Consider the following 57,123-nt stretch of genomic DNA (forward strand, 5'->3'; position numbering starts at 1 on the left):
CGGGGCGGCGTTGCCGCGGTCGGTGTGGGCGGTCGGCGTTGCGGCGTTGCCGCGGTCGGTGTGGGCGGTCGGCGGGGCGGCGTTGCCGCGGTCGGTGTGAGCGGTCGGCGTTGCGGCGTTGCCGCGGTCGGTGTGAGCGGGCGGCGGTGCGGCGGTGTGGGTGGTGACGTGGGCCGTCGTCAGCGGGCTAGCGCTGATGGGGGCCGTAGCGGGCGGGACGACGGTGCTGCGGGCGGTGTGGCCGATGCTGTGGCGAGTCTGACATTGCGTGCCATCGTCGGGGCGGGCGAAGGCGCGGTGCCGGCATGACGGCCATGGAAAGCGTGTTGCTCACCGCGATTGTCCTGCTCGCGCTCCTGGTGACCGCGATGCTGCTGGTGGGCGTGCGCTTGTTGAAGCGGCTGAGCGGACCGACGGGTCCGTCCGGAGTCCCGCTCAGCGTGATCGTCGACGACCCCGAGGCGGCCGCCGAACGCGAACGTCAGCGCCAGACGCTCACCGAGCTGCAATCGTCCGTGTCACAGGCGCAGAGCGCGCTCGAACACGAGCGCCGCTCGGTGGCGACAGCCCAGGCCGAGGCGGTGGCAGCGCGGGCCGAGAGCGCGGCGGCGAAGGCGGAGGTCGCCACGGCGCGGGCGGAGGCGCAGCGCATCCTCGACAACGCCCATTCTGAGGCCGACTCGATTTTGCAGCGCGCTCACCGGCAGGCCGAAGAGGACGCCGAGCAGATGCGCGCCACCGCCAAGCGGACCGGTGAACGCGAGATCGCTCTGCTCACCGCGACCGCCAAGGAGCAGGCGGCCGAGGCCGAGCGCAGACTCCAGCGCCTGGACGAACGCGAGCGCATGCACGCCGACGAGGCCGAGCGTCTCGCCGAGCGGGAGCGCATGCACGCCGAGGAGGCCGAGCGCCTAGCCGAACGCGACCGCCGCATCGCCGCCGCCGAGTCCGAGCTTGCCAAGGTCGAGCTGGCCCTGCAGACCCGCAAGCTGGAGCTTGAGGAGCTCTACGAGGAGCATCGGCGCGAGCTGGAGCGCGTGGCCGGGCTGACCGCCGAGCAGGCCAAATTGGAGCTGGTGGAGACCATCGAGGCGCAGGCCAAGCGGGAGGCGGCGATCCTCGTGCGCGACATCGAGGCCGATGCCCGCGCCAACGGCGAGCAGCGGGCCCGCCACATCGTGGTCGACGCGATCCAGCGGGTGGCCAGCGAGCAGACCGCCGAGAGCGTGGTCAGCGTGCTGCACCTGCCCAGCGATGAGATGAAGGGACGTATCATCGGCCGGGAGGGCCGCAACATCCGGGCCTTCGAGACCGTGACTGGCGTCAATCTGATCATCGACGACACGCCGGAGGCGGTGCTGTTGTCGTGTTTTGATCCGGTGCGGCGCGAGATCGGCCGCCTGACGCTGGAGAAGCTTGTCCTGGATGGACGGATCCACCCGCACCGGATCGAAGAGGTGCATGACCTGGCCAAGCTTGAAGTGGAGCGGATGTGCCAGCGCGCGGCGGAGGACGCGCTGGTCGAGGTGGGCATCACCGACATTCACGATGAGCTGGTGATGCTGCTGGGGCGGCTGCGCTACCGCACCTCGTACGGCCAGAACGTGCTCAAGCATCTGGTCGAGACGGCCCACGTGGCGGGCATCATGGCCGCCGAGCTCAGGCTCGACCCGGCGCTGATCAAGCGTTCGGCGTTCCTGCACGACATCGGCAAAGCGCTCACGCACGAGGTCGAGGGCTCGCACGCGATTATCGGCGCCGACATCGCGCGCCGCTTCGGGGAGTCCGAAGAGGTGGTGCATGCCATCGAAGCGCACCACAACGAGGTACCCCCACAAACGATTGAAGCTGTTTTGACGCAAGCGTCAGACGCCTGCTCAGGAGGACGGCCCGGCGCCCGGCGCGAATCGCTGGAAGCGTATGTGAAGCGCCTGGAGCGGATCGAGGAGATCGCGGGCGCGAAGTCGGGCGTGGAGAAGGTGTTCGCCATGCAGGCCGGGCGCGAGGTGCGGGTGATGGTGCGGCCGGACGAGGTCGATGAGATCGGCGCGGCGGTGCTGGCCCGCGACGTGGCCAAGCAGATCGAAGAGGAGCTGACCTACCCGGGTCAGATCCGCATCACCGTGGTCAGGGAGTCCCGGACCACGGAGATCGCGCGGTAAGGCGAGCCGTGGTCACGGAGTCCCGGACGACCGAGATCGCGCGGTAAGGCGAGCCGTGGTCACGGAGTCCCGGACGACCGAGATCGCGCGCTGGCCGGCACGTCGGTGTCCACCTCGCCGTCGATCCGGACGGCGTAGGCTCCGCCGATGGCGTCGCCCGTGTCCAGCTGGGTCATGACGGTCGGCGGGGTGGGCAGGCCCGACCGGGACATGCGCCGCTCGGTGTAGACGGCCAGTTTGGACAGTGCGTAGCAGATCAGGATGTACATCACGCCGGTGATCGTGTACATCGGGATGGTCGGCGTGGGGATGCCCGACGAGCCGGCCGCCTCGATGATGTTGCGGCTGGTGCGCAGCGCCTCGTTGAACGACACGATCGTGCCCAGCGAGGTGTCCTTGAAGATGACCACGATCTGGCTGATCAGGGCCGGCAGCATGATGCGCAGCGCCTGTGGCAGCTGCACCATGCGGATGCTCTGGCCGACCGACAGACCAAGCGAGGAGGCGGCCTCACGCTGCCCGTGCGGCAGTCCGTCCATTCCGGACCGGAGGATCTCGCCGATCACCACGCTGTTGTAAAGCGTCAAACCGATGACGAGGTACCACATCTCGTCCTCGAAGAGCAGGCCGAAGTCGGCGAATACCTTGTACACCAGGAAGATGGTGACCACGACCGGCAGGCCACGGAAGAATTCGACCCAAACCCGGCTGATGCCCGTGCCGCCCCCGGTGGTCCAGCGCAGCAGGACCGACGGTCCGGCGGCCCGGTCGGTGAAGCGGCGGCCCTTCTGCCCGCGCAGTTGGGCACGCAGCAGAGCGATCCCGATGCCCGCCGCGATGGAGAGCACGATGGACAGCCCGGCTGCGGCGAACGTGTTGAGCCAGCCCTCAAGCAGCAGGCTCCAGACGCCGGAGAACTGCGGGTGGCTCGGGTCGATCAGCAGCCCCCAGCGCTCCATGGTCAGCTGGTCGTTGGCTTCGAGCGGCCGGTACACGAGGTAGTAGAGCCCGAGTCCAATCAGGACGACGGAGGCGATGCTGGCGATCACGCTGATGCGCCGGGCACGCGGCCCCGGGGCGTCATACAGAACGGAGTTCATCGTGCCATCGCCCGCTTCTTCTCCACCCGGTCAAGGAACAGTCCTAACGGGACGGTCATGATGAGGTATCCGATCGATACGCCGATGAATGCCTCCAGCGTCGTGGCCGCGCTTTCCACCGTGGAGCTGGAGATGAGGGTGTCGACCGTCCCGAACAGGTCGCCGCTCACGCCGCCGAGGGCTCCGGCGAGCGCGGAGTTTTTCAGCATCGCGATGATCACGCTGCCGAGCGGGACGATGGCGTACTTCCAAGCCTGCGGGAATACCACGAAGCGCAGGTTCTGGGTGAAGGTCAGGCCGAGCGAGCGGGCCGCCTCGGCCTGGCCGGGCGAGACCGCGTTGATGCCGGCGCGGAACGCCTCGCACACGAACGCGGCCGTGTAGGTCACGAGCGCGATGACGGCGAACCGGAAAAACGGCACATCCATCTTGAGCTGCGTGAGGATCTCGCTCAGCACCGGGATCTTCAGGAAGTCGGCGTGGGTCATGCCCAGCTCGGGCAGGCCGAACGCGGCGAAGAAGATGACCACGGTGAGCGGGATGTTGCGGAACACCGTGACGTAGGCAGTGCCGACCGCGCGCAGCGGCGCGATCGGCGAGACCCGCAGCGCCGCGATAAGCGCGCCCAAGACGAGCGCGCCTATCGCGGCCAGCACGCACAGCTGGAGGGTGACGAGGAACCCGTCAACGAATGGCTGGATCGGCACCTGACTTCACCCTCCTGCTTGCTCTATGCCTAGTACCGGTCGACCTTGAGCTCGGTCGGGATGGGGGCCATCTCGCCGATCGAGCCGTTGGCGTTCCACGCGGTCTTGTAGGAGCCGCTGGAGAAGAACGCCTCGATCTTGTCGTTGATCCAGTTGCGGAAGACCGTGTCGTCCTTCTTCACGCCGATGCCGTACGGCTCCTTGGTGAACGGCTTGGCCACGAGCTGGTAGTCGTTGGGCGACTGGGTCACGTAGCCCATGAGGATCACGTTGTCCGTGGTCACGGCGTCGACCTGCTTCTTCTTCAGCGCGTCGAGGCACTTGGTGTAGACGTCGAACAGCACGATCTGGGCCTTGTCCTTGACGTACTGCTCGATCGTCTTGGCAGGGGTGGAACCCGTCACGGAGCACACCTTCTTGGTGCCCTCCTTGAAGGAGTCCGGGCCGGTGATCGAGGTGTCGCCCTTGGCGACGAGGATGTCCTGGCCCGCGATGTAGTACGGCCCGGCGAAGGCGACCTTCTCCTTGCGCGCCGCGTTGATCGTGTATGTCGCGATGACCATGTCGACGCGGCCGTGGATGATGTGGTCCTCACGGGCCTTGGTCACTGACTCTTCCCACTTGATGGCCTTCTCGGGGTCGAGGCCGAGCTCCTTGGCGAGCAGCTTGCCGATCTCGACGTCGAAGCCGGTGAATTTGCCGTCAAGTCCCTTGAGGCCGAAACGGGGCTGGTCCCACTTGATACCAATCGTGATCTTGCCAGCCTGGGCGATCTTCCGCATGGTAGAGCCCTCGGGGAATTGGCTACCGGCGTTGTTGGAGCCACTGCCCTGCTGGCCGGCACAGGCTGAAACTCCAAACGCGACGACCGCGGCCGCGGCTATCGCGATGATGCGCTTGACACGCATTCTTCCTCCCTTATCCGTCTCCACCGTTTGGCGGCCGGGGTTATGTTGTGATCACGGCCAACTTGGCCGTGATCAAAGAGAAGTCAGTGCTGCAGCACCTTCGACAGGAAGTCGCGGGCTCGCTCACTGCGCGGGTTGCCGAAGAACTCGGCGGGCGACGCCTGCTCCACGAGCTCGCCGTCGGCCATGAAGACCACGCGCCGGGCGGCGTGCCGGGCAAATCCCATCTCGTGCGTCACGACGATCATCGTCATGCCGTCGGCGGCCAGGGACGTCATCACGTCGAGCACCTCGCCGACCATCTCAGGGTCCAGGGCACTGGTCGGCTCGTCGAACAGCATGGCCTTGGGCTGCATGGCCAGGGCGCGCGCGATCGCCGCGCGCTGCTGCTGGCCGCCGGACAGCTGGGCCGGGTGCTTGAGCGCCTGATTGCCGATGCCCACCCGGTCGAGCAGGGCCATCGCGCGCTCGCGGGCCGCCTGCTTGGACTCGCCGCGCACCTTGATCGGGCCCAGGGTCACGTTGTCCAGGATGGTCAGGTGTGCGAACAGGTTGAACGACTGGAAGACCATGCCGACCTCGCTGCGCAGCCGGGCCAGGGCGCGGCCCTCCTCGGGCAGCGGCTTGCCGTCGAACACAATGGTCCCGGAATCGATGGTCTCCAGCCGGTTGACGGCGCGGCACAGCGTGGACTTGCCCGAGCCGGACGGCCCGATGACGACGACGACTTCGCCCCGATCGACCGTCAAGTTCACGTCGCGCAGCACGTGGAGCGAACCGAACCACTTGTTGACAGCGTTCAGTTCGATGAGCGGTTCCGGCATGCGACCGTCCTTCGGGCAACCTCGCGGTGGGTCTCCTGATGCGTCGTCACTTTAGATGGGCATAACCAAATGGGGAAACCCAGAAAGGTCACGGGCCGATAACCCTTTCCCGGGCATGTAGTCTTGCATCGCCATGAAGACCCAGATTCAGACGCAGCCACAGCCGCCGATTCGCACCTATCAGGTGCGGACTTATGGCTGCCAGATGAACGTGCACGACTCCGAGCGGATTTCCGGCCTGTTGGACGCCGCGGGCTACGTGAGGGTGGAAGAAGGCGACATAGCGGACGTTGTGGTCTTCAATACCTGCGCGGTGCGCGAGAACGCCGATAACCGCCTATACGGAAATCTGGGGCATCTGCGCCCGGTCAAGGACAAACACCCGGGCATGCAGATCGCCGTCGGTGGCTGCCTGGCGCAGAAGGATCAGGGCGAGATAGTCAAGAAGGCGCCGTGGGTCGACGTCGTCTTCGGCACGCACAACATCGGCTCGCTGCCCGTCCTGCTCGAACGAGCCCGGCACAACGAGGAGGCGCAGGTCGAGCTGCTGGAGTCGCTTGAGGTGTTCCCGTCGACGCTGCCGACGCGGCGCGAGTCGACCTACTCCGGCTGGGTCTCGATCTCGGTCGGCTGCAACAACACCTGCACGTTCTGCATCGTCCCCGCGTTGCGCGGCAAGGAAAAGGACCGCCGCCCCGGCGAGATCCTCAGCGAGGTGCAGGCCCTGGTCGACGAGGGCGTCCTGGAGATCACGCTCCTCGGGCAGAACGTCAACACCTACGGCGTCGAGTTCGGCGACCGGCTCGCGTTCGGCAAGCTGCTGCGCGCCTGCGGGCCGCTGCGGGCGCAGGGCCTGGAGCGGGTGCGCTTCACCAGCCCGCACCCGGCAGCGTTTACCGACGACGTCATCGAGGCCATGGCCGAGACGCCCAACGTGTGCCATTCGCTGCACATGCCGCTGCAGTCCGGCTCCGACCGGGTGCTCAAGGCGATGCGCCGCTCCTATCGGGCCTCGCGTTATCTGGACATCATCGGCAAGGTGCGCGCCGCCATGCCCGATGCGGCGATCACCACGGACATCATCGTGGGCTTCCCCGGCGAGACCGAAGAAGATTTTCAACAAACCCTTGATGTGGTACGGGACGCGCGCTTCGCCAGCGCGTTCACCTTCCAATATTCCAAGCGCCCCGGGACTCCCGCCGCCACCATGGACGGTCAGCTGCCCAAGCAGGTCGTGCAGGAGCGCTACGAGCGCCTGCTCGCCGTCGTCGAAGAGGTGACGTGGGCGGAAAACAAGAAGTTGATGGGCACCGAGGTCGAGGTGCTGGTGGCGGTCGGCGAGGGCCGCAAGGATCAGGCCACCGGGCGCATGTCGGGCCGGGCCCGCGACGGGCGCCTGGTGCACTTCCAAGGCGCGCCGGGGATCAGGCCCGGCGACATCGTGCACACCACGGTCACCTACGCTGCGCCACACCACCTCAACGCGGACGGTCCAATCACGACATACCGGCGCACGCGGGCCGGCGACGCCCACGAGGCGGGCCAGGTCACGCGCACCAAGGGCGTGATGCTGGGCCTGCCAAGCGTCGGCGTGCCGGCTCCGTTGCCCGCCGCGCAGGCGGCGTGCGTCAGCCCAACGGCCTGACCCACTCGCCACCCTCGGTGCAGCCGGGGAACCGCGCACCTTCCACCATGCGGGTCAGTTCGGACAGCGGGATCCGGTCTCGATCGGCGACCCGGATGAATATCGTGCAGTTGCCGGGTTCGAAGATGAGCATGCTCCCGCCCACCGGGGGTAGCCAGCCCTGGCCGCCGTCCGTCACATACCAGGCGTCATATCCGCCGATCCGGGTGGCCGGGCCGAGTCCGGAATTCTTGACGTTCTGCAGGGACAGCGCCCGGAAGGTGAGCATTTGCTGTTCTGCGGCGAAGGGCGGGTGGTAGTAACTCATCGGCACCGGAGGCTCGGCGCCGGTGCCGAAACCGAGCATGCTGTCGCCGCGATCGGCTATATAGTCCCGGATCCCGGCATATTGCGGCAGCAGCCCTTCGGGGACGTAGCCGAGGCTGAATGGCATCACCAGGTCACGGGGCGGGCCGACGCGCACCGTCTCGGCGAGGCGCAGCAGCGCCTCCTTGGCGGGCACTCCATTTTCGCCGACGACCAACACCCACGCCCCCTCCCGGTCCTGCCACCCGACGGCGGGCTTGCGCACCAGCGTGGGTGTGGGCGAAGGACGCGGTGTACGCGACAGATCGGAGACATCCCTGGTGCCGACCGGCAGATCATTGACGTGGTATGCGGGCCGGCCTTGCACGGTGACACGTTCGCCGCTCTGCAGATGACTCCCGTCGAAGGTGCCGGGATCGTGCCGGAAGACGGAGAAGTCTTCGGCGGCCTTGCCCGTGCCGGAACGCATCATCAGGTACTGGAAGGTGCCGGTCATGCCGTGAAACAGCTGCTCGTAGCCGCTTCCCGGGGCGACGCCGACGGTGAGCTGCAACGGTCGGCGATCGGCGGTCGCGGGTGGGTCGGGGGCGCGCTGACCGAGGCCGGAGACGACTGCGGGGACGCCGACCAGCACCGCGGCGAACACCGCCGACGTCGCGCTTATGGCCAGAATCCTGCGCCGCACCCTGATCCGGTGTGCGTCGGCCTTAACCGCGTCCATGATGCCCACCCCGTCCGGTGCGGTGGCGGCGAGATCGGTGAACGCCCGTTCCAGTTCGTCGATTCCTCTCATGGTTTCCCTCCTTTGGCGGATAACAGGTTGAGATCCACGCGCAGCGTGGCGAGTGCCCGGGAGGCGTAGCCGCGGACCGTGCCCGGACGGCAGCCGAGCACCCGCGCGATCTCCTCGTCGCTGAGCCCCTCGTAGTAGCGCAGCACCAGCACGGCCCGCTGCTGGCGTGGCAGCGTGGCCAGCAGCTGCCACATCGCCTGGTGCTCGCCGAACTGCCCGGCCGTGTCGGCCGAGCTCACGACGTCGGGCTCGTGCTGTCCTAATGGGACGGTCCGGATCGCCTTGCGGCGCCGCAAGCTCAGGAATTCGTTGGTCACCATCGCGCGGACGTAGGCATACGGCTCGTCGAGCGTCCTGATGCGCCGCCACCGCAGCAGGGCCCGGGTGAGCACCTCCTGCACGATGTCGCGCGCCAGCTCCCGATCACCGGCCAGCAGCACGGCATAGCGCAGCAATGCCGGCATCCGCGCGGCCGCGAACTCCTCGAACTCCACCGGTGTCTCCTCTCGCTGCTCCAATAACTGGAACGCGATGCACCGGCGATCTGCTGTGCGCCTAGTCGAGCATCCACGTGATGAGTCGGGCGCCAAACGGCGTGAACTGCACAGCCGCGCAGGCGAGGGTCAGGGCCGTGCCGATGTAGAGCCAGCGGGTGCGGTGGCCGGGCGAGAAGATGAGCATGCCCATCCCCGCCAGCGCCGCGATTGCCGCGCTGGCCTTGCCGAAGACGACGAGCAGGGTCAGCGGCATGAGCACGATGTCGTCCACGATGCCCAGGCCGAGCACTTCCCTCGGGTCGCGCACGTCGCTGCTGTTGGCGAACGGCGAGAACGTCAGGCCACCGCTTTGCAGCACGGCCACGCCGAGCAGCAGCAGGACGAGGAGGTATGCGCCGCAGAACACCGCCTGCACGCCGATCAGTGTTTTGCGCGGACCTTCGTCGACGGACATGCGGCGATGCTACTCGGCGGGCCGCTGTCCGTCAGGCCCGCCATTTGCCGTGCGCCACTTGGCCGACTCCCGCCGGTTGACCATGAAGTCAGTGCCGCGACACGCCGTCGAACATGGACCTAAGTTCATGATCGATGGAGAGAGAAGGGGGAGGGGCTATTTGGTGAGGCCCGCCCGGCGGAGGGCGTCGGCCATGGCCCCGCTGGGTGCGGGCTCCGGCCGGCGTTGCTGCTGCCGTGGCCGGCCACCGCCGCCCGCCCCACGGTCCTGTTTGGACGGTTGTACGGCGGACGCCTCGTGGGAGTCCTCCAGGCGCAGCGTGAGCGAGATGCGCTTGCGCGGCACATCCACGTCGAGCACCTTGACCCGCACCACATCGCCCGACTTGACGACGTCTCGCGGGTCTTTCACGAAGTTGTGCGACATCGCCGACACATGGACCAGACCGTCCTGGTGCACACCGATGTCGACGAACGCGCCGAACGCGGCCACGTTGGTCACCACGCCTTCGAGGATCAGACCCGGTACCAGATCGGAAATCTCATTGACACCGTCGGCGAAGGTGGCCGTCTGGAACGCGGGGCGCGGGTCCCGGCCCGGCTTTTCGAGCTCCTTGAGGATGTCGGTGACGGTCGGGATGCCGAACGTGTCATCGGCGAACTCGGCCGGCTTGAGCTTGCGCAGCACCAGGTTGTTGCCGATGAGCTCCTTCACCGACGTGCCCGAGGCATTGAGGATCCGCTTGACCACGGGATAGGCCTCCGGATGCACGCTGGAGGCGTCGAGCGGGTTGTCGCCGTCGGGGATGCGCAGGAAGCCCGCGCACTGCTCAAATGCCTTGGGCCCCAGGCGAGGCACGCCCTTGAGCGCCTCGCGTGTCCGGAATGGACCGTTCGCGTCGCGGTGCGCCACGATGCTGCTGGCCAGCGTCGAGCCGATCCCGGAAACGCGGGTGAGCAGCGGTACCGAAGCGGTGTTGACGTCGACCCCGACCGCGTTGACGCAGTCCTCGACCACGGCGTCCAGCGAGCGGGACAGCTTGCTTTCGGCCACGTCATGCTGGTATTGCCCCACGCCGATGGACTTGGGGTCGATCTTCACGAGCTCGGCGAGCGGGTCCTGCAGGCGCCGCGCGATGGACACCGCGCCACGCAGCGACACGTCCAGCTCAGGCAGCTCGTGCGAGGCGTATGCGGAGGCCGAATAGACCGAGGCACCCGCCTCCGACACGACCGCCTTGGTGAGCTTGAGCTGCGGGAAACGCTTGATGAGGTCGGCGGCCAGCTTGTCGGTCTCGCGCGAGGCCGTGCCGTTGCCGATCGCGATGAGCTCGACGTTGAACTTCTGGCACAGGTGCGCCAGGATCGCGATCGAGTCCTCCCACTTGTTGGCGGGCACGTGCGGATAGATCGTGTGCGTGGCGACCACCTTGCCCGTGGCGTCGACGACCGCGACCTTCACCCCCGTGCGGTACCCCGGATCGAGCCCGAGCGTCGTGCGGGTCCCGGCGGGCGCGGCCAGCAGCAGGTCGCGCAGGTTGGTCGCGAACACCCGCACGGCCTCGTCCTCGGCCGCCTGCCACAGCCGCCCGCGCAGGTCGGCGCCGAGCCGGAACAGGATGCGGGTGCGCCAGGCCAGGCGCACGGTCTCCAGCAGCCAGGGCCCGCTGCAGTGAAAGTGCGAGGCGATCCGCTCCTCGAAGTTCACGTCGCCGGGCTCCATCGTGAGATCGAGGATCTCCTCCTTCTCCCCGCGGAACACGGCCAGAATCCGGTGCGAGGGAAGCTTGGTGAACGGCTCGGCGAAGTCGAAGTAGTCGGCGAACTTGGCGCCCGCCTCCTGCTTGCCCTCGCGCACCTTCGACGACAGGTGGCCGTTGACCCACATGAGCTCGCGCAGCACCCCGATGAGGTCGGCGTCCTCGGAGAAGTTCTCGATCAGGATGGCGCGGGCCCCGTCGAGCTCCTCTGCGGTGTGCTGGGAGACGTCGTAGGCCGGATCGGCCAGCAGCGCGAGCGCGAGCGGCTCCAGGCCGGCCTCGCGTGCGATCTGGGCCTTCGTGCGGCGCTTGGGCTTGTAGGGGAGGTAGATGTCTTCGAGCCGGGCCTTCGAGTCGGCCCCCATGATCTGGGCTTCCAACGCCTCGTCGAGCTTGCCCTGGCTGCGGATGGACTCAAGGATGACGCCGCGCCGCTCTTCGAGCTCTCGTAGATAACGTAGTCGCTCCTCGATCGTGCGCAGCTGCGCGTCGTCGAGCATCTCGGTGGCTTCTTTTCGGTATCGCGCGATAAAAGGCACGGTCGCGCCGCCGTCAAGAAGCTCGACCGCCGCCTGGACCTGCCGGTCACGCACGCCGAGCTCGTCGGCGATCCGCTGGAGAACACTCGTCGTCGCGTCTGTCGTCACGTCGAAGCATTCTGCCAAAGACGCGGGTGTGACCCGACCCGGCCACACCCGCGCGGCGCATCACAAAACGGTGCAGGTTATCGGCGCCGGGACGGGGTTGGACCCGGACCAGCTGCCGTTGAAGCCGAACGTGACCGACTGGCCACCGTTGATCACCCGGTTGTGCGACGCGGGGTTGACGGTCACATTGGCGCCGCTTTGCGTGTGGCTGCCCTCCCACAGGTTGGTGATCTGCTGGCCGGCCGCGTAGGTCCAGACCACACGCCAGCCGTTGGAGGTGGGCGTGGTGCCGTTGTTGGTCACGCGCACCGTGACGCCGAAGCCGCCCTGCCACTGGTTGGTGATCGTGTAGGTGGCCGAGCAGGCGCCGCCCGGGTTCGGTGAGGTCGACGTCGAGGGCGACGGCGAGACCGAAACCGACGGGCTGGGGTTGACGCCCGTGGGCGGGTTGAGGTGCGGCGAGAGGATGTTCATCTTCTGCTGATTGACCGTGTACCAGTCGTCGAGCGCGATGCCGCCCGTGTCGCCGGAGTTGGGGTTCCACGACCAGTACGTGAACGACATGTTGTTGGCCGTCAGATACGACATCAACGTGGTCAGCCATTGCACGTCAAGCGGATTGGCCAGCGTGCTGCCGAACTCGCCGAGCATGATGGGCGCGACGTTCTGCTTGTTGAGCTTGCCCCAGAAGTGGTCCCACACGCTGGGCAGGTTGTTGGGGAAGTTGGGGTCCTCGAACCACGATTGCCGGTCGAAGACCGAGATGCCGTAGTCGTGCGGCGCGTACACCAGCCGGTCGGCCACGCTCAGCCGCACGGGCTGGTCGATCGCGGCCGACAGGTTGCCGCCCCACCAATCGCAGTTCTGCCACGGGTCGGGGATGTTGTCCCACTCGTTGGCGTTGCCGCCAGACAGGCAGCTCACGCCCTCGACGAAGATGAGCCACTCGGGGTGCACCTGCAGGATCGCGTTGCCGATGCGCTCGGCGGCCAGGCGCCAGTCGCGGGCCGGGTCACCGCAGCCCCAGCATGCGCCGGTGCCGTTGGGGTCGGTGCCCTCGGCGTGCGGCTCGTTGAACAGGTCCGCGCCGATGACGGTCGCGTTGTTGCGGTAGCGCTGGGCAAGCGTGCGCCAGTCGGCGGATGACGCTGGCCTCGTTTGGTGCGCATGACTCGAATCTCCAATGCGTGGGGTCCCGGGGCTCGGCCCCGGGGCATTGTCGCGGCCACCGGTGAAGTCGACCGAAGGTCGACAAACAGCGAGAGGCGGCTCGTGTGATGTGTGCCATGCCCTGACTCCCGCGCGTCAGGCTACCAAATGCTAAAGTAGTGAAGGCACAACATAGTGAAGGTGTGTAACAATGAGTGAAGACAGGCACGAGCTTGCACTGGGCATGATCCTGCAGTTGGTCGTCGTCCTCAACGAGGACATGACCAAGAGCCTGGAGCGCGACGGCCTGACCAACTCGCGCGCCCCCGTGGTGTGGTTTCTCGGGCAAAACGGGCCTATGACACAGAAGGAGCTCGCGACGGCGGTCGGCGTGAGCGCACGCAACATCACCGGGCTGGTCGACGCGCTGGAGGCCACCGGCTTCGTGGCGCGTGGGCCACACCCGACCGACCGGCGGGCGACGCTCGTCTCGCTCACCGCGCTCGGCGACAAGACGGCCCGCGCGATGGACCGCGACAAGGCGGAGCTCGCCGAGCTGCTGTTCACGGGCATACCGGAGCGCAAGCTCGACGCGTTCGTCGACGTGCTGGGTGAGGTGCTCGGGCGGATAAACAGGGAACTTGAGCGATTGAAGGAGGCGGGTTGACGTGTGGGCACTGATACGCAGGGCCGTGCTGTTCGAGCTGAGGCTGTGGCGCAGCCTTTATCGGTGGATCGCGCGCCGGCCGGTCACGCGGGAGCCGGGTGCGGTGGCGTTCTCCAACTCCAGCGCCATCATGCCCGCGATCATCGGGTTCATCGTGGTGTCCATCATCGAGATCCCCATCCTGCACCTGTTGCTGCCGTGGCGCACCGTGCAGATCATCTCGTTTGTGGTCGGCGCACAGGCCGTGCTGTGGATGATCGGATATCTCGCGGCGGTCCGGATCCATCCGCACATCGTTGGCGCGTCTGGATTGCAGGTGCGCAACAGCACGTCGGTCGACTTCACGATCCCGTGGGAATCGGTGTCCGCCATACAAACTCGGATGCGGTCGTTGACGAAAAACCGTACCGTGGTGGCAGAAGGCGATGTGTTGCACATCGCGGTTTCGAGCCAGACTAACGTCGACGTGATTTTGAAGCAGCCCATCGTTTTCCGCGACCTGCAGGTGTCTGAGGTGCGGCTGTATGCGGACGATCCCCGCGCGCTCGCCGCGGCCGCGCGGGCAAAGCTACCCGTTGGAATCTCGAGCTAGGAGGCACAGTGGTCGTCGGAAGCGTTGCCATCATTGGATTCGGACTCGCCGTCGTCGGGGCGGGGGCCGGCATCGGATATATGTTCGGGCAATACCTGCAGGCGTCGGCGCGGCAGCCGGAGTCCGCGGGTGCCAACCGGGCCACGCTCTATCTGGGGATGGCGCTCATCGAGGCGCTTCCGCTGATGGCCATCGCGTTCGGCTTCATCTGGGGCGGCAAGATAGGCGCGTAGCATTGCCGGATGCCCTCCACGTTCCGGCTCCTACTCGGCGGTCTGTTCGCGAGCATGACCGCCGAGTCCATTTTGGTGCTGGCGTTGGCCATATGGGTCAAGGACTTGACGGGTTCGAGCCGCCTTGCCGGGCTGACCATCTTCGCGGTGGTGATGCCCATGCTGCTGGCACCGTTGGTGGGCTGGGTGGTCGACCGCTTTCCGCGGCGCCCGTTCCTGGTGGTGGCGCATGTGTGTGCGGCTGCCGCGCTCACGCCACTTTTCGTTGCCGGACAACGGGTCTGGATCATCTTCACGGTGGCCGTCCTTTATGGACTTTCCTACATCGCGGTCAGCGCGGCGCTCAATGGGCTGATCAAGCTGGTGGTGCCGGGCGACCGGCTCGCCTCCGCCAACGGCGCGCTGCAGGCGGTCAAGCAGGGGCTGCGGCTGATCGGCCCGGTTGCCGGGGCCGGTCTTTACACCGCCTTCGGCGGGGCGGCGCTGGCGGTGGTCGGTGTGGCCGGCTTTCTCACCGCCGCGGTCGTCATTTTTCTTTTGCCGGTACGGGAAAAGCCTCGCGCTCGATCGGGCGGCAAGGGCCTTTCCCGTGACTGCTCCACGCTCCGCCGGGAAAGCCCCAAGCCGGTGGAGCCCTGGCTGACACAGGTCGGGGCGGGGCTGCGGCATGTGGGATCGTTGCCCGTGCTGCGGCGCACGACCATCGGGGTGGCGGTGTGCATCCTGATGCTGGGCTTCAACGAGGCGCTGGTGTTCGCTTACGTGGACGAGGGTCTGGGCTTGGAGCCCGGATTTGTGGGCGTGCTGGCGACCGTGCAGGCCTTTGGCGGGTTGCTGGGCGGGCTCGCGGCGGCCCGCCTGGTGCGACGGTTGGGTGAGACGCGGGCTGTGGCGGTGGGCATGCTCGCCTTTCTGCCGGCGGCCTCGTTCTCCTTCGTCGTACCGTCCCTTTGGCTGGTCTTCCCGGGCATGGTGGTGTTCGGGTTCGGCGCATCCTTGACCGTGGTCGGGTTTAACACGTTGCTGCAGCGGTCCACCCCGCAGGCGTTGATGGGCCGCGTCACCGCCGCGACCGATGCTGTCATTGGCGGGCCTGCGGCCCTCGCCACAGCGGCGGGAGCCCTCGCCGTGTCCGTCGTCGACTTCCGCCTGCTGTTCGCATGCACGGGTCTCGTCCTGCTCGCGACAGGGGCCGTTGTATGGGTGCGTACGCGACAGATTACGTTGGTGCGCAAGCCATTCGGTCCACAGAATTCTCCAAATAGCACCGCCACCGGGCCCGACTTAATCGATGATACGGGTGTACGGTCCTGAACATGAGCGATGAAGCTGAGGCGGCCACCGAGCCCGCCTGGAAAACCGGTCCCCTGCTGGCGCGCATCCCGCTCACCGAGCAGGGCGTCGCCCGCTGGCGCGTCGGGTTTTCGCGGTGCCGGTGACGTGCATCGCCGAAGCCGTTCCGCTCGCCGCCGACAATGGAGATGTTGATGCTGGTCGGCCGCCATCCCCTCGCCGAGGTCTGCTCGGTCGACGGTGCGGGCTGGGGCGAGCTGCGGAAGATGAGGGGCATGGACCGCGACCGTAGCGATCACCCGGGCGAGGGGCCTGCGGTGTGCCGTCCGTAATCAAAACGTGACGCTATAGGGACGTGCTCTGACTGCCACGGCTATTGACCACCGTCACATAGCTTGTTTAATCATCGGTAACTTTGTGACGCACGACACAGGGGAGCCGGTTTGCTGCAGGTCACGAACCTTGAGGTCGTCTACGACGATGTTGCCCTGGTCCTGCGCGGGATCAGCCTGGCGGTGGGGCCGGGAAAGATCGTGGCGCTGTTGGGCGCGAACGGTGCGGGCAAGACCACGCTGCTGAGAGCGATCACCGGGCTGCTCGACGTGCACGACGGAGAGATCACGAAGGGGCAGATCACGGTCGATGGGCGGCCGATCCCGCGGAAGAGTCCCGCGGGGATCGTGCGGCTGGGGGTCAGCCAGGTGATGGAGGGGCGCCGGATCTTCGCCGAGCTGACGGTGGAGGAAAACCTGCGGCTGGGAGCACACCTGAATCCCCGGAGTGTCAAGGAAAATCTGGGTCGCGTCTTCGACTTGTTTCCGGTGCTGGAGCAGCGGAGGCGGAGCACCGCGGGCTATCTGTCGGGTGGGGAACAGCAGATGCTGGCTCTCGCGCGGGCGCTGATGGCGCAGCCCAAATATCTGCTGCTCGACGAGCCGAGTCTGGGCCTCGCGCCCCGCCTGGTCGAGCAGATCCGCGACCTCATCGTGGCGATCAACGAGACCGGCACGGGAGTGCTGCTCGTGGAGCAAAACGCGACGATGGCGCTGTCGATCGCATCGCACGGCTACGTGATGGAAACCGGCAAGATCGTGCTGGACAAGCCCGCGGCGGAGCTGCTGGGGGATGAGGACATTCGCGAGTTCTATCTCGGTACCAAATCGAAGTCTTTTAAGGACGTCAAGCACTACCAGCGGCGGAAGCGGTGGCTGTCATGAGTCCGATCCTTCAGTTTGAAGACGTCCATCTGGCCTTCGCGGGTGTGAAGGCGATCGCGGGCGTGTCGTTCGAGGTCGGTGAAAAGGAGCTGTTTGCCGTCATCGGGCCCAACGGTGCGGGCAAGACATCCATTTTCAACGTGCTCTCGGGTGTCTACAAACCACAGTCGGGGCGGGTGCGCTTCCTCGACAACGACATCACGGGGCTCAAGCCGCATCGGATCGCCGCGATGGGGATGGCACGCACGTTCCAGAACGTCGAACTGTTCGCCAACCTGACCGTGCTCGACAACCTCATGCTCGGGCGGCATCACCACCTGCGTTACGGCTCGCTCGCGGCGATCGCGTGGCTGGGGCGTGCTCGCCGGGAGGAGATCGAGGGGCGCCGGCGGGTTGAGGAGATCGTCGATTTCCTTGAGCTGGAGCAGTGGCGCAAGCAGTCCGTGGGGCTCCTGCCGTATGGGGTGCGCAAGCGGGTCGAGCTGGGCCGTGCGCTGGCCATGGAGCCGAAGCTGCTCCTGCTCGACGAGCCGGTGGCGGGCATGAACCTCGAAGAGACCGAGGACATGGCGCGCTACATCCTGGACATCCGCGACGAGCTGCACCTGCCGATGATTCTGGTCGAGCACGACATGGGCCTGGTGATGGATCTCGCCGACCGGGTGATGGTGGTCGACTTTGGACAGACGATCGCGACCGGGCTGCCCGCCGAGATTCAGCATGACCCGGAGGTCATCCGCGCCTATCTGGGGGTGACTCAGTGACTCGCGATGACCCGCTGCTGACCATGAAGTTGGTGCCGCGACACGCCGTCCAACCTGGACGTGAGTTCATGATCGACGGGGAGGGCGAGCTGTGACGTTGGCGGCGCGGGTGAGGGATCGGGCCGAGCGCATGCCCGATCGGGTGGCCATGCGGGAGAAGGACTTCGGGATCTGGCAGGAGGTCACGTGGGCGCAGTACTGGGAGCACGCCCAGGATTTCGCGCACGCCCTGCTGGCGTTGGGGATCCAGCCGGGTGATCGGGTCGCGATCCAGTCGGAGAACCGGCGCGAGTGGCTCTACACGGACGTCGGCACGGTCGCTGCGCGGGCAACCACGGTTGGGCTCTATCCGACGAATCCGCCGAGCGAGGTCGGCTATCTGCTGTCGCACTCGGGTGCGCGCGTGCTGGTCGCCGAGGACCAGGAGCAGGTGGACAAGGCCCTTGCGGTGTTGGACCGCTGCCCGGGTCTGGAGTGGATCGTCTACATCGAACCGCGCGGGATTCGGTACCGGTACGACAACGAGCGACTGATCTGGTGGGACGATCTGATCGAGCAGGGGCGCAAGCATCGGGGCGATTATCCGGAGGCGGTGGCGGAAAGGATGGCGGCCGCGCAGGCGGACGACATCATGACGCTGATTTACACGTCGGGGACGACGGGGCCGCCCAAGGGGGCGATGCTGTCCGTGTCCAATGTGGAGTTCGCCATCCGGACCGTGGTGGATGGCGGGGGATTCGCGTCGCCGGCGCCCAACCCCGATGACGTGATGCTGTCGTATCTGCCGCTGTGCCATGTGGCGGAACGGATTTTCACGACGTGGTTCAACGCGGGAGCCGGGACGCAGGTCAATTTCGCGGAGTCGATCGCGACCGTGCAGGAGAACCTGCGCGAGATCCAGCCGACGATCCTGTTCGGTGTGCCGAGGATCTGGGAGAAGATCCTGGCCGGAGTGCAGATCAAGCTCGCGTCGGCGTCATGGCTCAAGCGGGTCAACACGAGGCTGTGGCTGGGTGTGGCCGAGCGGGTCGGTGCGGCGCTCGTGCGTACCGGTGGCAACCACACCTTGGGGACGCGTTTGGCATATGCGATCGGGTGGGTGTTTTTCTATCGCGCGCTGAGGGAGCGGATCGGGATGCGCCGCGTGCGGTTCGCGGCTTCGGGTGCTGCGCCGATCGCTCCGGAGGTGCTGAGGTTTTTCATGGGCATCGGCGTGCCCATGCATGAGCTGTATGGGATGACCGAGAACTCGGCGGTCGCGACCGGCAATCGCCCCGGGCGGGTCAAGCTCGGCACGGTCGGCGAGCCGCAGGTCGGGATCGAGCTGCGGATCGACCCGGATACCGGTGAGATTCAGACCCGGCACGACGGCACGTTCGTGGGCTATTTCCGCGATCCGCCGGCGACCGCGGCGGCGATGACCTCGGATGGATGGCTGAAGACCGGGGACATCGGGGAGTGGGTTGATGGCACCCACGTAAAGATCACCGATCGGGCCAAGGACATCATCATTACGGCCGGCGGCAAGAATATTGCGCCGTCGGAGATCGAGAATGCGCTGAAGGCGTCGCCATTCATCAAAGAGGCGATAGTCATTGGGGACCGGCGGCCGTTCGTGTCGGCGTTGGTGGGCATAGAGCTCGACACGGTCGGGGAATGGGCGCAGCGGCGCAGGATCGCCTACACCACCTATCGCGACCTGTCCGAGAAGCCGGACGTCAAGGCGCTCGTACAGTCCATTGTGGACAAGGTGAACGAGCGGCTCGCCCCGGTCGAACAGATCAAGAAGTTCCGCATGCTGCCCAAGGAGCTCGACCACGAGGACGGCGAGCTCACCGCGACGCAGAAGGTCAAGCGGAGCGCCATCGCCAAGCTCTTCGCCGATCAGGTGGAGGAAATGTATGGATGAGCTGCTGGAGAGCGTGGTTCGCGGGCTCGGGCGGGGGAGTGTCTACGCGCTTCTGGCGTTGGGCTTTGTGATCATCTTTAAGGCGACGCGCGTCATCAGCTTTGCCCAGCCGGCGTTCATGCTCGCCGGAGCCGTGATGGTCACCTATCTGGTTGGGCCGCTTGGCTTCTGGGGCGCGCTGGCGGCCGCGACCGTGCTCACCGGGCTGCTCGCGCTGGGCGTGGAGCGGACGGCGGTGCGCCCGATGGTGGGGCGGCCCGCGTTCGTGGTCGCCATCATCACGCTCGGCGTGGACATCGCGGTGCGCGTGATCGTGAACGCGTACATCGGCAACGACGTGCGCCAGGTCGGCGACCCGTGGGGGCTGTCGCGGGTCGAGCTCGCCGGGCTGATCATCGAGAAGCGGGACGTGGCGCGGATCGTCACGGCTGCGGTGCTCGTGGCGGCGCTGTTCGCGTACTTCCGCTTCACGCGCATGGGGTTGGCGATGCGTGCCGCCTCGTACGACCAGGAAGCAGCGATGGCCCAGGGGGTCTCGGTCGGTGGGGTGTTCGCCGTGTCGTGGGCGATGGCGGGCGGGCTCGCGGCCGTGGCCGGGACGTTCGTCGCGGTGGGCGAGAACGTCGACGGTCTCATGTGGACGATCGCGCTGGTGGCCCTGCCCGTGATCATTCTCGGTGGGCTGGACTCGCCGGCGGGAGCCGTGCTGGGTGGGGTGATCGTCGGCGTGCTGCAGGAGCTCGTCGCCGGGTACCAGAGCCACTTCCCGTGGCTGGGCGGCAACATCTCGGTGATCACACCGTACGTGGTGATGCTCATCGTGCTGCTGGTCAAACCGTATGGGTTGTTCGGGACACGAGAAGTGGAGCGCGTTTGATGAGGGGCCGCCCGCTGTTGTACACGTCCTACCGCGCGGACATGGCGCTGCTGAACACGCCCGCCAAACGGGTGTCGCTGGGGCTGCTCGTGCTGCTGGGCCTGGCGTTGCCGTTCCTGCTGCAGGACAGCACGCTCAACCTGCTCGCGATGGGCTGTGTGGCGGCGATCGGGGCGATCGGGCTGGGATTGGTGACCGGCTACGCGGGACAGGTGTCGCTCGGGCACGCGTTCTTCTTCGGGATAGGGGCATACACGTCGGCGCTCGTCAGCGGGGAGACGGGCGTGCGCACGATGGGGTTGGGCGTGCCCAACCTGCTGGTGTGGCTTCCGGCCGCCGGGCTGGTGGCACTGCTGTTCGGGGTGCTCGTCGCGCCACTGGCGACCCGGCTGCGCGGGCTGTATCTGGCGATCGTGACGCTGGGGCTGGTGTTCATCGGGCAGCACGTCTTCGGCGAATGGGGCTCGCTCACCGGCGGGACGGGGGTCGGGCGTGCCCCCGCCAGACTCGAATTGTTCGGCTATGACGTGGCGGCGACGGACTCGATGGGTACCAGAGAACAAAAGTCTTTTTGGTTGATGTTTTCCTTGCTCATCGTCTTCGCGCTCGCCGCGCGGAATCTCGCGCGGTCGAAGGTGGGCCGGGCGTTCACTGCCATTCGGGACCGGGATATCGCGGCGGGCGTCATCGGGGTTAACCTTTCCCGCTACAAGACGATCGCCTTCGCCGTTTCGTCGTTCTATGCCGGATGCGCGGGGGCATTGCTTTATCCGCTGGTGGGTTTCATCGAACCGGGCACGTTCAGCCTCCTGCTTTCCGTGCAATACATCGCGATGGTCCTGATCGGCGGCGCCGGGACCATTTCGGGCGCGATCGCCGGGGCCTTCTTCATCACGCTGTTGCCCAGCCTGACCCGTGGGCTGCAGCCGCTGGTGCCGTTCATCAGCACGTCACCGACCGAGCTGCCCAACATCTTTCAGGTGGAGACGATTCTCTACGGCGTCCTCGTCATCGGTTTCCTGATTTTTGAGCCACGGGGTCTGTTCGGCATCTGGATCCGCGTCCGCACCTATTGGAAGACCTGGCCATTCTCGTACTGAATGAAGGGGTTTCGTTGTGCGAAAACTGTTAGTGATAGCGCTCGTGGCCGCGTCGCTCACCGCGTGCCGCGGTGGTGAGACGACGACCGACGCCGGGGGGATCAAAACCGATGTCGGGGTGACGAAAGAGCCCTGTCCCCAAGCCATCGACCAGGCGAAGGGCTGTATTTATCTGGGTATCATCTCCGACCTCACCGAAGGCCCGTTCAAGGCGCTCGCCGTGCCCATCACGGAGGCGCAGAAGGCGTTCTGGAAGCGTGTCAACGAGGCCGGCGGCATCGGCGGGTACGAGATCGACGTCACGAAGTTCGTGAAGGACAACAAGTACAACCCGCAGACCCACAAGGAGGTCTGGGACCAGATCAAGGGCCAGGTGCTGGCGCTGGCCCAGACGCTCGGCTCGCCCACCACGGCCGCGATCATGTCGGATCTCAAGTCCGGCAACGTGGTCGCGGTGCCCGCGTCGTGGACGTCGCAGTGGGCGTTCGACGACGTGATCATCGAGTCGGGGGCCAACTACTGCATCGAGTCGATGAACTCGCTCGACTACGCGGTGGAAAAGTACAAGAGCAAGAGCGTGCTGGCCGTGCACTACGCCGGTGACTACGGCGACGACGCGGCCGCGGGTGTCAAGTTCGCCGCCGAGAAGCTGGGCCTGACCTTCTCCCACCTGAAGACCGACGCGGGCGCCGACAAGCAGGCCGGCGCGATCGCCGAGATCGTGGGCAAGAAGCCCGACCTGGTCATCCTCACCACCGGACCGACCGAGACCGCGACCATCGTCGGGCAGGCGGCGGCCCGCGGCTACACCGGGCGGTTCATCGGCACCAGCCCCACGTGGAACCCGGCCCTGCTGCAGAGCGCGGCCGCGCCCGCCTTGCTCGCGCTGTATGAGCAGAGCGCACCCTGGAACTCGTGGACCACCAACACCCCTGGGCACGAGGCGCTGCGCAAGGCATTGACGGGCGTGACCGCACTGAGCGAGGGCTACACGGCGGGCTGGGTCTGGTCGTACCCCCTGAAGGCCGCACTGCAAAAGGCCACCGCCAACAAGGACCTTACCCGGGCGGGCCTGCTGGCCGCCGTGAAGTCGCTTGATTCGGTGGACTACGAGGGCATGCTCCCGACCGGCGCGGGCAACTTCAAGGCCGGCGCGACCGGGCAGGTCAAGGTGACCGCCATCTACAAGCCCGACAAGGCCGGCGTGACCGGCGTGAGCCTGGTCAAGGACCTGTTCGTCGGGCCGACTGCGCAGGCGTACACATTGGACAGTGCCTGCTTCAACAAGCTCTGACCACTGCCACACGGAAAAGGGCCGGGTCCACACCCGGCCCTTTCTAAAGGTATCGCTTCGCGATGGCGATGAGCTGCTGCCGGTCGCCACCGGGGCGACGCAGGAGCTCGCGCAGCGCAACGGTCTCGGCATCATCCGGGGCCATCTGGAAGGACTTCACCGTCTCGTTCCAGACCTCGTCGCTGTCGCGCGCGCAGGTGTAGAACCAGTCCAGCACGATGCTCGGCTCATCGCCGAGCAGGTAACGCTTGCCCAGCATGTCGAGCAGCCACGGCCAGCGCACCATGATCTCGACCACCCGGGCCATCTCGGCGCTGTGCTGCTGGGTCTGGGTCAGGCTCGTGGTGGTGACGCCGAGCTTGTATTCCAGCACCATGTAGAAGCGCCACAGGTTGACGAACGTCTTGACCTGCCGCGGATTGCGGGCGGGCAGGTTCTTGACGGCCTCGTGCAGCGACGAGCGGACCAGTGCGAGCGACTCGAGCCCGCTCGACATGCTCGGCTCGGCAGCCAGCGCGGCGTCGTCATTGGGCGACTGTCCGTTATGGACGGTCGCCGCGCGTCGCCTGCTGCGGCGGAACCAGCCGCCGTTGCGCACCGGGCTTGCCACGACGGAGTCGGCGGCGGGGTTGCGTTGAGCGGGCACTGCCGTGACGGGCGGCTGGGCCGGTGCGTTCACCGAGACGGCTGCGCGCCGCTGATCCGCGAGGAGCAGGTATTCCAGATAGTTGACGATCGCCACGTCCGGCAGGCGCGGAAGGCGTACCGGAAGATCAATGATTTTCTCCATGAACCGCCAGCCGGTGTGCTTGAGGTGCCCGAAGCTCACCGGGTCGGCGATCGCCCGGTCGCCGATCGACGAGAACTCCGATTCCAGGTGTGCGGCGACGGTGGCCGGGTCGAGACCCATGACGAAGACGGCCGGGCCGAAGGCGTTGGTGAGAAAGAGGTTTATCGCCTCGATCGTGTCCGAGACCACGCTGGGACTGCATCGGTCCATGTCGTCGATGAAGATGTACAGCGTGGAGTGCCGCGTGGCGAGCTCGATCACCTCGCGCAGATCGTGCCGCAGGAGGTAGAGGTAGCCCCGCTCGGGTGTCTCAAGTGGATCGTTGGAGCCGTCCAGCAGCCCGACGACACCGCCGCTGACCGGGCCCTGCACGGCCGCCGGGTCATACCAGTTGCTGAAGCCCTTGACCGCCGTCCACAGGGTGCGGCCGACCGCGAACAGCGCCGCGATCGCGATGACCCCGGCCGTTCCCAGGATCTTGTCGAGCTCACCGGTGTTGACCACGCCGACCACCACCGCGACGACCGCGGCGACGAGCGTGAGCAGGCCGGCGGTGACGGCGACGAGCCCACGCATGGTGCGCGGGCTCAGCGACATCATGATCTGTTTGCGCATCGCCGCGGCGCCGGTGCGTTTGAGGTTGAGGTCGAAGTAGAGCATGCGCCGCTGCTCCGTGGGCAGGCGCCGGGTGACGCCGGTGAGGATCTCGTGGGCCAGGCCGGCCCAGATCTGTTCGGGCCGTTCATACATCCACGGGTTGAACCACACCGAGATGATTTTCTTCTCGGGATCCTTGGGCCGCATGGCATAGGGGAACGTGGACTCGGTCATCCGCTGATGCAACCGGGCCCACGCCCATGACGGCTTGATGGTGTCGGTGACCGGCTTGTCGGTGTCGCCGTGGAACAGGACGTGCGTCGGCTCGAACTCCGATGCCTGCCCGGTCTTTTTCGCGTCGTCGACCCGGGCCGCTTCGGGGTCGACCTTCGCCCGGATCATCTCCAGCAGGCTCGACTTGCCATGGCCCCATGGCGCGTGGATGCCCACGACGATCGGCGGCGCGGTGCTGCTCAAGGCGTCGACCACGGTTTCGGCGAGGGTCTCCCGGGCCAGCTGGTCCTCGCTGGACGGCTGATCGTTGAGCAGGATGGCGGACGCGCGTACGGGAGCGTCCAGCTCGCCGCCGGTGGACAGCGGTTTTTCGGGCGCGACGACCCACGCGCGCAGCTCGCCGTCGTGCCCTCCGGTCAGCAGCACCGAGGTCTGCCGCTTGCCCTGCCGGCGATGGGCGATGGTCATGGCGCGAATCGAAGTGGTGCCGCCCTTTGCCGCGTCGCCCACGAGGCGGCCGTCCAGGCCCCACTTCAGCACGTCGCCGTTGTCGCAGCCGCCGAAGATGACGACGAAGCCGCTCTCGGTCTGGTGGCAGGCCAGCGCGCGGACCTGCCGGTTGGACAGCGGCATGTCCAGCCGGCGCACCAGGGTCGCCGTCACGACGTCGTAGAGCTCGACCTGGCCGTCCGAGCGGGCCGCGACAACCAGATGCCGGGTGTCCGGGGTGACGGCGACGGCGTTGATGGGTGTGCTCGTGACGGGATGGACCGCGCCGCCCGACAGCGGGACCCGCAACAGCCCCTGTGTCGAGCCGATGACCACGTAGATCTGGTCATCGGCGGCGATCGTGGTCAGCGAGTGCACCTCGCCGCAATCGCGGGCGATGATCTCGTAGCTCTCCTGGCCGCCCAGCGCACAGCGACGGACCGTGCCGTCCGGACCACCGGTGATGACATGCCATTTGCCGCCGTGCTCGACCGTGGCGACCGCCCAGATCTCGGCGGTGTGGTCCATCCGCAACGGTCGCGCCCTGCCGGTCGCCGGCTCCCAGTCGATGACGCCATGGTCGGCGCCGCAGCTGATCAGGTGGGGATCGGTCGCGTCCCCCGCGAAGGCGATCGCCCGGACGGTGCTCTGGTGACCGATGAGGCGGTGGATGTCGCGCTCGGCGATCGGGTCGACGACGTGGACCGCCCGGGTGACCCCGGCGCACGCGTAGAAGTCGCCGTCGACCGTCGTGCCGGCGGCCACCGCCCAGATCGTCCCGTCGATGCGGGCCGCGACGCGGGACTCGCCGAGCACCCGGGCCGTCATCCGGGTGATCCTGTGCTGGCCGTTGAAGTCGCCGGAGGCGATCACGACGAAGTCGTCGATCACCTCGCAGGCCAGCGCGTAGACCTCGCCTTTGTGCTGGGTGACCTCCACGGAACCGGTGCTGGTGGTGCCGTCGTAACGCCAGAGCGTCACCGGGCCGCGGGCCGACGCCGTGGCGATCATCGACGTGTTGTCGGCGACGACGTGCCCGAGCCGGCGGATCGTGGCACCGGTGCCGTAGGCACGGATCGACTTGAGCGTGCCGTCGTCGTCGGGCAGCAGGATGCGCAGCATCTGGTCGGAGCCGCCGGTGGCCAGGAGGTCGATCGAGGCGGGCCCGCCGTCGGCGTCGGGCATGCCCGGCGTGCCGAGGCGGCCGGGCACGGTGATCATTGACCAAATTGGACCGTTGTGCACCGGCGAGAACACGGGCGGAACATCGGGGTCGGCCAGATCCCATGTGGCAACGACACCGTTGGTCAGCGCGCATGCGGCGTAATGGCGCCCGCGATGCCGATAGACAGACACCTTGAACGGCAGCGCACCGACCTCGACGTCGGGCGGGGACAGCTCGGTGAAGGTCGTCGTGCCGGGCTGCCAGACACAGACGCCCGTCTGCCGGGCGATCAGCACGATCTCGCCGCCGTCGGGGCCGATGCCCACCGCGAAATCCCGCACCTCACCGGTGCCGCAGGTCAGCGGTGGCTCGCTGCCGTGCGTGCGCGGATCCCACACCCACACCAGGCCCTCCGGGCCACCGACCAGAAGCAGATCGCCGTGCTCCCGATTGGGCAAGGCCGCGAGCGCGCTCACCGGTGTGTCCTCCGCCAACACACCCAGTTGCACCTCTGTGGCAGCATCGAGCAGGTCAACCCCCTGGCTTCGGCCGATCGCCAGAACGAGCTGCTTGTCGACGTGGAGGAAGGCCATATGATCTATCTGGCCACGGAGCTGCGGAGCCCCGGCGGTGCCAGCCATCGGCTCAGCTCGATTGTCCATAGGCGACTATCATAGGGCCCTGGCGCAACGGCAAGGCAGGCGTGGGAAGCGAAACACCTATCTGGGCCATGACATCTGAAGGTGAGAACGAAACTCGGTGGCGGCGGAAACGACAGGCCCAGACGCGGACGGGCAGAAGGTGGCGATCCGGCCTTGGGCGCGGCTCGACGCCATGGATTGGATCGCCATCGGGCTACTGATCGGCGGCGTCGTGGCGATCGCGACGGGGCTGCTCCCGACGACCGTGGCCAAGGCCACGGTGTCGCGCATCTTCCCGCTGCTGGTCTTCCTCGGTGCGGTCATCGTCCTGGCGGAGCTCGCGGCCAAGGCAGAGCTCTTCGACGTCATCGCGGTCCGGCTGACCGCGCTCGGCAAGGGCCGCAACGTTTTGATGTTTGTGCTCAGCCTGGCGTTCGCCGCGGCCATCACCATCTTTCTCAACCTCGACACGACCGCGGTGCTGCTCACGCCGGTGCTGATCGCCACCGCGCGCCGCGCCCAGTTACCCGTGCTGCCGTTCGCGATGACGACCGTCTGGCTGGCCAACACGGCCAGCCTGCTGCTTCCAGTGTCCAATTTGACCAATCTGCTGGCGGCGGACCGGATCGACCTCAAACCCCTGGCGTTCGCCGAGCGGATGGCCCTGCCCCAGGCGGCCAGCCTGCTCGCGATCGGCGTGTGCCTGTGGTGGTTTTACTGGCGCACCAACCCCTCCCGCTATCCGGTGCCGGAGCGCCACAGGCCCCGCAACGTGCTGCTCTTCCGGATCGCGGCGGTCTGCGTGGGCACGTTCGTCGTCGCCATCCTCGTCGGTGTCAGCGTCACCATCGCCGCGCTGGTGACCTCCATCGCCCTGCTCGCCGCGTTCGTCTGGCTGAGGCGGGCCGACCTGGCGTGGCAGTTGTTGCCGTGGCGGCTGCTCGTGTTCGTCACCGGTTTGTTTCTGGTCATGGACACGGTGGGGCGGCTCGGGCTCTCCGACTTCATGGCCTGGCTGATCGGCACTGACTCCGGCACCAGCGGTGTGGTCCGTGCGGCGACGGTGGGCGCCGTGGCGTCCAACGTCTTGAACAACCTGCCGAGCTATGTGGCGGGGGAGGCCGTGGTGCCGATCCCCAATCACGACCAGCTGATCGGGCTGCTGATCGGCACCAATGTGGGGCCGTTGGTGCTGCCCTGGGCGTCCCTGGCGACCCTTATCTGGTACGAGAGGTGCCGCGCCGACGGGCTGACCGTCAGCTGGCCGCGGTTCATCGGCACCGGGCTTGTCGCCGCGGCGCTGACCCTGGCCGCGAGCGTGGCGGCCCTGCTCATCGGCTAGCGACTGTCACTGCCCGATGCGGGGTGTGATGGGTTTGAAGGTGACCGGTGCGCCTGGGCGACCGCCGCGGCGGCCCTTGTATTCGGGCACGCCGACACAGGTGAACAGCAGCGTCACGAAGTCTTCGGGCTCGCCGAGCAGCCCGGGGACCTCCGAGTCGTAGAAGGTCATGCCGGACGCGCCCGCGCCGAGCGCGTAGGAGGCCAGATGCAGCCGGCCCTCCACGATGCCTGCGGCCAGCTGGGCCTCGCGGTAGCCGTGGTCGTCGAGTTGGCCGGCGGCGATGCCCGAGATGGCCACGAAAGCGGCGTCGCTTCCCAGGCCCTGTGCCAGGCAGATGCGGTACAGCTCTTCGCGCAGATTGCCCGTGCGGACCGGGGTCGTGAGGTTTGGCCAGCGGTACACGCCCGGCTCGACATCGTCGACTCCGTGCACCACCATCCAATGTGGAACCGTTATGCCGCGGGTCGATGCGGACATTGACCATTCGAGTACCGAGCGCGGCAGCGTCTTGCTCGCGTCCATCAGCCGCTGCGAGCCACGCCGCGCGATGACCTCATCGAGCGACTCGGCCGCGGGAGGCTCGCCGGGCAGGGCGGGCGCGACCGGCCACGGCTCGCCGAGCGTGTCCCGGTCGCCCGCGCGCTGCGCGATGGTCGACAGCGGGAACTCGACCTGCGGCAGCTCACCGGTCACGGCGGGCCCGGTGGACGCGATCGCCGGCGTGCCCTCGGCAAGCGACAGCAACGCGATCGGGAACTCGTGCACGCCGTCCGCGCCGACCAGGCCGGCCACCGCGCGATCGGGAAACGTTGTGCGGAGATGGGCGGGCAGGCCCGCACTTTGCGCGGCGGCTTCCAACTGCGCGAGCAGCGTGCCCCCGTCCCAGTAGATGTGGCGCCAGCCGCGCTCCGAATAGCGCCAGCCGGTGCGCCACGGGACTCCCGTGACGACCAGTGTGGTGGCCTCGCCGCCCGCGGGCGGGGCGATGTGGACCAGCGCGTGGTTTTGGGCGTCGTACCAGTGCACGCCGTCCGGCACGCCCGTGACGCCGCGCGTGCATGCGTAGACCTCAAGCGGGAAGCGTGCGCCCGCCGAACCGCTGGCGCGGAAGTACATTTGGCGTCCGTCGCGCTCCCGCACGCGCACGACGCCGGCGCCGAGGAACAGGATGCGCGCGAGCTGGGCCGCGTCGAGCGGCTGCACCGGGCAGGCCACACCGGCGAGAGCGGCGGTGGCGGGCGTGCCCGGGTCGGGCAGCTCGGTCGGCAGCGCGATGGTCGGCAGGCCGGCCTGGTACGCCTTGAACTGTGGCGGTTGCGTCTCCGGATCGTTGGCGGCCAGGTCGTGCCGGATCCTTGGATCGTCGCTCAACGGCTTGTCCCAGTCCATGCCCGGCCGGTACGACGTCAGCCGGTGCAGCAGGCCGGCCCCTAAGTCAAAATCCACTTCGTCACACTAAGCAAGCGGCTTCAGCCTGTCATCCCAATAGCGGGGCTACAGGCCGATCCTATCGAGTGCGGTACACGTTTGATCGCCGCTGGACATTGGCCACCTCAACGACCACCCGATCGTCGTCAATGGCATAGATAATGCGGTATTCGCCACGCCTCGCCGAGTGAAGGCCCGCGAGCTCGGCGATGAGCGGCTTGCCGACGCGGTGCGGATTCTCCGCCAATGGCCCGGCGCAAAACTCCAGCACCGCCCACGCTGTTCTTTCCGGGAGCTTCGCTATATCGCGGCGGGCTGACGGGGTGAACTCAACGCGATATGTCATTCCGCCTCTCCGGCCTGAGCACTGCGGGCTTCGAGATCACGACGAATATCGTCAATGGTGAATCGCTCTGGTTCGGTCAGCGCGTCCCGGATTTCCCGCGCGATGTCCGGGTCGGACAGGATTTCGAGCGTTTCCTGGAGCGACTCGAGATCTTCGTAAGCGATCAGTACGGCAGCGGGCCGGCCGTTCTTGGTGATGACCACCCGCTCGTGGGTCGTTTCGACGGAAGTGACCAATGGTGATAAGCGGTCGCGGACATCGGCGAGCGGCAGCGTTGTAGTCATGTACAGAATTATGGCGCTGGTGTCGGCTGGGTGGCAACTGAACCGGCGGGCGGCCGGGGCGCGCAGGCCGGACTTGTTTGGCCTGCGCGTAGGGCGGGGCGGCCCTGGGTGCAAGGTAATCTGGAAAATCATTTTCTTGACGTATGGAGCGTGCGTTACTAGTTTTCAGGGCATGGTGGATCGACGCACCCTTCTCACCGGGGCGGGCGGGATGGCGATGGGCGGCGGGGAGCACGACCGTCCGAAGTGGAAGGTCGAGACCGGGCTGGACCGCTTGGTGGCAACGAACTTCGCCGCCCTCCGCGGTCGGCGGGTGGGCGTGATCTCCAATCCGACCGGCGTGGACCGGCAGTATCGCCACCTGGTCGACCTGATGCATCACAACGTCGACATCACCGGCGTGTTCGGGCCCGAGCACGGCTTCCGCGGCTCCGCCCAGGCGGGCGGCAGCGAGGGCACCGGCATCGACGCCCGCACCGGCCTGACCGTGTACGACGCCTACGGCGCGAGCCAGGCCAAGTGGCAGGAGATGTTCACCCGCGCCGACATCGAGCTGGTCGTGTTCGACATCCAGGATGTGGGCGCCCGCTTCTACACCTACATCTGGACCATGTTCGACTCGATGGTGGCGGCGAATGCCCTGGGCCTCAAATACGTCGTGCTCGACCGGCCCAACCCGACCGGCGGCCGGGCCCGCGGCCCGGTTCTGCAAACGGCGTTCGCGAGTGGCGTAGGCAAGAAGGAGATCGTGCAGCAGCACGGCATGACCGTGGGCGAGCTGGCCCGCTTCTATCGGGGCGAGTTCGCCGAGACGTCGGGCATCGAGCTCGAAGTCGTCAACTGCAGGGGTTGGCGGCGCGGCATGATCGCACGCGACACCGACGTGCCGTGGGTCATGCCGAGCCCCAACATGCCGACGCCCGACACCGCACTGGTGTATCCGGGCACGGGCATGTTCGAGGGCACGTTCGCCTCCGAGGGTCGGGGCACGACGCGCCCGTTCGAACTCGTGGGCGCCCCCGGCCTGGACCATCACTGGTGCGACCGGCTGAACGCCTATCGACTGGAAGGCATCGAATTCCGCGAGGCCTACTTCACGCCCACCTTCAACAAGCACACGGGTGTGCTCTGCGCGGGTGTCGAGGTGAAGGTCGTCGACCCCGCCCATTTCGACGCGGTCAAGACCGGGGCCGCCATGCTGATCGAAGCACGGCGATACCCCGGCTTCACGTGGCGGCAGGATTCATGGGACCCGGTCCGGCCGCACTGGATAGACAAGCTCACCGGCTCGACCCGCCTCCGCACGATGATCGACGCGGGCGCGGGGCTGGCCGACGTGACCGGCGCCTGGGCCGACGAGCTCGCCGCGTTCGACGCGCGCCGCCGCCGGTACCTCCAATATCAGTAAATTTCAATGGGAGGACTTGTGAAAAGGTCAATTGGCGCCCTGGCGGCAGCCATGGCCGTGGCACTAGCGGCCGTCGGCTGCAGTGAGAGCCCGCAGCAGGCCAAGAGCGGCGGCACCTACACCACGGTCGAACTCACCCACGCGATCGACCCCCAGGCGCCGATCAACCCGTGGGCCGGCAAGGGGAACTCCTTCAGCGGCTACAGCGCGATGCCACTGGCGTTCCGCAAGAACCACCTCACCGACCACAACCAGCACTACCCGGGCATCGCCGAGAGCTGGCAGGTCTCGGCCGACGGCGCCGAGGTGACGATAAAGATCCAGCCGAAGGCGAAGTGGTCCGACGGCACGGACGTGACGTCCGAGGACATCAAGACCTCGGCCGCGGTCGCGTTCACCCAGGGTGGCTCGGTCTTCGCGATCAGCCCCGGCAGCACCGGCTCGCTGGGTGAGGTGACGATCGTCGATGCCAAGACCATCAAGTTCACCCAGGCGCCGGGCGCGCGCAACAACATCTTCCTCTACAGCCTGCTCAACATGTGGGTGCTGCCGAAGTCGGTCTACGGCCCGCAACTGCCCGCCGACTTCTGGGACAAGGTGAAGACCGGCGCGCAGAACACCGACGCCGGCAAGGCCGCCCGCGATGAGCTGGCCGCCCTGGGCAAGAAGATCATCACGTTCGGGCCGCCGAAGGACGTGTCGGCCGGGCCGTTCGTGCTCGAAAGCGTCAACGCCAGCGAGGCCATCCTGGTGAAGAACCCGCACTTCTTCAACGCCGACAAGATCGGGCCGGACAAGGTGCGGCTGCGCAACTACACCGGCAACGAGCAGATCTGGAACTATCTGACCGCCGGCGAACTGGATGGTTCCCCCTTCACCGCGACGCCGACCAATGTGGTCGAGCAGATTTTGAAGGTACCGGGTTCGGCCAAGCTGACCGGGATGTCCCAGGTGAGCGCGGCGCTCGCGTTCAACCAGAAGTACGCGCCGTTCGACAAGGTGCAGGTGCGCAAGGCGCTGGCCCACCTCATCGACCGCGGCGAGGTGCAGAAGATCGGCGCGCCCGACAGCGGCTCGGTAGCCGAGCACACCTCCGGGCTCATCGAGGGCGCGGCCAAGGCGTGGATCGGCGACGCCGAACTGGCCAAGCTCGACCCGTACAAGGTGGACAGGGCCAGGGCCGAAACCCTGCTCACGCAGGCCGGACTGTCCAAGCAGGACGGCAAGTGGATGCTGCCCAACGGGCAGCCGTTCGCCTTCAAGCTGCAGGTGCCCAACGGCTTCTCCGATTGGGTGGCGGCCGGCAAGAACATCGCGAGCCAGCTCACCAACGCCGGCATCGCGGTCGAGGCGCAGACCAGTGCGGACTATGCCGTGTACCAGAAGGAAATGGCCGAGGGCAAATACGCGGCGGGCTTCTGGCTCGTCGCGCTCGGCCCGTCCACCTACAACGCTTACTCGCGGCTCTACGGCGGCGCGAATGGCTGGTCGGCGTTCGGGGGCCAGCTTACGCACAAGCCCGCGGGCGAGGGCGGCAACTGGATGGGCGGCGCGGAGACGGCCACCATCCCGGGCTACGGCACGCTCAACCCGGGCCAGCTGACCTACCAACTCAGCCAGCTCCCGGTGGACCAGGCCAAGGACACGATCGTGAAGCTGGCCAACTACACCAGCGACCAGCTCCCGGCGATCCAGATGTGGAATTACGTCAACGTGCAGTTCGTCAACACCAGCCGGTTCGAGAACTTCCCGCCCAACGACTGCGAGTGCCTGCGGCTGTCGCACGGGGTGTGGATGCAGCTCGGCTACATTCAACCGAAAAAATGAGCGGGTTGATGTGGCGGATCGCGGGTCATCTGACCCGCGGTCTCGCCATGATCTGGGCGGTCACGACGTTTACCTTCGTGCTGATCCGGCTCATGCCGGGCGATCCCGTGCAGGTGCAGTACGAGCGGCTGATCGCGCAGGGCATGACCCCGGATCAGGCGGAGTCGGCGACCGCGATCACCTACGGGTTCGTGCCGCACGGGCCGATGTGGAAGCAGTACCTGGAGTACATGTGGGGCCTGGCCCATCTGGACCTCGGCGTGTCCGTTGAGTCGCAAGGGGTCCCAGTCGCCGACCGGGTGTTCGGCGCGCTGCCGTGGACCGTCCTGTTGGTACTGTCCGGGATTCTCATCAGCTTCCTGATCGGCGTGGTGCTGGGGGTCGTGGCGGCAATGCGCCGCTCGACGATGGTCGGGCACGGGCTGTCCATCGCGGGATCGCTGCTGCACGGCGTGCCCCCGTTTGTCATCGGCATCGTGCTCGCGGCCCTGTTTACCCGGCGGTGGCGGTGGTTCCCCAGCGGCGGGCACTTCAACGGCGACGAGGTTTCGCCCGGGTTCTACTACGACTTCATCGGCGACGTGGCGTATCACGCGGTGCTCCCGGCCGCCTCGTTCGCGGTTGCCAGCTATGGGGGTTGGCTGCTCGCGATGCGCTCGTCGGTGGCCAGCGTGCTCGGCGACGACTTCCTGCTGGCGGCGGAGCTTCGGGGGTTGCGGCCGTTCATGAGGTTCAGATATCTGGCGAGGAACGCGATCCTGCCGCTGTTCACGGTGTTGGCGATTTCGTTCGGGTTGGTGTTCGGCGGGTCCATCTTCATCGAGCGCATCTTCAACTATCCGGGCCTGGGAATGCTTTTGTACCAGAGCATTGGAGCACGGGACTTCTCGATGATGAGCGGCGCCTTCCTGCTCATCACGGCCGCGGTGATCGTCGCCAACATCCTCGCCGACGTGCTCTATACGGTCATCGATCCGCGCGTGCGGAGGCAGGCATGAATGCGGTGTGGAAACCGGGCCAAACTCACTGCCGCCGCCCCTCCTGCGGCGGTGCAAGGTGAGTGCCGTGCTGAGGGCGTTGCGGCGCAGGCCGAGCCGGATCGCCGGAGTGGTCATCATCCTGCTGTTCGTGTTCATGGCGGTGGCGGGGCCGTGGTTCTACCCGGATCGGCTGCCGTACGACGCCGACAACATCTACGCGCCGATCAGTTGGGAGCACCCGCTTTCGACCGATTTCGAGGGTGTGGACGTGCTGGCGCTTGTCGTCACGGGCACGCGCGGCGTGATGCTGGTCGCCGTCGCAGCCGGGCTCGTGACGATGGTGGTGGGCACGGCGATCGGGCTCTACGCGGGCTACCGGCGGGGCCGGCCCGACTCGGTGCTGATGCGCATCGCCGATTTCGTGCTGACGATCCCCGGGTTTCCGCTGCTGATCGTGCTGACCGTGACCATCGGGCTGGGCGCGTGGTGGAAGATGGCCCTGGTGCTCGGGCTCACCGGCTGGGGCGGGCTGGCGCGGGCCGTTCGCTCGCAGACGCTGTCCCTGCGCGAGCGCGGATTCATTGAGGCCGCAAGGGGTTTGGGCCTGCCGACGCGGCACATCGTGACCAGGGAGCTCCTGCCCAACGTGGCGCCCTACATCGCGACCAACCTGTTGGTGGCCGTCACCGCGTACATCTATGCCCAGGTGGGCCTGTATTTCCTGGGCGTGCTGCCGCTCGACACGAGCAACTGGGGCGTGATGCTCAACGCGGCCGTGTTCCAGTCGGGTGCGCTGATCTCGCCGGACGCACTGCCCTATCTGCTGGCCCCGCTCGGTGCGATCCTGTTGCTCACGCTGGGCGTGGTGCTCATCGTCGACGCGCTGGAGGAGATCTTCAACCCACGGCTGCGGGGGTCATGAACATGGGCGTGACTATTGCGGGTTTGACGGTTACGTATGGCGATTTGCCCGCGGTCAAGGACGTGTCGCTGCGGTTGGAAGACGGGACCATTACGGGGCTCGTTGGGGAGTCGGGGTCGGGGAAGTCGACGCTGGCGCTGTCGTTGCTGGGGCATGGAAACATCGCGAGCGGGTCGGTTTTCATCGACGGCGTGGGCGACATGTCCAAAATGGACAAGGGTGCGTTGCGGGCCGTGCGCGGGGCGAAGATCGGGTATGTCTTCCAGGCCGCGCAAAACTCGCTCAACCCGCTTTTGACGGTCGGCAAGCAGCTGCTCGACCTTGCCAAATCGCACGGTGTGCGCGACGTGCGTGGCGCGCATCCGCTGCTGCGCAGGATGGGCCTGGACCCCGATCGGGTGCTCAATTCCTACCAGCACGAGCTGTCCGGCGGCATGCGCCAGCGGGTGGGCATCATGTTCGCCCTGGTGCTCAACGCCCATGTGCTGGTGCTGGACGAGCCAACGACGGCGCTCGACATGATCACACAGGCGAACATCCTGCAGATCGTGCGCGAGGTGCACGCCGATCGTGGGCTGACCACTTTGATCGTCACGCACGATGTCGGGGTCGTGGCGGAGGTCGCCTCGCGGGTGGCGGTGATGTACGGGGGCCGGATCGTCGAGTGCGGCTCGACGAAGGAGGTGCTGGCCAACCCGCGGCATCCGTACACGCGCGGGCTCATCAACGCGATCCCACGCCTTACCGGACCGGTCGACGTGGCGAAACCGCTGCCCGGCACACCGCCGACACTGGGCACGATTCCAGCGGTGGGATGTGTGTTCCGGGCGCGGTGTCCAATCCGGATGGACGTGTGCTCCGCCCAGGAGCCGGAAATGATCGACGACGTGGCGTGCCACGCGGTGGGGGTAACGGCGAAATGATTGAGGGACGCGGGATCACCAAGGCGTTCAAGCAGGTGCAGGCGCTGCGCGGGGTGGACTTCGTCATCCCGCGCGGGGGAGCGGTGTCGTTCATCGGCGAGTCGGGCTGTGGCAAGACCACGCTCGGGCGCATCCTCGCCGGGTTGGAGAGCCACGACGAGGGCCGGCTGTTGCGCGATGGCGAGCCCATCAAGGATTTCAGGCCCATCCAGCTGATCCACCAGGATCCCTATTCGGCGCTCAATCCGACCCGGACCATCGCGCAGATTTTGCGCGATCCGTTGCGGCTGCGCGGACACCCGTTTTCCAAGGCGGAGGAGCTTCTGTCGTTGGTGGGGTTGGACCCGTCATATGTGCTGTCGCGGTATCCGCATCAGCTCAGCGGTGGCATGCGCCAGCGGGTGGTCATCGCGCGGGCGCTGACGGTCGATCCCGAGGTGCTCGTTGCCGACGAGGCGGTGTCGATGATCGATGTCTCGCTGCGGCTCGGAATCCTTGCGCTGCTTCGGAACCTGCGCGAGACGCTGGGCGTGTCGGTGCTGTTCATCACGCACGACGTGGCCACGGCGCGCTATGTGGGCGCCGAGGGCGAGCTTTACGTCATCTATCGGGGGACGGTCGTCGAGCGTGGGCCCGTCGACACCGTGCTCGCCGGGCCCGTCCATCCCTACACGCAGTGCCTGCTGTCGGCAATCCCCGTGTTGCACGGTCTCGAAGTTCCAGGACCCGATCGTTTGGTACCGGATGAGCCCTTGGACGAACGGGTGGAGCCCTCGGGCTGCCTGTTCGAGCCGCGGTGTCCATTCGCGACACCCGCGTGCGCTCAGGAGCAGCCGTTGTTGAGCCGGCTCGGGGACACGCCACAGGACCACGCCTGCCTGTTCCCGGCCCGCAGGCACGTCGTCGCGGTGCCAGCGCGGTGACAACACTCGACCAATTGCTCACCGAGCAGATCGACGACAGATACGCGCACCTCGACCAGGCCCCGGTGGCACAGCTCGCGCAGCTGATGAACGAGGCCGACGCGAGCGTGCCGGGCGCCGTGCGTTCGGCCATCCCGCAGATCGTTCCGGCGATCGAGGCGGTGGTCGAGCGGCTCGCGGCGGGAGGGCGGCTCATCTACGTCGGCGCGGGCAGTGCGGGGCGGATCGCCGTACTGGATGCGTCTGAAATCCCGCCAACATTCAATGCGCCGCCCACGTTGGTGCAGGCGGTCATCGCCGGGGGCTTTCAGGCCGTGGTGCGCACGGCTGAGGGGGCCGAGGACGACACGGCCGCGGCGTCGCTGGCCATCGACTCGCTTGAGGTGTCGGCGTCGGATGCGGTGATGGGCATTGCGGCCAGTGGGCGCACACCATATGTGTTGGCGGCGATGGGCGCGGCACGGCAGCGGGGCGCGGTGACGGTCGGATTGTCGTGCAATGTGGACACTGCGCTGTCGGCGGCGGTCGACTTTCCGATCGAGGTGCCGGTCGGGCCCGAGGTGCTGGCGGGATCGACGCGCTTGAAGGCGGGCACCGCGCAGAAGCTCGTGCTCAACATGGTCAGCACGATTGCGATGGTGCGATTGGGGAAGGCCTATGGCAACCTGATGGTGGACATGCGGGTCACCAACGGGAAGCTGCGCGATCGGGCGCTGCGCATCATCGAGCGGGTCACGGGGTGCACGCGGGCGGTCGCGGAGAAGGCGTTGCACGCGGCCGACAATGAGGTCAAGACCGCCATCGTGATCGTGGCGCGATCGTCCACAGTGGAGGTCGCGCGGCAGCGGCTGGCCGCCGCGTCGGGCCGGTTGCGTGATGCGCTTTGAGGGTCCTCGGTCTCATCTCCGGGACATCGCACGACGGCATCGATTGGGCGGTCGTCGACTTCGCACTCTCCGGTGACACCCTCGTGGGGCGGGTGGAGTCGTATGGCACCACGCCCTATCCAAGCGGGCTTCGCTCGCGTTTGCTGCGCGCGCTGCCGCCTGCTGCGGTGTCGTTGCGGGAGGTGTGCGAGCTCGACACGCTCATCGGGCAGGCGTTCGCGACGGTGGCACGCTCCGATGTGGACTTGATTTGCTCGCACGGGCAGACCGTGTACCACTGGGCGGGGCGGGGCACCCTCCAGATAGGACAGCCTGCCTGGATCGCTGAGCGGACGGGGGTGCCCGTGGTTTCGGATGTGCGGGCGCGTGACATCGCGGCGGGTGGGCACGGGGCTCCGCTGGTTCCGGTGCTCGATCGGTTACTGCTGGCCGGGCTCGCGGGGCGGGTGGCCGCGCTGAACATCGGCGGCATCGCCAACATCACCGTGCTGGACCCGTTGGTGGCGTATGACATCGGGCCGGGAAACGCGCTCATCGACGCCATGGCGCTGCGCCTGACGGGGGCCCATTACGACGAGGACGGGCGGCTGGCCGCAGCGGGCACAGTCGATCGGGCGTTGCTGGACCGGCTGCTCGCCGACCCCTATTACGCGTTGCCCCCGCCCAAGTCCACCGGCAAGGAACACTTCAACGCGGCATATGTCTCGTCCCTGCCGCCCACCGCGGACACGATCGCCACGCTCACGGCGCTCACGGCCTCGACCATCGCCTCGTCCGTGCGCGAGCACGGCATCGAAACGCTCGTCGTCTCGGGTGGCGGGTGGGCCAACTCCACGTTGATGGGCATGCTGCGTGGTCGGTTAGAGGACGTGCGTATTGTGCCGTCGGACGAGTTCGGCGCGCCGAGTGACGCCAAGGAGGCGATCGCGTTCGCACTGATCGGCTGGCTCACCGTGCACGGCCTGGCCTCGACCACGCGCATTCTCGGGTCGATCACACCCGGCGCGGGTGCGCTACAGTTGCCGCCGCCACTTGCCGCCCCACCGGCCCGCCTGCACCTGGAGGCCTCCAATGCCTGAGCACTACGCCGCCCTGGTCCGTCCGATCATCGACCGCGTTTACACCTCGGTGCGCAGGGCCGCCCGCCCGCGCACCATCGACGTCGTCGAGCGGATGGGGCTGCAGCCCGGGTTCATTTCGAGCTTCTACTTTGGACTGTTGGCGCGGCCCATGCCCGCCGCGAGCTTCGCCGCCGCCACGACCTACAGCGGGTCCGACATGACCGAGGAGCTTGAGCAGGGCATCGCCTGGCTGGACGCCGACGGCACCTGGCACATCACCGAGTCCGGCCGCGCCCTGGGGCTCGCGTTGCAGCTCGCGATAGCCGAAGGGGCACAAGAGTTCTGGGCCGATCGTGCGAGCACCCTGCCCCGCCTGGCCGAGCTGCTCGGCCGGCTGCTTGAGGCCGGGGCCGCCACGGGTGGGCCGGCCTTCGCCGCGCTGGCACCCGCATACGAGCCCGATGGCGCTTCGCCGGCCCTGCTGGTCACGAGCCGACTGGGCGCGCTGCGCCACCACCGTGCCGACGCGCACCGGGCGGCGTGGCAGTCGGCGGGGCTCTCGCTGCCAGGGCTGCTCGCGCTGCCCGCGGACAGCCCGGCACGCGTGGCCATCGAAGGCGACACCAACCGGCGCGATGCGCCCGTCTACGGGTGCCTCACGGCCGACGAGCGCACCGAGTTCATGGGCCTGCTCGGCGCGCTACCGGGATAGCCCGAACCGTTCGGCAAATGCGGACATGTCGTCGCGTTGTTCGGCCGGGTCGGTGGCGGTGGCGCTCACGCGATGCGCCGCTGATTCAGCTGGAGCTCTCCGCGAGCTCCAGGAACTTGCGCTTGGTGTGCAGGGCCTGCTCAGCCTCTTTGATGCGTTTGGTGTCACCGGCCGAGCGGGCCCGCTCCAGCCGCTCCTCGGCCTCGGCCACCTGGCTGCGCATCTGCGCCAGCAGCGGGTTGGCCGACGGCTCGGTGCGCCGCCACGCCGAATCCATCGCCGCGCGCACCCGATCCTCGACCTGGCGCAGTCGGCGGTCCAGCGAGGCGACCGCGTCGCGGGGCACCCGGCCGGTGTCGTGCCACTGGCCCAGGATGTCGCGCAAAGCGGCCTGCGCCGCCTTGGGGTCGGCGTCGATGTCGAGCGCCTCGGCCTTGGCCAGCAGTTCCTGCCGCCTGCTCAGCGCCGCCTTCTGCTCGGCGTCGCGCTCGGAGAAGACCTGCTTGCGCCGGGTGAAAAACGCGTCCTGCGCGGCCCGGAACCTCTCCCACAGCTTCTGCTCGGCCTCCTTGGACGCCCGGGGCGCGGCCTTCCACGCGTCCATGAGCTCCTTGAGCCGATCGGCCGTGGCCTTCCAGTCGGTCGACTCGGCCAGCTGCTCGGCCTCGGCCACCAGCTCGTCCTTGACCGACTGGGCCTGCTTGCGCTGCGAGTCCAGCGAGGCGAAGTGACCGCCACGGCGGCGGGTGAACGAGTCACGCGCGATGGAGAACCGCTTCCACAGCTCGCCGTCGGCCTTCTTGTCGACCCCGCGAATGGTCTTCCACTCGTCCAGGATCTCCTTGAACCGGTCGCCGGTCGCCTTCCAGCTCGTGGACTCGGCCGCCAGCTTCTCTGACTCCTCCACCAACTGCGTCTTGCGCGCCAGCGCCTCGGCCCGTGCCACCTCACGCGCGGCCTTGGCCGCGGCCGCCTTCTCCTGCGCCACCACCGTGAGCGCGTCGAGCCGCGCCGCGAGGCCGTCGATGTCGCCGACGACATGCGCCTCGTCCAGGCCGGCCCGCAGCCGCTTCGCCGTGGCCAGGGTGTGCGAGGGATCCGCGGCGCCCGACGCCAGCCGGGTCTCCAGCAAAGCGACCTCGGTCAGCAGATCCTCGTAGCGGCGGACGAAGTGCGCCAGACCCTCCTCAGGCGTGCCGGCCTGCCAGGATCCGACCGTGCGCTCGCCGGCAGCAGTCTTGACCCAGACCGTCCCGTCGGCGTCCACCCGGCCGTAGCTCGCCCAGTCGCTCATCATCGATACCTCAGTTCTCCCCGGCGTCTCACCCTCGATGAGCGCCGCCATAGCGCATTGTCACATGGGGGACGCACGGCATGCTTGGCCGCCAACTCCCTGATTAGACATCGTGACCTTACGGCCTTAATCGCCGCGCCGCATCGCCTCTCCAGCGCACTAAAGGGCACGATCCGGTTACGTTTATGAAATGAGGGTCGTAGCGATCTTGGGTCCCACCGCGAGCGGCAAGTCGGCGCTGTCCATCGCCCTGGCGCACGCACTGGACGCCGAGGTGGTCAACTGCGACTCTATGCAGCTCTACCGCGGGATGGATATAGGCACGGCCAAATTGAGACCCGCGGAGCGGGACGGCGTGCCGCATCACCTGCTCGACATCTGGCCGGTGACGCAGCCCGCCAGCGTGGCCGAATATCAAGTGCTGGCGCGCGCGGCGATCGACGGCATCCTCGACCAGGGCCGGACAGCGGTCCTGGTGGGCGGATCGGGCCTGTATGTGCGGGCCGTTCTTGAAGAATTTCACTTTCCCGGTACCGACCAGAGCCTGCGCGAGTCCCTCGAAGCGCAGTTGGCGCAGGTCGGGGCGGCCGCCATGCATGAGCGCCTGCAGCAGGCCGACCCGCAGGCGGCGGCGCTCATCCTGCCCACCAACGGCCGGCGCATCGTGCGGGCGCTGGAGGTGATCGAGCTGACCGGGCGCCCGTTCACGGCGGCGTTGCCCGAGCAGCGGCGCCCGTTCTACGAGGCGGTCCAGATCGCGATCGACCGGCCCGACCTCGACGCCCGGATCGCGCGGCGCGTTGAGCACATGTGGGAGCTCGGCTTTGTTGACGAAGTCCGGGCACTGGAGAAGGTCGGCCTGCGCGACGGCCTGACCGCGAGCCGGGCTCTCGGGTACCAGCAGATCCTGGGTCTTCTGGCGGGTGAGTGCACGGAGCAGGAGGCCTTCGACGCCACGGTGACAGGCACCCGCCGCTTCGTCCGGCGGCAGCGGTCGTGGTTTCGGCGCGACCCGTCGGTACTCTGGCTAGACGGCACCTCGCCGGATCTGATCGACGAAGCGCTCGGGGCAATAAAGTCATGAGCGAGGGGCTTGCCCGAGCGAGTCAACAGGCATGCGCCGCACAGCGAAGCGGAGGGACGCCATTGAGATTCACCAAAGGGCACGGCACCGGCAACGATTTCGTGATCGTCGATGCGTCCGTGGAGCTCAACCCGGCGCTGGTCCGCGGCCTGTGCGATCGCCGGTTCGGCATCGGCGGCGATGGCGTGCTGCGCGTGGCGCGGCAGGACGCGCTCTATTTCATGGACTACTGGAACTCCGACGGCACGATCGCCGAGATGTGCGGCAACGGCGTGCGCGTGTTCGTGCGCTACCTGCTCGAAAACGCGCTGGTCACGGGCGACGAGATCGCGGTCGCCACGCGGTCGGGGGTCAAGACCGCGCGGGTGGAGTGGGACGGGATCAACGTCGACATGGGCCCGCCGCGCATCCTCGGGAACTCGTGGGCCACGCTCGCCGGGCACATGTATGAAGGGCTGGGCGTGTCGATGGGCAACCCGCATCTGGTGTGCGAAGTGGACAGTGTCGCCGCGCTCGACCTGAGCGGGCCACCCGAGCTCGACAAGGACTTCTACCCCGAGGGCGCCAACGTGGAGTTCGTGGAGCGGGTCTCGCCCGACCACGTCCGCATGCGCGTGTTCGAGCGCGGGTCGGGCGAGACCCTCTCGTGCGGCACCGGCGCGTGCGCGGTCGGCGTGGTGGCGCTGTCCGACGAGCCGGGGACGGTCGCCATTGATGTGCCCGGTGGCCGGCTCAGATTCACCCGCACGAGCGACACGACCTGGCTCGCCGGCCCGGCCGTGCTGGTGGCGACCGGCGAGTTCGACCTCAGCTCACTGGCGGGACAGCTCTAGCCTTCCGCGGTGGCAGTGCAAGATCACGGCCTCGCCTGAACCGAGCTGACGTGGCGTGCTACTGCGTGGGCTGCGTCCCGTCGAGCGAGGAGTCCAGCTGCACCGCCCCCGTCGAGTGCTGGGCAACCGCGCGCACAGCGCTGGCCACGGCCGGGGCCACCTTCGCGTCGAACACGCTGGGCACGATCACGCTCGGGTTGACCTTGTCTTCGCCCACGGCGTCGGCGATCGCCTGCGCGGCGGCCAGGGCCATGTCGGCAGTGAACTCGCGGGCCTGCGCGTCGAGCATGCCCCGGAACACGCCCGGGAACGCCAGCACATTGTTGATCTGGTTGGGCTGATCCGACCTTCCGGTCGCGACCACGGCCGCGTGCTGCCGCGCGGCGCGCGGATCGACCTCCGGGTCGGGGTTGGCGAGCGCGAACACGATCGAGCCCTTGGCCATGCGCGCGATGTCGTCGCCCGTGAGGATGTTGGGCGCGCTCACCCCGATGAACACGTCGGCGCCCACCAGCGCGCCGGGCAGGTCGCCCTCGTACTGGTCGCGGTTGGTGTGCTCGGCCAGCCACTGCCAGGCGGCGTTCATGTCGGGCATGCGCCGGTGCAGCACGCCGCGCCGGTCGTAGGCCAGCACGTTGCCCACGCCCTGGCGCAGCAGCAGCTTGATGATCGCCGTCCCGGCCGCGCCCGCACCGGACACGACGACCGTCACGTCGCTGAGCTTCTTGCCCACCACCCGCAGGGCGTTGGTCAGCGCGGCCAGCACGCAGATCGCGGTACCATGTTGATCATCATGGAAAACCGGAATGTCCAGTAGGTCGCGCAGTCTCGCCTCGATCTCAAAGCATCGCGGAGCGGCAATGTCTTCGAGGTTGATGCCGCCGTAGACGGGCGCGATGGCCTTGACGATGTTCACTATCTCGTCGGTGTCCTGAGTGTCCAGGCACACGGGCCATGCATCGACCCCACCGAATCGCTTGAACAGCGCGGCCTTGCCCTCCATCACGGGAAGCGCGGCGGCCGGGCCCAGGTTGCCCAGGCCGAGCACGGCCGAACCGTCCGTGACCACGGCCACGGTGTTGCGCTTGATGGTCAGCCGGCGGGCGTCTTCGGGATTTTCCGCGATCGCCTGGCAGACCCGCGCCACCCCGGGCGTGTAAGCACGCGACAGCTCATCCCGGGTTCGCAACGCCACCTTCGGGGTAACCTCGATTTTTCCCCCGAGATGCAGGAGGAACGTGCGATCGGACACCTTGCGCACCTCGACCCCGGAAAGGTGCTCCAGCGCCTTGACGACCTGGTCGGCGTGCTTGCTGTCGGCCGTGTCACAGGTGAGGTCGGCGACCACCCGCACATGGTCGGAGTCGACGACGTCAAGCGCGGTGACGATCGCCCCCGCCTCGCCGACCGCGGTGGTGAGCCGGCCGATTGCCGAGGCGTCGGCGGTGACCGCGACCCGGACGGTGATGGAGAAGCCCGCGCTGGGCAGCCTGATGGAAGACACTCGGGAATTTTAGATGCGGTCCACGCCCGATACATGCCAGCATCGAGGGTGAGGAGGCAAACTTGCATACAGAAGACTCACGGGACCTCGCGGTCGACCTTTCGCTTGAGGAGCGCAACGCTCTGCGCCGCGTGCCGGGTCTGTCCACGGAGCTCGCGGACATCACCGAGGTTGAATATCGCCAACTCCGTCTTGAGCGAGTCGTGCTGGTGGGGGTATGGACCTCCGGAACCATCGTCGAAGCGGAAAACTCCCTGGCCGAGCTCGCCGCGCTGGCCGAGACGGCCGGCTCGCAGGTGCTTGAGGGCTTGATCCAGCGGCGCAGCACGCCCGACGCGTCCACGTTCATCGGGCGCGGCAAGGTCGAGGAGCTGCGCGCCGCGGTCGAGTCCAGCGGTGCCGACACCGTCATTTGCGATGGCGAGCTCTCGCCGTCGCAATTGCGAAATCTGGAGCAGCAGACCAAGGTGAAGGTCATCGATCGGACGGCCCTGATCCTGGACATTTTCGCCCAGCATGCCAAGAGCAAGGAGGGCAAGGCCCAGGTCGAGCTGGCTCAATTGCAATATTTGGTACCACGCTTGCGTGGCTGGGGTGAGGCCCTGTCCCGGCAGGCGGGTGGTTCGGCGAGCGGCTCCGGCGGTGGCGTCGGTCTGCGTGGCCCGGGTGAGACCAAGCTCGAAACGGACAGGCGGCGCATCAACACGCGCATCTCCAAACTCAAGCGCGAGATCGCGGGGATGAAGACGATCCGCGACACGAAGCGCGCTTCGCGCCGGCGCCGTGCCGTGCCGGCCGTGTCGATCGCGGGTTACACCAATGCCGGCAAGTCGAGCTTGTTAAACCGGCTCACCGGCGCGGGCGTGCTGGTCGAGGATGCGTTGTTCGCGACCCTCGACACGACGACAAGGCGGGTCACGACGCGGGACGGGCGCGAGTTCACCCTGTCGGACACGGTCGGGTTCGTCCGTCACCTGCCGCACCAGCTGGTCGAGGCCTTCCGGTCCACATTGGAGGAGGTGGCCGACGCTGATCTGGTGCTGCACGTGGTCGACGGGGCCCACCCGGATCCGGAGGAGCAGGTGCGGGCGGTGCGCGAGGTCCTCGCCGAGGTCGGCGCCGACCGGCTGCCCGAGCTGCTGGTCGTGAACAAGGTCGACGCGTCGTCGCAGGAGACGCTGCTGCGCCTCAAGCACGACTGGCCCGACGCGATCTTCGTGTCGGCGCGCACCGGGCAGGGGCTCGACGAGCTGCGTGAGGCCATCGAGGCGCGGCTGCCACGGCCCGCGGTCGAGTTGTCGGCGCTGGTTCCCTACGAGCGCGGAGACCTCGTCGAACGCGTCCACCGCACGGGCGAGGTGCTGGAGTCCCGGCACGAGACCGGCGGGACCTACCTGCGGGCCCGGGTCAACGCGGAGCTCGCCGCCGAACTGACCGGCTACGCTGCCTGATCGGCGATTTGTTCTGACACACGGGGCCAGCGGTCTTTCAGCCCCGTGTGTCAGACTGTCTCGATGCGGGTAACGGGAGCTCGGATCGGTGTTGTGGCGGTAGTGTGCGCCCTGGTCGGTGCGGCGCCCATAGCCTCGGCTGCTTCGTGGGCGGGCTCGGCAACGACTCCGACGGGTTCCGCCGCTCGTTGGGCGGGCGCTGCCGCTTCTGCTTCGTTGGCAGGCGCTTCTGCTCCTGCTTCCCGGGTCGGCGCTGCCGCTTCCGCTTCTTGGGCGGGCGCCGCCGTGGCGCCGTCGCCCGCGCCGAGCGCCGGTGCCATCCCGAGCGGCCTGGTCGGCAAGACCGTGTGCACGATCACCAACCGGGACGCGGTCGAGCTGTCCGGCATGGTGGTCGCAAACGGAGCGACCTATGTCGTCAACGACGGCAGCGAGGCGGCCGCCCGCAAAAAGGTCTTCAAGCTCGACAGCGCCTGCCGGGTCGTCGGAAACCCGCTCGGCTATCCCACTTCACCGCTCGACCCGGAGGACATGGCCGTCGACGCGAGCGGCACGATTTGGATCGGCGACATCGGCGACAACGATCTGAAGCGCAGCACCATCGCGCTGTGGAAGCTGTCCGGTGACAAGATAACCGGGCCATACCGTCTGTCCTATCCGGACGGCAAGAAGCACGACGCCGAGGCGCTGCTGATCGGCGCCGACGGGCTGCCCATCGTGATCACCAAGGCCGTCAAGGAGCCCAAGACCTACATATATGTGGCCACCGCCGCGCCCGTGGAAAACAGCACGGCGGGCGTGCCGATGCGACTGGCCGGAGAGCTCACGCTGCCCAAGACCGACACCGACAACGTCTGGAAGGCCGACGGTCGCAGGTGGGTGACCGGCGCGGCCATGGCACCCGACCGGAAACGGTTCGTTGTCCGGACGTATGCGGACGCCTTCGAGTGGGAAACCCCGGACGGTGACATCGTCAAGGCGCTCACCACGGGCAAGCCTAAGGTCACGGCGATGCCGGCCGAAATCATGGGCGAGGCGATCGCGTACAGCGCCGACGGGGCCAACTTCTGGACCGTCTCGGAGACCGCACACGTCAGCGACGACACCAAGAAGAAGCCCGACATCCTGTCGTATGTGCCCAACAAACAAGAAGCCGCGCCCCCGGCGGCGCCCGCCGGACCCAAGACCGAGCCGGTGGCGCAGAAGGCCTGGTGGTCATCCTTGATATCCAGTACCGATCGGCTGTACATGCTCATCGGCGCGGTTGGCGTTTTCGGAGCGCTGCTGGTGCTCATCGGCGTGGTGGGCATCCTGCGCGCGCGCAAGCGGCGGCGCGACGAGGAGGAAGCGGACGACGGGCTCGAGGCCGCGGGCGACAACTCGCGGACCACTGTGCTCGCGGCGGCGGGATATGGGTATCAGGATCAGCGCGGGTACGACCAGCGGGGATATGAGCCCGATTACGGGTACCCGAACAACAACAGTGGATATCCGGGTGGCGGCAATCAGGGCAACGTCTACGGCCAGCCGGCGTACGGGCAGCAGGCCCAGGGATACGGGCAGCAGCCACAGGGATACGGGCAACAGCAGCCTCCGGGGTACGGGCCGCAGCAAGGGTATGGCCCGCAACAGGGCTACGGCCAGCCGGCGTATGGCGGATACGAAGACCCCTATCCGCAGCAGCAACAGCAGCCGCAGCAGCAACCTGGATATGGCTACGGCAGCGGTTATCCGGACTATCCCGACCAGGGCTATCACCGGTGAGCCGTGCAGACCGCTGACTACGTCTACTTCCGTGCGCCCGATGCGGCAGCGGCCCTGGCCTTGGCCTCATCCTCGGGCCCAGCGCCCGGTTCCGACGTCGTGCAGGCCAATCGCGTCGAGCCCGTCATCAACCTCGGCCTGCTCGTGTCCATCGCCGAATCCGTTGAGTGGACGCCGGATCTGGTGGCGGAGGACATCATCACGCCAGACTCGGAGCTCGACAACGGCGACTCCTGGGTTTCGGAGTTGGCTGATGAGGGACGCGACTCGCTCGCCCGCATCGACGATGCGCGGATTCCGGAGCTGGTGGACGCCTGGGCCGAGATCGAAGAGTGGGCCGGCGACATCGACGCGGAGTTCCTGCGTTCGGTCCTCACCGAGCTCATCGCGCTCGCCCGGCACGCCCAAACCGCCAACGACCACCTTTACGTCTGGACCAGCCGTTAGACCCGGACGGGACGGGCCCGTCGTAACGCACTCGGCAACGTTCCTGCTGTGGAGCGCCTGCTGCGGGCCGGGATGCGTGATGTCGTCACGGTGGTGCCGGCGACGGGTGGGGTGGCGGCGCTCGCGGCAGCACTCGACCCCGCAGACCGGGCGGCGCTGGAGCGGCTGTGTCACCGGCTGCCCGACCTGCCGGCCTGCCTGACACACGGCGACCTGTGGGCACATAACGTCCTGGCCACCCCGGCGCGAGCTCCCGGTGATCGACCCGACGGTTTTAGCAGGCGGTCTTGTGCCGGAACCTGTCGCAGCGTGGGAGGTCTTGGCGAGGTTTCACGGTGCTTACACATGCGCCATCATCGGGCGGGCGTGGGCGCGGCACCAGTCGATGGTGATGGGCAGCGCCGCGCGGGTGTGTCTCAGACGCGGCGCATGACGGCGACGACCTTGCCGAGGATCGTGGCCTGGTCGCCCGGGATCGGCTGGTATGCCGTGTTGCGCGGCACCAGCTGCACGTGACCCTGGCGCAGGCGGTAAACCTTGACCGTGGCCTCGCCGTCGATCATCGCGGCGACGATGTCGCCGTTTTCGGCGGTGGGCTGCTGGCGCACCACGACGATGTCGCCGTCGCAGATGGCGGCCTCGATCATCGAGTCTCCCTTGACCTGGAGGGAGAACAGCGTGCCCTGGCCGACAAGCTCGCGCGGCAGGGGCAGCACATCTTCAATGGACTCCTCGGCCAGGATGGGCCCACCGGCGGCGATGCGGCCGAGCAGCGGCACGTATGCCGGTGCCGGGCGTCCGGCCCGGAAGGTCTCATCGTCGTCGAGGCTGCGCACATCGACGGCCCGCGGGCGGGACGGGTCGCGGCGCAGGAAGCCCTTCTTCTCCAGCTCCTTGAGTTGGTAGGCCACGGACGACGGGGACACGAGGCCCACCGCGTCGCCGATCTCGCGAACCGTTGGTGGATAACCGTTTTGCTCCACCCACTCGCGGATGACCGCGAGGATGCGCCGCTGTCGGCTGCTCAGGTCGGACTCGGCGAGGTCGCTGGCAGACGCACTGGTCGCCGCGACGGCACGCATCGGTCCCGCGCCCACGGGCGCAGCTGGAGGTCGGCCTGGCCGCGCTCGCTCAACTGGGGACATCTCTGGGGCTCCCATTCGCATGTTCGTGACGGGAAGACTTTAACCGGACAGCACGCAAGTTTCAAACGTCTGTACCAATAGTAACGGTGTTCGAAAATTGCGACTCGCGACACACCGTGTGTTGGCTTGCTTGATCCGCCGGTCGGGGCATAGTGTCTGCACACAACATGTTGTGGTCTATTAGCGCCAACCCTCTATAGATTGGGGATAGCGCGATCACACCATCACTTTGAGTGAGCCTGCCTGGAGAGCTGGAGAGGAGGTCGACGCCGTGCGCTGTCCATACTGCCGCCATCCCGACTCGCGCGTGGTCGACTCCCGCGAGGCAGACGACGGCGCGCTGATCCGCAGGCGGCGGCACTGCCCCGAGTGTGGCAAGCGGTTCACCACGGTCGAGGAGGCCGTGCTGGCCGTCGTCAAGCGCAGTGGCGTGACCGAGCCGTTCAGCCGCATCAAGATTATGAACGGGGTGCGCAAGGCATGCCAGGGCCGGCCCGTCGACGAAGACGCGATCGCCCTGCTCGCCCAGCGGGTGGAGGATGCGGTCCGCGCCCGCGGCGCGGCCGAGGTCCCCAGCCAAGAGGTCGGTCTTGCGATCCTCGGACCGTTGCGCGAGCTCGATGAGGTGGCCTACCTGCGGTTCGCGTCGGTCTATCAGGATTTCCAGTCCGCCGATGACTTCATTCGCGAGATCGAGGTGCTGCGCCGCGCGACCGCTGAGAAGGCGGGCGCTGTGGACGGCCACGGGCCGGCTGAGAAGGCGGGCGCGCCGGATAAGGCAGGCGCGCCGGATAAGGCCGGGCCAGGCGAGAGGGCGACTGCGGCCGACAAAGGCGGGCCAGCAGACAAAGCGAGTGCTGCTGACAAGGGCGGGCCAGCAGACAAAGCGAGTGCTGCTGACAAGGGCGGGCCAGCAGACAAAGCGAGTGCTGCTGACAAGGGCGGGCCAGCAGACAAAGCGAGTGGTGCCGATCGGGCTGGGCCGGCCGATAAAGCGAGTGGCGCAGACAAGGCAAGTGCGGCCGAAAAGGCGGGCACGGCCAGCAAGACGGGGGCAGCCGATAGGGGCGGCGGGCCCTGACGCGCGGGCGGCCGGAAAAGCGCAGCGCGCGAGAAGGGTCGCGACAAAAGAGCGCGAGAGAGACCGCGAGAAAAGCGTGAGGGGCCGCGAGAAAAGCGTGACAAGGGCGCGAGGCGGCCGGTGACAACAACTGGCGGTCGGCGCGAGTGACACGACATGACGCGCCGAGCGGGTGCCGATAAGCCAATGTCAAGGCGCGCGATACGGGCGTGGGTTAGACGTGAACGCAAGGCGTGGACCGAAAAGGAAGCGCGAAACCGGGGGATGCAAGACCGACCGACCGAGCGAGAAAAGGCGAGCGACATAAAGCGAGCAACACACCGCAAGGCAAGACACAGCAAACGTAGACAGGGCAGACATCGAGCTTTCAGCGAAGGGGGCTGGGCGATGGGGGAGAGCGCGACAGCGCGCGACCAGGCGGCGGAGGACGCAGGCAAGGGCCTGACCATCGAGCGCGTGTGGACCAAACCGGGTGTGCATCCATATGACGAGGTCATCTGGGAGCGCCGCGACGTCGTCATGACGAACTGGCGGGACGGTTCGATCAACTTCGAGCAGCGCGGGGTGGAGTTCCCCGATTTCTGGAGCGTCAACGCGACCAACATCGTGACGACGAAATATTTCCGGGGTGCGGTGGGCACGCCGGAGCGCGAGTGGAGCCTCAAGCAGCTGATCAGCCGCGTGGTGAAGAAATACCGTGCGGCAGGCGAGGAGTACGGCTACTTCACGACCGCCGACGACGCCGAGGTCTTCGAGCACGAGCTGACCTGGATGCTGCTGCACCAGGTGTTCAGCTTCAACTCGCCGGTGTGGTTCAACGTGGGCACGGCCTCCCCGCAGCAGGTCAGCGCCTGCTTCATCCTGTCCGTGGACGACTCGATCGACTCGATCATGGATTGGTACAAGGAAGAAGGTCTTATCTTTAAGGGTGGCTCCGGGTCGGGCATCAACCTTTCCCGCATCCGCTCTTCCAAAGAGCTTCTTTCCTCCGGGGGTACGGCGTCCGGCCCCGTGAGTTTCATGCGAGGCGCAGACGCGTCCGCCGGCACCATCAAGTCCGGTGGAGCCACGCGGCGCGCGGCCAAAATGGTGATCCTCGACGTCGACCACCCCGACATCGAGGAGTTCATCGACACCAAGGCGCGTGAGGAAGACAAGATCCGTGCGCTGCGCGACGCCGGGTTCGACATGGACCTCGGCGGCCACGACATCGTCAGCGTGCAATACCAGAACGCCAACAACTCGGTGCGGGTGACCGACGAGTTCATGCGCGCCGTGCGCGAGGGCAAGTCGTTCGACCTGCTCGCCCGGCTCGACGGGAGCGTCATCAAAACCGTTGAGGCCAAAGCGCTTTTCCGGCGCATGGCGCAGGCGGCGTGGGAGTGTGCCGACCCGGGCATCCAGTACGACGACACGATCAACGACTGGCACACCTGCTCGGAGACCGGTCGCATCACCGCGTCCAACCCGTGCTCGGAATACCTGCACCTGGACGACACGTCGTGCAACCTGGCCTCGCTCAACCTCATGAAGTTCCTCAACAACGACAGCTCGTTCGACATCGGGCGGTTCACCAAGTCCGTGGAGCTGGTCATCACGGCGATGGACATCTCCATCTCGTTCGCCGACTTCCCGACGCAGAAGATCACCGAGAACACGCGGGCCTACCGGCAGTTGGGCATCGGCTACGCCAACCTCGGCGCGTTGCTCATGGCGTCCGGCCTGCCCTACGACTCCGACGGCGGGCGTGCCCTGGCCGCCTCCATCACCTCGCTGATGACCGGCACCGCCTACCGCCGCTCCGCCGAGCTGGCGGGCGTGGTCGGGCCATACGAGGGTTACGCGCGCAATGCCATGCCGCACAAGCGAGTCATGGCCAAGCACGCCGAGGCGGCCGGTGCCATCAAGACCGACAACTCGGTCGCGGCGTCGATCGCGGTCGCCGCGTTGCACGAGTGGCAGTCGGGCAACGAGCTTGGCGGGCGGCAGGGCTGGCGCAACGCCCAGGCGAGCGTGCTCGCCCCGACCGGCACGATCGGCTTCATGATGGACTGCGACACCACCGGGGTCGAGCCGGATCTGGCGCTGGTGAAGTTCAAGAAGCTGGTGGGCGGCGGGTCCATGCAGATCGTCAACCAGACGGTGCCGCGCGCACTGCGCACGTTGGGGTACCAGGAAGAGCAAATCGAGGCGATCACGGAGCACATCGCCAGCCACGGGCACGTCATCGACGCACCGGGTCTGCGGCCGGAACACTACGCGGTGTTCGACTGCGCGATGGGTGAGCGGTCGATCGCGCCCATGGGCCACGTGCTGATGATGGCGGCCGTGCAGCCGTTCATCTCCGGCGCCATTTCGAAGACGGTCAACATGCCGGAGTCGGCGACCGTCGAGGAAGTCGAGAAGATGTACCTCGACGGGTGGGAGCTCGGGCTCAAGGCGCTGGCCATCTACCGTGACAACTGCAAGGTCGGCCAGCCGCTGAGCGTGGCGAAGAGGGAAGCCCCCGCAACGGAGCCGGAAAAGGCGGTCGAGCGGGTGGTCGAATACAAGCCGATCCGCAAGCGGCTGCCCAAGAAGCGCCCGTCGCAGACGGTCTCGTTCGCGGTGGGCGACGCCGAGGGCTACCTGACCGCGTCGTCCTATCCCGACGATGGGCTGGGCGAGGTGTTCCTCAAGCTGGGCAAGCAGGGTTCCACGCTGGCCGGGGTGATGGACGCGTTCTCGATCGCGGTTTCCGTTGCGCTGCAATATGGTGTGCCGCTGCGGACCTATGTCGAGAAGTTCATGAACATGAAGTTCGAGCCGGCGGGCATGACCGACGACCCGGACATCCGGATCGCCCAGTCGGTGATGGACTACATCTTCCGGCGGCTCGCGCTGGACTTCCTGCCGTACGAGCAGCGGGCCGAGCTCGGCGTGTTCACTGCCAAGGAGCGCGCGGCGCGGCTGGAGGCCGAGGAGGCGGGCGTCGACTACGTGCCGCCGGCGGCCATCACCAGCAGTTCGCCGGCTGCCGTGCCGGGTCCCGTGGTCGAGCGCGTGGGCTCGTCGACCGAGGCACTGGAGGCGTTGACCGGCAAGGCGTCCGACGCGCCGCTGTGCTACACCTGCGGCACGAAGATGCGCCCGGCAGGCAGCTGCTACGTGTGTGAGGGCTGTGGCTCGACCAGCGGTTGCAGCTGATCGCGGGCGCACCGAGCACGGGCGAGAGGGAGCCGGGCCGACCGGCTCCCTCTCGCCGCGGCGAAACGGGTCCTGATCGAGTGACGTGGGCGACTCACGAGGTGGCGCCGGGACCGGTGTCGCCGCTCGCGCGATAAATGAGGTGGGCGCCGACGCGGTACCGGATAAGATCCTCAAGAATCCACGAGACAGGGAAGGAGGGAATGCGATGTACGCCAATGAAATCGTGCTGGTTCCCTCACACGACGACCGAGGTGACTGGCACGCCTGATCCAGGGAAGTGCCATGACTCAAGCAAGTGACGATCTGACCATCCGCCCGATTGCCGGGCCTGACGAACTCGACCTGTTCTGCCGCCTCCCATATGTGCTGAACGCGGAGCTGGCCGGCGACCTGAGCGCCGGGCGGCGCAGGCCGGAATGGCTGTGGGTGGCGCTGCGCGGCGACCGCCTCGTGGGCAGGCTCGCCTGGTGGGCGGTCGAACCCGGCCGCGATCCCTATGCGATCGACATCGTTGATGTGGACGATGCCGACACCGGCGTGCGCCTGCTTGAAGCGGCGTTCGCGGCGGGCATGCCGAAAAAGCAATACATCCGGTTCGTGCCGCCCGACTGGCGCGAGGGCCCCACACCGTGGCGCGAGGCGCTGGAACGCTTGGGAGCCAAGCTGTTCGTGGAGCGGCTCCGGCTGGAGTGGCGTCCCGGCACGCCGATCCCCGAGCCCACCGGGCGGCTGCGCTTCCGCGAGGTGGGCGGCCGCGACGAATTGATGGACCTGCTGGCCCGGGTGCTCGACGGCACGCTCGACGCCCACAGCCGCAGCGACCTGACCAGCAAATCGGCCGCCGAGGTCGCCGCCGAGCAGTGCGACGACGAGTTCCCGAGCTACAAGGGTCCGCGCGACTGGTGGCGGGTCGCCACGACCCCCGACGGTGACCCGGTCGGGTTCGTCATCCCGTCCAGAAACTCCTATAACCCGATCATCGCGTACATCGGTGTGGTGCCCCAGCATCGCGGCCGGGGCTACATCGACGAGATCCTGGCCGAGGGCACACGAATCCTTGCCGCCCAAGACGTTCCGCGCATCCGTGCGGCCACGGACGTGGGCAACGTGCCGATGGCGAAGTCGTTCGCGCGGCTCGGATACCTCGCCTTCGAGCATCAGGTGGACATGACCTGGGACTAGCGTGCTGAGGCGGCAGCCCGCGTGAAGCGTGCGGCCATCCGGTCGAGGTGGTCGGCGAACTCCGGTGCGTCGATCACCTCGAAGTCCACATCCAACAGTCCAATGTAGAGCGCGAGCATCTGCGGGCTGTCCGAGCCGACCTCGGCGACGCAATGGTCCGGCCCATCGGCCTCCACCGGCACGGCCGGTGGCATGCGCTCGCGCACATATGCCAGCGGTGCGTGCAGCCGCACCCGAGTGAAGAACCGCCACGTCGCCGCGCCTGCTCCGCGCTGGACAAAACTCGACGCGTCGCCGTCGGGCAGTTCGCGCGGGGTAAACCGGGGCCCGTTCGGGATGCGCGGCGTGACCCGGTCGACCCGGAACGTGCGCCACTCGCGCGGCCCGTGATCCCACCCGACCAGGTACCACCGGCGGCCCCAGTTGACCAGGCGGTGCGGCTCGACGTCGCGCCGGCTCGCCGTGCCCGTGTGTGAGGAGTAGTCAAAGCGCAGCCGCTCGCTTGCCCGGATCGCGGTCGCGATCGCGGTGAGCACAGCGGGATCGACGGATGGGCCGGTGCCGGGAACGGTGACGGTGGCCGACTGCAGCGCGTTGACCCGATGGCGCAGGCGCGACGGGAGCACCTGTTCCAGCTTGGCCAGAGCCCGCACCGAAGTCTCCTCAATGCCCGACACGGCGCCGCCGGCGGCGGCCCGCAGGCCGACCGCCACCGCGACCGCCTCTTCGTCGTCGAGCAGCAGCGGGGGCAGTGACGCGCCCGCGCCGAGCCGGTATCCGCCCGCCACACCGGGCGCCGCGTGCACCGGGTAGCCGAGGTTGCGCAGCTTGTCGATGTCGCTGCGGATGGTGCGGGTGCTCACCTCCAACCGCTCGGCCAGCTGCGCACTGGTCCAGTCGCGGTGCGCCTGCAGCAGGGACAGCAGGCGGAGCAGTCGTGCCGATGTCTGCAACATTTTTTGAGGATCCTCCCGATTGCGGAAGCAACTCTTCCGCAATGGCTCCTAGCTTAGGGGTCATGACGAACATCAAGGACTTCCGCATCGACATCCCGCAGACCGAGCTCGACGCGCTGCACCGCGGGCTCGCCGACACCCGCTTCCCCGAGCCGGTCCCGGGCGACAGCGCCGACTTCAGCCGCGGCATGCCCGTGGACGTTTTGAAGGATCTTGTCGAGTACTGGTTGAAGTCCTATGACTGGCGGAGTCAAGAGGCCGCGTTGAACGCGTTCCCGCAATACACCACCGAGATCGATGGCCAGACCATCCATTTCGTACACGTGAAGTCTCCCGAGCCCGGTGCGATGCCGTTGCTGATCACCCACGGATACCCGAGTTCGTTCGCCGAATTCATGCGCATCATCGGGCCGCTGACGGATCCGGCCGCACACGGGGGCGATCCGGCCGATGCGTTCCATGTGGTGATTCCGTCGGTGCCCGGGTTCGGGTTCTCGACCCCGCTGAGCGGGAGTGGTTGGGAGCTCAAGCGCTCCACGGCCGCGTTCGCCGAGCTGATGAGCCGGCTCGGGTACGAGCGTTTCGCGGCCCACGGCGGCGACCTCGGCGCGGGGGTGACTGGCCGGCTTGGTGCGACCCTGCCCGACCGCGTGATCGGCACGCATGTGAACAGCGATCGGGGTTCACTCGGGTTGGTGGGCGAGCAGATCCCCATGCCCGATCATCTGACCGACGACGAGCGCGAGATCGTGGAGGCGGCGCGTGCGGCGTGGAAGGCGGAGCGCGGGTACCTCGATCTGCAAGCACATCGGCCGGAAACGATCGCCGCGGCGCTCACCGACTCGCCTGCCGGGCAGCTGGCGTGGATCGCGGAGAAGTTCCAGACGTGGACCAATCCCGCAAAGTCCCTGCACGAGGCGGTGGATCGCGACCAACTGCTCACGAACATCAGCATCTACTGGTTCACGAGGACGGGCGCGTCGGCGGCACGTTTCCTTTACGAGGCAGCGCATGCGGACGTCGACTGGGTCGCACCGTCCAATGTGCCCAGTGGGTGGGCGGTGTTCAACAGCCATCCGGTGATGCGGCGCATCTTCAACCCCACCAACGCCATCACCCACTGGTCCGATCACACCGAGGGCGGTCACTTCCCAGCCATGGAAGAGCCTGATTTGCTGGTATCGGATGTGCGCGCATTCTTCCGCGGTCTGCGCAAATAGCCACCGGCACGCCACGCCCGGCACAGTGTCCGCGCCCGTCGCAGCGTCCGCGCAGAAAGACCGCGCGGCCGCCGTGGCGGGCGCCGCCCGTAGGGGCCGCGGGTGCTCAGCGCG

At 67.4% G+C, this 57,123-nt stretch carries 47 protein-coding genes and 2 pseudogenes; 32 read left to right on the forward strand and 17 right to left on the reverse strand.

Going from position 1 to position 57,123, the window contains the following annotated elements; all coding sequences use genetic code 11:
• The first annotated feature begins 305 nt into the window (after positions 1-305).
• A complete protein-coding gene (gene rny / locus DM816_RS05515) occupies positions 306-2,162 on the forward strand; it encodes a ribonuclease Y (RefSeq protein ID WP_117208971.1) in 1,857 nt (618 codons plus the stop codon).
• Positions 2,163-2,221: 59 nt separating this feature from the next.
• Here the strand turns inward: rny and DM816_RS05520 are convergent, their stop codons facing one another.
• From DM816_RS05520 to DM816_RS05535, 4 genes are all read right to left on the reverse strand, one after another.
• Positions 2,222-3,262, reverse strand: a complete 1,041-nt coding sequence (locus tag DM816_RS05520; RefSeq protein WP_117208972.1) for an amino acid ABC transporter permease — start codon at positions 3,260-3,262, stop codon at positions 2,222-2,224.
• Entirely contained in the window at positions 3,259-3,969 is a 711-nt protein-coding gene (locus DM816_RS05525) for an amino acid ABC transporter permease (protein WP_117208973.1), read from the reverse strand. The genes DM816_RS05520 and DM816_RS05525 overlap by 4 nt, the downstream gene beginning before the upstream one ends.
• Before the next feature lie 29 nt (positions 3,970-3,998).
• Entirely contained in the window at positions 3,999-4,877 is an 879-nt protein-coding gene (locus DM816_RS05530; protein ID WP_117208974.1) for a glutamate ABC transporter substrate-binding protein, read from the reverse strand.
• Positions 4,878-4,960: 83 nt separating this feature from the next.
• Positions 4,961-5,701, reverse strand: coding sequence for an amino acid ABC transporter ATP-binding protein (locus DM816_RS05535; RefSeq protein ID WP_117208975.1), 741 nt, complete (start codon positions 5,699-5,701; stop codon positions 4,961-4,963).
• A 133-nt stretch (positions 5,702-5,834) separates the two neighbouring features.
• Here DM816_RS05535 and miaB point away from each other — a divergent pair, with 133 nt between their 5' ends.
• Positions 5,835-7,346 carry a tRNA (N6-isopentenyl adenosine(37)-C2)-methylthiotransferase MiaB gene (gene miaB, locus DM816_RS05540; protein ID WP_117208976.1) on the forward strand — a complete coding sequence of 504 codons (1,512 nt, stop codon included), beginning with the start codon at positions 5,835-5,837 and terminating at the stop codon, positions 7,344-7,346.
• Here the strand turns inward: miaB and DM816_RS05545 are convergent.
• From DM816_RS05545 to DM816_RS05565, 5 genes are all read right to left on the reverse strand, one after another.
• Entirely contained in the window at positions 7,330-8,445 is a 1,116-nt protein-coding gene (locus DM816_RS05545) for a hypothetical protein (protein WP_117208977.1), read from the reverse strand. The genes miaB and DM816_RS05545 overlap by 17 nt on opposite strands.
• The gene (locus tag DM816_RS05550) at positions 8,442-8,939 is read right to left on the reverse strand and encodes a SigE family RNA polymerase sigma factor (RefSeq protein WP_162907145.1); all 498 of its coding nucleotides are present in this window, start codon (positions 8,937-8,939) and stop codon (positions 8,442-8,444) included. Before DM816_RS05550 ends, DM816_RS05545 begins: the two co-directional genes overlap by 4 nt.
• A gap of 61 nt (positions 8,940-9,000) precedes the next feature.
• The gene (locus DM816_RS05555) at positions 9,001-9,396 is read right to left on the reverse strand and encodes a hypothetical protein (protein WP_117208978.1); all 396 of its coding nucleotides are present in this window, start codon (positions 9,394-9,396) and stop codon (positions 9,001-9,003) included.
• Positions 9,397-9,552: 156 nt separating this feature from the next.
• The gene (locus DM816_RS05560) at positions 9,553-11,802 is read right to left on the reverse strand and encodes a Tex family protein (protein WP_117208979.1); all 2,250 of its coding nucleotides are present in this window, start codon (positions 11,800-11,802) and stop codon (positions 9,553-9,555) included.
• Positions 11,803-11,862: 60 nt separating this feature from the next.
• Positions 11,863-12,987: a cellulase family glycosylhydrolase gene (locus tag DM816_RS05565; protein WP_117208980.1), complete on the reverse strand. Its 1,125-nt coding sequence runs from the start codon at positions 12,985-12,987 to the stop codon at positions 11,863-11,865.
• A gap of 175 nt (positions 12,988-13,162) precedes the next feature.
• Here DM816_RS05565 and DM816_RS05570 point away from each other — a divergent pair, with 175 nt between their 5' ends.
• From DM816_RS05570 to DM816_RS05615, 11 genes are all read left to right on the forward strand, one after another.
• Positions 13,163-13,618 carry a MarR family winged helix-turn-helix transcriptional regulator gene (locus tag DM816_RS05570; protein ID WP_117208981.1) on the forward strand — a complete coding sequence of 152 codons (456 nt, stop codon included), beginning with the start codon at positions 13,163-13,165 and terminating at the stop codon, positions 13,616-13,618.
• Between the two features lies 1 nt (position 13,619).
• The gene (locus DM816_RS05575; protein WP_117208982.1) at positions 13,620-14,210 is read left to right on the forward strand and encodes a hypothetical protein; all 591 of its coding nucleotides are present in this window, start codon (positions 13,620-13,622) and stop codon (positions 14,208-14,210) included.
• 8 nt (positions 14,211-14,218) lie between these two features.
• The gene (atpE, locus tag DM816_RS05580) at positions 14,219-14,443 is read left to right on the forward strand and encodes an ATP synthase F0 subunit C (protein WP_117208983.1); all 225 of its coding nucleotides are present in this window, start codon (positions 14,219-14,221) and stop codon (positions 14,441-14,443) included.
• A 9-nt stretch (positions 14,444-14,452) separates the two neighbouring features.
• Entirely contained in the window at positions 14,453-15,757 is a 1,305-nt protein-coding gene (locus DM816_RS05585) for an MFS transporter (RefSeq protein ID WP_117208984.1), read from the forward strand.
• Positions 15,758-15,759: 2 nt separating this feature from the next.
• Positions 15,760-15,882, forward strand: coding sequence for a hypothetical protein (locus DM816_RS45160; protein WP_281274297.1), 123 nt, complete (start codon positions 15,760-15,762; stop codon positions 15,880-15,882).
• Positions 15,883-16,179: 297 nt separating this feature from the next.
• Complete coding sequence (locus DM816_RS05590) at positions 16,180-16,953, forward strand: ABC transporter ATP-binding protein (RefSeq protein WP_117208985.1); 774 nt, start codon at positions 16,180-16,182, stop codon at positions 16,951-16,953.
• Positions 16,950-17,717, forward strand: a complete 768-nt coding sequence (locus DM816_RS05595) for an ABC transporter ATP-binding protein (protein ID WP_117208986.1) — start codon at positions 16,950-16,952, stop codon at positions 17,715-17,717. The genes DM816_RS05590 and DM816_RS05595 overlap by 4 nt, the downstream gene beginning before the upstream one ends.
• A 91-nt stretch (positions 17,718-17,808) precedes the next feature.
• Positions 17,809-19,626 carry an AMP-dependent synthetase/ligase gene (locus DM816_RS05600; protein ID WP_246001593.1) on the forward strand — a complete coding sequence of 606 codons (1,818 nt, stop codon included), beginning with the start codon at positions 17,809-17,811 and terminating at the stop codon, positions 19,624-19,626.
• Positions 19,619-20,503 carry a branched-chain amino acid ABC transporter permease gene (locus tag DM816_RS05605; RefSeq protein ID WP_117208987.1) on the forward strand — a complete coding sequence of 295 codons (885 nt, stop codon included), beginning with the start codon at positions 19,619-19,621 and terminating at the stop codon, positions 20,501-20,503. The genes DM816_RS05600 and DM816_RS05605 overlap by 8 nt, the downstream gene beginning before the upstream one ends.
• Complete coding sequence (locus tag DM816_RS05610; protein ID WP_117208988.1) at positions 20,503-21,603, forward strand: branched-chain amino acid ABC transporter permease; 1,101 nt, start codon at positions 20,503-20,505, stop codon at positions 21,601-21,603. Before DM816_RS05605 ends, DM816_RS05610 begins: the two co-directional genes overlap by 1 nt.
• Before the next feature lie 16 nt (positions 21,604-21,619).
• On the forward strand, positions 21,620-22,897 hold the full coding sequence (locus DM816_RS05615) for an ABC transporter substrate-binding protein (RefSeq protein WP_117208989.1): 1,278 nt from the start codon (positions 21,620-21,622) through the stop codon (positions 22,895-22,897).
• 43 nt (positions 22,898-22,940) lie between these two features.
• Here the strand turns inward: DM816_RS05615 and DM816_RS05620 are convergent, their stop codons facing one another.
• Entirely contained in the window at positions 22,941-26,765 is a 3,825-nt protein-coding gene (locus tag DM816_RS05620; protein ID WP_117208990.1) for a P-loop NTPase fold protein, read from the reverse strand.
• A 166-nt stretch (positions 26,766-26,931) separates the two neighbouring features.
• Between DM816_RS05620 and DM816_RS05625 the strand changes: the two genes are divergently transcribed.
• The gene (locus DM816_RS05625; protein ID WP_246001595.1) at positions 26,932-28,155 is read left to right on the forward strand and encodes an SLC13 family permease; all 1,224 of its coding nucleotides are present in this window, start codon (positions 26,932-26,934) and stop codon (positions 28,153-28,155) included.
• A gap of 6 nt (positions 28,156-28,161) precedes the next feature.
• Here the strand turns inward: DM816_RS05625 and DM816_RS05630 are convergent, their stop codons facing one another.
• From DM816_RS05630 to DM816_RS05640, 3 genes are all read right to left on the reverse strand, one after another.
• Positions 28,162-29,604 carry a nitroreductase family protein gene (locus DM816_RS05630; RefSeq protein WP_246001597.1) on the reverse strand — a complete coding sequence of 481 codons (1,443 nt, stop codon included), beginning with the start codon at positions 29,602-29,604 and terminating at the stop codon, positions 28,162-28,164.
• Positions 29,605-29,665: 61 nt separating this feature from the next.
• The gene (locus DM816_RS05635) at positions 29,666-29,932 is read right to left on the reverse strand and encodes a type II toxin-antitoxin system RelE family toxin (RefSeq protein WP_117208991.1); all 267 of its coding nucleotides are present in this window, start codon (positions 29,930-29,932) and stop codon (positions 29,666-29,668) included.
• Positions 29,929-30,216, reverse strand: a complete 288-nt coding sequence (locus DM816_RS05640) for a type II toxin-antitoxin system Phd/YefM family antitoxin (protein ID WP_117209018.1) — start codon at positions 30,214-30,216, stop codon at positions 29,929-29,931. Before DM816_RS05640 ends, DM816_RS05635 begins: the two co-directional genes overlap by 4 nt.
• A 172-nt stretch (positions 30,217-30,388) precedes the next feature.
• Between DM816_RS05640 and DM816_RS05645 the strand changes: the two genes are divergently transcribed.
• The 9 genes from DM816_RS05645 (at position 30,389) to DM816_RS05685 (ending at position 39,859) form a co-directional block, all read left to right on the forward strand.
• The gene (locus DM816_RS05645) at positions 30,389-31,624 is read left to right on the forward strand and encodes an exo-beta-N-acetylmuramidase NamZ family protein (RefSeq protein ID WP_117208992.1); all 1,236 of its coding nucleotides are present in this window, start codon (positions 30,389-30,391) and stop codon (positions 31,622-31,624) included.
• Between the two features lie 18 nt (positions 31,625-31,642).
• Positions 31,643-33,451 (forward strand): ABC transporter substrate-binding protein, encoded by a 1,809-nt coding sequence (locus tag DM816_RS05650; protein WP_117208993.1) that lies wholly within the window; start codon positions 31,643-31,645, stop codon positions 33,449-33,451.
• An 8-nt stretch (positions 33,452-33,459) separates the two neighbouring features.
• Positions 33,460-34,449 (forward strand): ABC transporter permease, encoded by a 990-nt coding sequence (locus tag DM816_RS05655; protein ID WP_246001599.1) that lies wholly within the window; start codon positions 33,460-33,462, stop codon positions 34,447-34,449.
• A 67-nt stretch (positions 34,450-34,516) separates the two neighbouring features.
• On the forward strand, positions 34,517-35,353 hold the full coding sequence (locus DM816_RS05660; RefSeq protein ID WP_246001600.1) for an ABC transporter permease: 837 nt from the start codon (positions 34,517-34,519) through the stop codon (positions 35,351-35,353).
• A gap of 8 nt (positions 35,354-35,361) precedes the next feature.
• Positions 35,362-36,276: an ABC transporter ATP-binding protein gene (locus DM816_RS05665; protein ID WP_246001603.1), complete on the forward strand. Its 915-nt coding sequence runs from the start codon at positions 35,362-35,364 to the stop codon at positions 36,274-36,276.
• Positions 36,273-37,199, forward strand: coding sequence for an ABC transporter ATP-binding protein (locus DM816_RS05670; RefSeq protein WP_117208996.1), 927 nt, complete (start codon positions 36,273-36,275; stop codon positions 37,197-37,199). Before DM816_RS05665 ends, DM816_RS05670 begins: the two co-directional genes overlap by 4 nt.
• Positions 37,196-38,086: an N-acetylmuramic acid 6-phosphate etherase gene (murQ, locus tag DM816_RS05675; RefSeq protein WP_117208997.1), complete on the forward strand. Its 891-nt coding sequence runs from the start codon at positions 37,196-37,198 to the stop codon at positions 38,084-38,086. Before DM816_RS05670 ends, murQ begins: the two co-directional genes overlap by 4 nt.
• Positions 38,083-39,165 carry an anhydro-N-acetylmuramic acid kinase gene (locus DM816_RS05680; RefSeq protein WP_117208998.1) on the forward strand — a complete coding sequence of 361 codons (1,083 nt, stop codon included), beginning with the start codon at positions 38,083-38,085 and terminating at the stop codon, positions 39,163-39,165. Before murQ ends, DM816_RS05680 begins: the two co-directional genes overlap by 4 nt.
• Positions 39,158-39,859 (forward strand): hypothetical protein, encoded by a 702-nt coding sequence (locus DM816_RS05685; RefSeq protein WP_117208999.1) that lies wholly within the window; start codon positions 39,158-39,160, stop codon positions 39,857-39,859. Before DM816_RS05680 ends, DM816_RS05685 begins: the two co-directional genes overlap by 8 nt.
• An 85-nt stretch (positions 39,860-39,944) precedes the next feature.
• Here the strand turns inward: DM816_RS05685 and DM816_RS05690 are convergent, their stop codons facing one another.
• The gene (locus tag DM816_RS05690; protein WP_117209022.1) at positions 39,945-41,153 is read right to left on the reverse strand and encodes a DUF349 domain-containing protein; all 1,209 of its coding nucleotides are present in this window, start codon (positions 41,151-41,153) and stop codon (positions 39,945-39,947) included.
• Positions 41,154-41,343: 190 nt separating this feature from the next.
• On the opposite strand from DM816_RS05690, the gene miaA reads away from it, so the two are divergent.
• Both miaA and dapF read left to right on the forward strand, forming a co-directional pair.
• Positions 41,344-42,237 (forward strand): tRNA (adenosine(37)-N6)-dimethylallyltransferase MiaA, encoded by an 894-nt coding sequence (miaA, locus tag DM816_RS05695; RefSeq protein WP_117209000.1) that lies wholly within the window; start codon positions 41,344-41,346, stop codon positions 42,235-42,237.
• Positions 42,238-42,299: 62 nt separating this feature from the next.
• On the forward strand, positions 42,300-43,070 hold the full coding sequence (dapF, locus tag DM816_RS05700; protein ID WP_117209001.1) for a diaminopimelate epimerase: 771 nt from the start codon (positions 42,300-42,302) through the stop codon (positions 43,068-43,070).
• A gap of 115 nt (positions 43,071-43,185) precedes the next feature.
• Here the strand turns inward: dapF and DM816_RS05705 are convergent.
• A pseudogene (locus tag DM816_RS05705) lies at positions 43,186-44,574 on the reverse strand (NAD-dependent malic enzyme); the annotation flags it as partial.
• Between the two features lie 62 nt (positions 44,575-44,636).
• On the opposite strand from DM816_RS05705, the gene hflX reads away from it, so the two are divergent.
• The 3 genes from hflX (at position 44,637) to DM816_RS05720 (ending at position 48,236) form a co-directional block, all read left to right on the forward strand.
• On the forward strand, positions 44,637-46,025 hold the full coding sequence (gene hflX / locus DM816_RS05710; RefSeq protein WP_246001605.1) for a GTPase HflX: 1,389 nt from the start codon (positions 44,637-44,639) through the stop codon (positions 46,023-46,025).
• Between the two features lie 285 nt (positions 46,026-46,310).
• Positions 46,311-47,789: a hypothetical protein gene (locus DM816_RS43630; protein ID WP_117209004.1), complete on the forward strand. Its 1,479-nt coding sequence runs from the start codon at positions 46,311-46,313 to the stop codon at positions 47,787-47,789.
• 3 nt (positions 47,790-47,792) lie between these two features.
• Positions 47,793-48,236 carry a hypothetical protein gene (locus DM816_RS05720; protein ID WP_117209005.1) on the forward strand — a complete coding sequence of 148 codons (444 nt, stop codon included), beginning with the start codon at positions 47,793-47,795 and terminating at the stop codon, positions 48,234-48,236.
• A gap of 416 nt (positions 48,237-48,652) precedes the next feature.
• On the opposite strand, the gene lexA is transcribed toward DM816_RS05720, so the two are convergent.
• On the reverse strand, positions 48,653-49,318 hold the full coding sequence (gene lexA, locus DM816_RS05730; protein ID WP_246001606.1) for a transcriptional repressor LexA: 666 nt from the start codon (positions 49,316-49,318) through the stop codon (positions 48,653-48,655).
• Positions 49,319-49,652: 334 nt separating this feature from the next.
• On the opposite strand from lexA, the pseudogene nrdR reads away from it, so the two are divergent.
• The 3 genes and pseudogenes from nrdR to DM816_RS05745 form a co-directional block, all read left to right on the forward strand.
• A pseudogene (gene nrdR, locus DM816_RS43635) lies at positions 49,653-50,111 on the forward strand (transcriptional regulator NrdR); the annotation flags it as partial.
• A 738-nt stretch (positions 50,112-50,849) separates the two neighbouring features.
• Positions 50,850-53,648, forward strand: coding sequence for a vitamin B12-dependent ribonucleotide reductase (locus tag DM816_RS05740; RefSeq protein WP_117209007.1), 2,799 nt, complete (start codon positions 50,850-50,852; stop codon positions 53,646-53,648).
• Between the two features lie 285 nt (positions 53,649-53,933).
• Positions 53,934-54,833, forward strand: coding sequence for a GNAT family N-acetyltransferase (locus DM816_RS05745; protein ID WP_117209008.1), 900 nt, complete (start codon positions 53,934-53,936; stop codon positions 54,831-54,833).
• Here DM816_RS05745 and DM816_RS05750 read toward each other — a convergent pair.
• The gene (locus DM816_RS05750) at positions 54,830-55,789 is read right to left on the reverse strand and encodes a helix-turn-helix transcriptional regulator (protein WP_117209009.1); all 960 of its coding nucleotides are present in this window, start codon (positions 55,787-55,789) and stop codon (positions 54,830-54,832) included. The two genes, DM816_RS05745 and DM816_RS05750, sit on opposite strands and share 4 nt — an antisense overlap.
• Positions 55,790-55,851: 62 nt before the next feature.
• Here DM816_RS05750 and DM816_RS05755 point away from each other — a divergent pair, with 62 nt between their 5' ends.
• Entirely contained in the window at positions 55,852-57,009 is a 1,158-nt protein-coding gene (locus DM816_RS05755; RefSeq protein WP_117209010.1) for an epoxide hydrolase family protein, read from the forward strand.
• Positions 57,010-57,123 lie beyond the last annotated feature (114 nt).

Origin of the sequence: Allorhizocola rhizosphaerae, assembly GCF_003426775.1 — a bacterium.
GTDB lineage: Bacteria > Actinomycetota > Actinomycetes > Mycobacteriales > Micromonosporaceae > Allorhizocola > Allorhizocola rhizosphaerae.

What these genes read in the sequence shown, in the direction of transcription:
- rny (WP_117208971.1), top strand. Translation starts at nt 306, where the DNA reads ATGACGGCCATGGAAAGCGTGTTGCTCACCGCGATTGTCCTGCTCGCG.
- DM816_RS05520 (WP_117208972.1), bottom strand. Translation starts at nt 3,262, where the DNA reads ATGAACTCCGTTCTGTATGACGCCCCGGGGCCGCGTGCCCGGCGCATC.
- DM816_RS05530 (WP_117208974.1), bottom strand. Translation starts at nt 4,877, where the DNA reads ATGCGTGTCAAGCGCATCATCGCGATAGCCGCGGCCGCGGTCGTCGCG.
- DM816_RS05535 (WP_117208975.1), bottom strand. Translation starts at nt 5,701, where the DNA reads ATGCCGGAACCGCTCATCGAACTGAACGCTGTCAACAAGTGGTTCGGT.
- miaB (WP_117208976.1), top strand. Translation starts at nt 5,835, where the DNA reads ATGAAGACCCAGATTCAGACGCAGCCACAGCCGCCGATTCGCACCTAT.
- DM816_RS05545 (WP_117208977.1), bottom strand. Translation starts at nt 8,445, where the DNA reads ATGAGAGGAATCGACGAACTGGAACGGGCGTTCACCGATCTCGCCGCC.
- DM816_RS05555 (WP_117208978.1), bottom strand. Translation starts at nt 9,396, where the DNA reads ATGTCCGTCGACGAAGGTCCGCGCAAAACACTGATCGGCGTGCAGGCG.
- DM816_RS05570 (WP_117208981.1), top strand. Translation starts at nt 13,163, where the DNA reads ATGAGTGAAGACAGGCACGAGCTTGCACTGGGCATGATCCTGCAGTTG.
- DM816_RS05585 (WP_117208984.1), top strand. Translation starts at nt 14,453, where the DNA reads ATGCCCTCCACGTTCCGGCTCCTACTCGGCGGTCTGTTCGCGAGCATG.
- DM816_RS45160 (WP_281274297.1), top strand. Translation starts at nt 15,760, where the DNA reads ATGAGCGATGAAGCTGAGGCGGCCACCGAGCCCGCCTGGAAAACCGGT.
- DM816_RS05595 (WP_117208986.1), top strand. Translation starts at nt 16,950, where the DNA reads ATGAGTCCGATCCTTCAGTTTGAAGACGTCCATCTGGCCTTCGCGGGT.
- DM816_RS05605 (WP_117208987.1), top strand. Translation starts at nt 19,619, where the DNA reads ATGGATGAGCTGCTGGAGAGCGTGGTTCGCGGGCTCGGGCGGGGGAGT.
- DM816_RS05610 (WP_117208988.1), top strand. Translation starts at nt 20,503, where the DNA reads ATGAGGGGCCGCCCGCTGTTGTACACGTCCTACCGCGCGGACATGGCG.
- DM816_RS05620 (WP_117208990.1), bottom strand. Translation starts at nt 26,765, where the DNA reads ATGGCCTTCCTCCACGTCGACAAGCAGCTCGTTCTGGCGATCGGCCGA.
- DM816_RS05635 (WP_117208991.1), bottom strand. Translation starts at nt 29,932, where the DNA reads ATGACATATCGCGTTGAGTTCACCCCGTCAGCCCGCCGCGATATAGCG.
- DM816_RS05640 (WP_117209018.1), bottom strand. Translation starts at nt 30,216, where the DNA reads ATGACTACAACGCTGCCGCTCGCCGATGTCCGCGACCGCTTATCACCA.
- DM816_RS05645 (WP_117208992.1), top strand. Translation starts at nt 30,389, where the DNA reads ATGGTGGATCGACGCACCCTTCTCACCGGGGCGGGCGGGATGGCGATG.
- DM816_RS05655 (WP_246001599.1), top strand. Translation starts at nt 33,460, where the DNA reads ATGTGGCGGATCGCGGGTCATCTGACCCGCGGTCTCGCCATGATCTGG.
- DM816_RS05670 (WP_117208996.1), top strand. Translation starts at nt 36,273, where the DNA reads ATGATTGAGGGACGCGGGATCACCAAGGCGTTCAAGCAGGTGCAGGCG.
- DM816_RS05685 (WP_117208999.1), top strand. Translation starts at nt 39,158, where the DNA reads ATGCCTGAGCACTACGCCGCCCTGGTCCGTCCGATCATCGACCGCGTT.
- DM816_RS05690 (WP_117209022.1), bottom strand. Translation starts at nt 41,153, where the DNA reads ATGAGCGACTGGGCGAGCTACGGCCGGGTGGACGCCGACGGGACGGTC.
- miaA (WP_117209000.1), top strand. Translation starts at nt 41,344, where the DNA reads ATGAGGGTCGTAGCGATCTTGGGTCCCACCGCGAGCGGCAAGTCGGCG.
- lexA (WP_246001606.1), bottom strand. Translation starts at nt 49,318, where the DNA reads ATGCGTGCCGTCGCGGCGACCAGTGCGTCTGCCAGCGACCTCGCCGAG.
- DM816_RS05740 (WP_117209007.1), top strand. Translation starts at nt 50,850, where the DNA reads ATGGGGGAGAGCGCGACAGCGCGCGACCAGGCGGCGGAGGACGCAGGC.
- DM816_RS05745 (WP_117209008.1), top strand. Translation starts at nt 53,934, where the DNA reads ATGACTCAAGCAAGTGACGATCTGACCATCCGCCCGATTGCCGGGCCT.
- DM816_RS05750 (WP_117209009.1), bottom strand. Translation starts at nt 55,789, where the DNA reads ATGTTGCAGACATCGGCACGACTGCTCCGCCTGCTGTCCCTGCTGCAG.
- DM816_RS05755 (WP_117209010.1), top strand. Translation starts at nt 55,852, where the DNA reads ATGACGAACATCAAGGACTTCCGCATCGACATCCCGCAGACCGAGCTC.